This is a genomic window from Paraburkholderia sp. XV, assembly GCF_020177535.1.
GTDB classification, from domain to species: Bacteria; Pseudomonadota; Gammaproteobacteria; order Burkholderiales; family Burkholderiaceae; genus Paraburkholderia; species Paraburkholderia caribensis.
Map to the genome: position 1 here is coordinate 1 of NZ_JAGUUD010000006.1, position 55,648 is coordinate 55,648.

Consider the following 55,648-nt stretch of genomic DNA (forward strand, 5'->3'; position numbering starts at 1 on the left):
GCGTGCGCGGAGGGAAGGCAACCTTTACGTTCCACCGCGTGAGGAGCAGGTGTCTCACTATCCGTTTGATTCCCATGGCTACCACCTGCCCGAGGCTCCACCGCCGCCAAAGCCGCCGCCGCCGCCGCGAAACGTCGTGCGGCCGGACGCATTACCGGGGCCGCCACCAATGGCACGCCCCCCGACGAACGCCCCCAACCCGCTCCCCAACAGGGTAAAAACCAGGGCAATCGAACCGGCGACGATTGCGATGAGAACTGTCCCCGACAACAGCCATGCGACCACCGCAACAGCGCCACCCGTCGCGACTGAACCCACCAGGCGCCCGAGCACCGAACGAAGCACTCCACCCGCAACCAGCGTCAGGACGAAGAGTACGGGCAGATAGCCCCTGACGCTCCCGGCGTCCCCTCGCGTCTGCGTATCTGGCGCTGGCAATGGCTCGCCGCTGATGACATTCATCATGCTGCTGACGCCGGCCGACACGCCTCCATACAGATCGCCTCGCCTGAATCTCGGGACAATCACCTCATTAATGATGCGGCTGCTGGTCGCGTCGTTGAGAGCGCCTTCGAGGCCATAACCAACCTCGATGCGAAGCGTCCGGTCATCTTTTGCGACGATGAGGAGTGCGCCATCGTCGATGTTCTTGCGACCGAGTTTCCACTGCTCGACAACACGCATGGAATATTGCTCGATCGTTTCGGGCTGTGTCGTTGGCACGATAAGCACGGAAATCTGGCTTCCTTTCTTCGCTTCGAACGCCTGCAGTGTCTGCTCGAGCGAAGCCCGCTGTTCGGTCGTGAGCGTTGCTGTTTCGTCGGTGACCCGCGCAGTCAAAGCAGGGATTCCGACATCCGCACTTGCGACTGATGACCAGAATGGAATGAGCGCGAGTAGTACTGTCCGCGCTGCCTTCAGGATGTTCAATTGGTCGCCCCGCTCGCCGGCGCCGGGGCCGCTTCGAAATTAACCTGCGGAGGCCGGGAAACTGCGGCTTCGTTCGACACCGAGAAGTTGGGCTTCTCCTTAAACCCGAAGACACTCGCCGTCAGGTTGGACGGAAACGAGCGCACTGTCACGTTGTAGTCCTGCACTGCCTTGATGTAGCGGTTTCTCGCAACGGCGATCCGGTTCTCGGTTCCTTCGAGTTGCGCCTGCAGGTCGCGAAAATTTGCATCCGACTTCAATTGCGGATAGTTCTCGGACACGACCAGCAGCCTTGATAGCGAACTCGTCAACTGGGCTTGCGCCGCTTCAAATTTCGAAAATGCTTGCGGATCATTGATCAGCTCCGGACTGGCCTGCACCGACCCCACTCCCGCGCGGGCTTCCGTCACACGCGTCAGCACATCTTTTTCCTGGCTGGCGTAGCCCTTGACCGTATTCACGAGATTGGGAACGAGGTCGGCGCGACGCTGGTACTGATTCAGTACTTCCGACCAGCTCGCTTTCACCTGTTCGTCCTGCCTCTGAATAGCGTTGTAGCCGCAGCCGGAGATTCCCAGCACAGCGATTGCCATTAACCACGTCAACATTGCGCGCATTGGAGTGTTCCTGTTTTCCATCCGGTTCCTGGTTCTTCTTCTGCCCGTCTATCGTCGTTTCCGACCTTGCGCCGCAAGTCGCCACAGCGGCAGCAGCTTCAGGCTACGTCGAGGCAGACTGCTGTATTTGACGCAGGTCAAGCTCGCTACGAACTCGCACGGCACCAGCTGTCAGAGCCGGTTTCGCCGGTAACGGCTGGACCGTACGAGGGGGCATCGTGGCCGATATCGCTGCAGGAACCAACCTCTTCCCCGTGCCGCCGCTACCAGGACGCTTAAAATCTGAGCGACCAGCTTCAATCCATAACTGTTGATGAAAATCAAATGGCCCGCCTTATTCAGTCTCAAAATCGACCAGGATTCGAGACCACGGCAAGGCACAGGACTGTCTCACGCGTTTTTCAGTGACATACACAGGGTTGCATAACTGGCTTGCCTGTCGTCACTGCGTCAGTGTCAAGGATAAGGTCTCCAAGGTACAGGAACTGGACATGACTCCGACGGCAACCTTTCGCATCTCGCCTCGAGATTTCGAACTAGCCAATTCGATAGTTGACGTCATTCGGCGCGATCCCTCGTTATGCACGGAACCCGTATGTGTCGACGTGCGCGATGGAAATGTGACCTTGCGGGGTACGGTGTCGCGCTACGCGGCGATGATCGCCACGTGCGCTGCGGCCGAAGCCGTACCAGGCGTCTGCGGTGTGACATCAGACCTGACCGTTCAGATACCTGGGCCGTTGCGCCGTACCGACGACGAAATACGCGACGCCGCGCTCGCCGCCCTCAAGTGGAAAGCATGCCTGCCGCCGGGCTCGGTGAATGTGTGCGTGCGCGACGGAAGCGTCACGCTGCTGGGACAGGTTGACTGGTCGTACCAGAAGCGGTTAGCCGAACAGGTCCTCGAACCGCTCGATGGCCTGACTTCGATATGCAACAAGCTTTGTGTCAGTGACCGCCAGGTTGAGATGGAAGTCCTACGGAGAATCCGCACGGCGCTGCAGGTTGCCGCGCAGGCGCAAGCAGACGCAATCGAAGTCGAAGTGCGGGACGGAACCGTCTATTTGCGCGGGAGGCTGCCGTGCATCAGCGGGCGTGCTGTAGCGTGCTCTGCCGCACGAGGTCACCCGGAAGTGCGCAGGCTGTGCGATGAATTGCATGTGACGACGTGATCGTTGCGATTCGAAGCGATATCACGCCTGGGGTATCTCAACCGCGGCGTTCCCCTTTCTTGATCGATCTCAAATCATGCGGCAAATCGCGGCCCAGAATCGTCCTATCGATCTGCGCCAGGTGTGGTGCAGCTTCCGGCCAGACAGCCAAAGGACACTTCAAGGAGACAGACTATGGCGCAACACATGTGCGATCTCTGCGGCGCCCGGCCCGCGTCCGTGCGCGTCGCGGTTGTACAGAACGGACAACGCAGACAGCTGGACGTTTGCGACTATCACTACGCGCAACTCACACGCCATCAGCGTCAGGTGTCGCCGCTCGAGTCACTGTTCCGTGGCGGCCTGTTCGACGACTTCTTCGGCGATCGACCTTCGCCGCGGCAACCAGCCAGGGGTGCTCTGCCGGCCAGTTCCGCAGTCGAACGGGATGGCGTGAACCTGCAGCAACACTTCAGCGACCAGGCACGGGAAATCCTGCAGCGCGCTGCAGAACGCGCAGTGCAGTTCGGCAGGCATGAAGTGGACACGGAGCATCTCTTATACGAACTCGTCGACAGCGACGCCGTGCAACGCATTCTCAACGGCCTGAAGATTTCCGGCGCGGATCTCCAGGCGTACATCGACCAGCATGCGCTAAAGGAAGAAGCAGCGACGAGGCGAACCGATGGCGAGATCGCTGTCTCGCCGCGATTGAAGAGCGCGCTTGAGCGCGCGTTCATGGCGTCGCGCGAATTTGGGCACAGCTATGTCGGGCCGGAGCACATGCTGGCCGGACTCGCCGAAGTGACCGACAGCTTTGCTGGTGATCTACTGATGAAATACGGGCTCACGCCTCAGGTGCTGCGCCAGCAGGCGATCAAGTTTGCCGGTACGGACGAAGCCGGTCCCCAGCCCGCGAGCGACACGCCGCAGTTGGACAAATACAGCCGCGACATCACACGTCTCGCACGCGAAGGCAAGCTCGATCCGGTGATTGGTCGCTCGAAGGAAACCGAAACGCTGGCGGAAGTACTGGCGCGGCGCAAGAAGAATAACCCGGTGCTGATCGGCGAACCGGGTGTCGGCAAGACCGCGATCGTCGAGGGACTTGCGCAGCGAATGATCAGCGGCGATGTACCGGAGACGCTGCGTGAAAAACGGCTTGTCGAACTGAATGTGAACTCGCTGGTTGCGGGCTCGAAGTATCGCGGCGAGTTTGAAGAGCGCGTCAAGCAGGTGATGGACGAAATCGCCGCGCACAAAGACAGACTCGTATTGTTCGTGGATGAGGTGCATACGATCGTAGGTGCCGGACAAGCCGGTGGCGAAGGCGGTCTCGACATCGCCAATGTGTTCAAGCCTCCGATGGCGCGGGGCGAGCTGAATCTGATCGGCGCGACCACCCTCGCCGAGTACCAGAAATACATAGAGAAGGACGCCGCGCTCGAGCGTCGCTTCCAGCCAGTGCTGGTGAGCGAGCCAACCGTCGAGCAGACCATCAGCATCCTGAGGGGTCTGCGGGACCGCCTCGAGGCACATCACAAGGTCGCGATACTCGATGACGCCTTCGTTTCGGCAGCCGAGCTATCGGACCGCTACATCACGGGCCGCTTTCTCCCAGACAAGGCGGTCGATCTGATCGACCAGGCAGCCGCGCGCGTGCATCTGTCGTCGACCTCGCGCCCCGCCGAGATCCTCGAACTGGAGTCTGAAATCGCACAGATCCGGCGCGAACAGGATTACGCGGCATCGCGCAAGCAGTTTGAGCGCGCCAAAGAACTCGCCGAACAGCTTGCCACGAAGGAAACCCAGCTGGCAGACGCTACCGCGATCTGGAAGCGCCGCGTCAGTTCGAGCAGCGCCGAAGTCAGTACCACGCAGGTGGCCGAGATCGTCGCCAGGATGACGGGCATTCCCGTCGCCGACCTGACCCAGGAGGAAAAGGACAAGCTCCTGAAACTCGAAGCCCGGCTGCATGAGCGCGTCATCGGCCAGGAAGAGGCGATCACCGCGGTTAGCGATGCGGTTCGGCGCAGCCGCGCAGGCCTCCAGGCGGGTCACCGTCCGGTGGCGGTGTTCCTGTTCCTCGGTCCGACCGGCGTAGGCAAGACCGAGCTGGCAAAGGCACTCGCCGAGGTCATCTTCGGCGATGAAGACGCCATCGTGCGCGTCGACATGAGCGAATACATGGAGCGGCACGCGGTCGCGAGGTTGATCGGCGCGCCCCCGGGCTACATAGGTTACGAAGAAGGCGGCCAGTTGACCGAACGGGTGCGGCGCCGCCCGCACAGTGTGATCCTGCTCGACGAGGTCGAGAAAGCGCATCCGGACGTCTATAACGTCCTGCTACAGGTGTTTGATGACGGCCGCCTGACCGACGGCAAAGGTCGCGTGATCGACTTCGCCAATACGCTGATCATCGCGACCAGCAATCTGGCCTCCGATGTGATCATGGGCACCAGGCGCAGCGGGCCAGGCTTTTTGCCAGGTGATGGCAATGGCGCTAGCAAAAGGAGCAAAGGCCGCAGGAGCGACGCGGGCGACACGATGCGCGACGGCGTGATGACCGTGCTGCGTTCGCACTTCCGGCCTGAATTCCTGAACCGGATCGACGAGATCATCATCTTCGAATCGCTTACGGAAGCCCAGATTCGCTTGATCGTCCGGCTGCAGCTTGAACACGTCGCTCGTATGGCAAAGAGCCAGGATATCGACCTGGTGTTCGACGACAGTATCGTCGAGCAGCTGGTGCTCGAAGGCTATCGGCCCGAGTATGGCGCACGGGAACTGAAGCGACGCATCCGTCAGGTTATCGAGAATCCGCTGGCGAAAGAAATGCTCGACGGGCGCATTAAGGAAGGCAGCAGGATTTCCTGCCGCTTCGACGCAGAGCAGGACTCGGCAGCGTTCGAGCTCGTTGCGCAACCTGGCGGCAGGCACGAGAAGGCCAGGATCCCCGCCAGTTCCGAAGAATCCGGGGACAGCGAGGCCGGCAAGAAACGCAAGCCGCCAGTGCGTAAGCGCAGCCCGCGCACCGGCCCGCGCGATATGACGCCGTGATCCGACAGTGCATGGACAAGCCTGCGCTGCACGATGGTTGTGCGGCGCGGACTTGCCAGGCCGCTATTCGAGCTACACGGGAAGCGGCGTCCAGAACGCACCGGCGCTGCCGTGAAGCGGCGAGGCTGTCGACTACGAAGTCCACCTGTCGGTGTCGCCGCATTCAGGTCGTGTATCTACCAACCAGGTATCAACGCACCGACCTGTCTTGAAGGCAGGTGGGTCATCGTACCGTTCGAATTTTGGCGCACCCATCAATGACGGGGCGCGAGACCTCGACTCCCCTCCAGGCTCAGAGCATCCCTCTCCCGGTATCAGACAGTTCTGATATCGCTTCCAGATATCGGATGGCAAGTCCAGCCGTGGCCGATTGTTGCCGAATGCGCCATTACCAATACTAAAGGCACGTCATCAAGCTGAGTTTCAGTCCAGCTGTAGCCTGTGTTCTTGTGTGGACGGCATGGCCAGGCACCAGCAGGAACCAGCTCATTGCGCAGGAGCCAGCCATGAACCAACGTGATCATGTACAGGACGCAAACAACGCGTTCCAGCCCGACCTGCCGCGCGGGGTACATCTGGCCACGCGGCGTCCGGGTTATGTCCACCATGGCATTTATATCGGAGACGGAAAGGTTATCCACTACGCGGGCTTTTCCCGGCGCCTGTGCCGTGGCCCCGTTGAAATCGTCTCGATCGACCAGTTTGCGGCGGGTTTCGGTTTTGAGGTGATCTCCCATCCTTTTGCGAAATATGCGGGCCTTGCCGCCGTGCACCGTGCAGTGTCACGCCTCGGCGAACGCAACTATCGGCTTCTGACCAACAATTGCGAACACTTCTGTCTATGGTGTCTGTTCGGGCATGGCAAAAGCGAACAGGTCCGGGCATGCATCCGCAACCCGGCACACGGAGTGGTCGTGCTCGCGACGCTGGTCGTATTTGTGCTGGGCAGGCAATGGGAGGTTGCTGCGTCCGTCTCCCTCAACTGAATCGCGGGTCAGGAAAAAAAGCGGGCCCCGATCAACGTGCGCGCCTCATCAGCCGGTCACGAAAAGCAGTTGAAGATCGTCCGGCAAAATGGCCTCTCCGAAGCCGCGTCGCCAGTCGTTATCCAGCTTCAGGGCGCATTGACACCGATCAAGTCAATACAGTCCGCCGCAATGCAACATGTCGGCAAGAACTGACTCGCACCAATTTGTAAGGGAGCACGGTCGAGAATGAGCCTGTACGGTGAACTTGAGCGCGAGCTTGCACATATCAGAACAGCTATTGCACTGCTTGAACAGACACGCGGATATTTTTCCTCGCAGACGCCCGTTGGCGATCCGGCTTATTGGGCCGAAAGGTTAAGGACAGCCGTGAGCGGTTACGTAAGCGATCGCGCAATCGAAAAGCAGGCGGAAGAGCTTCTCGCCCGCCTGAACACGCTCAAAAACATGCGCCCCAAAGGTAGATGTTGCGGGCGAGGAAATCCGAATGCGTAGGAAATCCAGATTCTGCCGACCGATTTGAGCGTCAGGATTGTCGACCCGTCGTCCAATGGGTAGGGTTCGTTCAGTTGCCGGGCGAGCGCCGCGAACCTGTCTTTAGAGCGTCGATTTCGTCGAGCAGATCCAGGGCGAGCGCAATACCCGGCGCGTTGATCTGAAAATCGCGAGCCAGCCGAAAGGCAGTGCGCGCGCGACGCAGCGAAGCCCCACTAAAACGCCATTCCTGCGGTCCCGCTCCCTTCGGATCAAACACGCCTTCGGCAACCCAAAGGGTTATTTCCTCTGCCGATGCACCACTTGTCCGACTCAGTTCGACGAGAGTGAACTCAACGCCTTCATCGACGATCTGGCCCGCCAGCCAGGTTGGCTCGAATTCTTTCATAGTGAACTACCCATAAAGCCGCGCACGCGGGTCGAAGTTAAACGCCTGCCGCATGGCGTTGTAAGCAGCTTTGGCTGGCTCGCTGTCGGCTGGCGGCAATACGATGTTCAAGATCACGTACAGGTCACCGGGCGGATTCCCCGGAATTCCCTTGCCCTTCAGCCGCAAGCGTCTGCCGCCCGCCGAGCCCATTGGCACTGTCATTTCAACCAGTCCGTCGGGCGTCGGCACCGTGACATGTGCGCCAAGCGCCGCCTCCCAAGGTGCCACCGGCAAATCGAGCAAGACATCGCCTCCATCTACACGAAAGCGCGGATGCGCTTGAAACGCAATTTCCAGATAGAGATCCCCCGCCGGTCCGGCTCCCACTCCGGCTCCTCCCTGGCCCGCCAGTCTCAGGTGCTGGCCTGCTCGCATGCCCTTTGGAATGGAAACGTTCAGCGTACGCAACTGCAGCGAAACATGCCCTTGATCGTCGATGACAGGCAATTGCAGCGAAATCGTGCGCTGTGCTCCCCGATAGGTATCCTCGATATCGATCAACACTTTGGCATGGTGGTCCTGCCCCGTCGCCCGGGACGGCCCCTGCCGTGTCTGCGCCGCTCGGGTGCTGCCAAACATGGCTTCAAAAAAATCCTTGAGGTCGGCATGCGCGCCAGCTTCGTCACCCGCGCCACTGAACTCGAACCCTTCATCCCAATTCGGTGGAGGCTGGAAATCCTCGCCACTGTGCCATTGGGTTCCCAGTCGATCGTATGCTGCACGCTTCTCCGGATCCTTGAGCACCTCATAGGCCTCGCCCAATTCCTTGAAGCGTTCCTCCGCGTCGCTGTGCCCGCTGACGTCCGGATGATATTTGCGCGCGAGCTTGCGGTATGCGCGCTTGATCTCTTCCTGAGTCACGGTACGCTCCACACCCAGGATCGCGTAATAGTCCTTGTATTTCATTTCGGGGCACACCCATAAGGGATGGAGATGGCAGCACGCCTGATCCGCGCCAGTCATTTGCGATGCGTTAACTGTACCGCAGCACGAGCAGAACTGGCGCCCTGGACAAGGCGATTGCTTTGCATCATGCCTGCCGCGCAGGAGCGCTCACCCGGCAATATTGCTGCAGTTTTCCCGTGGGCGCATTCAAGCCGCTTCACCGGGGCGTCCACCGCGCGGGAATGTGCCACCGCGCCGATATCGACGTAGTAAAGGGGTTTTCCACGAAGGCAATCAGTCTGGTAATAAGCGCGGCGTTGTCCGGCATGCCCGAGAGTAAGTGCATCTCAGGATCGGCTCCCGTTGACTTCGGTCAATGACGGTTGCATGTGTGCTCGTAATCTGGCTCAAACAACTACACAACCAGCCAGGCGATTTCGTAGGAGACACGCCATGACACGTCACTTTTCGATTTCCTGGATTCTGGCCGCACTGTTGCCGTGCGCGGCGTTTCCAGTTCATGGCGAGGATTTAGCGAGAATCGCGACTCACTCCCATCGCTATGGCGGGCAGATCAGGGTATCCGCCTACGACGACCCGCTCTTGAAAGGCGTGACCTGCTACGTTTCCAGATCTCATGATGAAAATGGTTTTGGCGGTAGCGCTGCGCCTACGCCTGACGTTGAAGTTTCCTGTCACCAGGTGGGCAAGCTGGAGACGCCTAACAAGATCCCTCACCAAGCCCAGGTTTTCGACGCTACGGTCGACCCGATTTTTGGTCTCCTGCATATATTCCGGATTCTGGACCCGAACCGACTGACGGTCCTGTATTTCAGTTACACGGAAAACGAATTGGCGGGGGATCTGCCGGGTCACGTCGACGTGATCCGGTTACCAGTACGTAGAAGACCGACCGAAGAATAAAGACGCAGGAATTCACGGCACCAATCCATCGGCATCGGCCGGGGCCATACGGCTCCACTCGACGAGTCGCACGGTCGGACTTCGTCCGCCTTCGAGCAATCGGAAAAAGAACTAGATGATCCAGGCAGGCGTGGTTCAACTCGCGTTCACGAGCGCCGCGTGCGCATTACGCTAAGTGCCCCGCGTCGTTAGCCCCTAGAGCGAGGTGCACGCGTTGAACTCTGAAAGCAGACACGTCGAGGTATAGGCGTCGGCGAATATTTCCGACTCGGTCTCCGCGTGTGTCATGAAATCAAGTTTGTTCAGGTGGATCACGACAGCAAACAGCACGATCGCAATGAAGACATGCGTGACAAATGCGGCCTTCTCAAGCATTTTGATGTCGACTCTAATCTGCATAAACTCACTCCGCGTGTGAAGTGTGAATCGCGGCGTAACGATGCTGGATCACGGCTTTGATCGCGGCACGTCCTTCGCGGCCTGGGTCTCAGCATAGTGATGAAACCGTCGACACAACTGATCTGGATCAACGCAAAATCGGGCGGCATCGCGCCCGACCCGGACTGGGGCCAACTCCCAAATCAAATCCTGTTGCTTGATCTGAATCAACCGCTCCCCTCCGCCACAAATCACACTGGTGGGGATGCCCGAAATCGCCCCCGCTCCGCACAGATAAAAGACAATCAAACCGTACGGCATGATCAATTGCCCCACGCGGCATGGATTGGGACGCGCGCCTGGCTGTTCTTTCCATACATCCACGTGAGGAGATTATGTCCACGACCCATGCGAGCACATACCGGCCTGACCCCGCAGATCTGCCGCTTCTGAGGGGCACGGCTATCGACGGCATGCCCGCCTATGAAGCGCTCGTCAACGAAGCGCAAACCGACCGCCTCGGATTCTGGGCACGGCTCGCACGCGAGCACCTGACCTGGCGGCGTCCCTTTACCCGGGTGCTGGATGAATCGAATGCGCCGTTTTTCAAATGGTTCGACGACGGCGTGCTGAACGCGTCGTACAACTGTCTGGATCGTCATCTGGACAACGGCAATGCGAACAAGACTGCAATTATTTTCGAAGCAGACGACGGTACCGTTACGACAATCACGTATCTGGAATTGCATGCACGTGTCTGCAGGTTCGCCAACGGTTTGCGCGAGCGCGGAATCGGTCTGGGCGACCGGGTGATGATCTATCTTCCGATGTCCATTGAAGGTGTCGTCGCGATGCAGGCCTGCGCCCGTATCGGCGCGCCACATTCGGTCGTATTCGGCGGCTTCTCGGCAAAATCGCTGCACGAGAGGATGGTCGATGTGGGCGCGGTTGCCGTCATTACAGCCGATGAACAGATGCGCGGTGGTAAAAGCCTGCCATTGAAGTCAATTGTTGACGAAGCGCTCGCTATGGGCGGCACAGACGACGTCCATACCGTAGTCGTATATCGCCGTACAGGCGGGTCCATCTTATGGGACGAGACACGCGACTGCTGGCTTCACGAGATCGAAGAGGCGCATCCGGACACCTGCGAACCCGAATGGGTGGGGGCCGAGCATCCCCTGTTCGTGCTGTATACGTCCGGCTCGACGGGCACACCTAAGGGTGTGCAGCACAGTACGGCGGGCTACCTGTTGTGGACGTCGGTGACGATGAACTGGACATTTGATATCCAGCCGCACGACGTGTTCTGGTGCACAGCGGATATCGGCTGGATAACGGGCCATAGTTACATCTGCTACGGCCCGACAGCCGTCGGCGCGACGCAGGTTATCTTCGAGGGCGTACCAACATGGCCGAATGCCGGACGCTTCTGGGACATGATCGCGCGACATAAGGTCAGCATCTTCTACACAGCGCCAACTGCTATCCGCTCGCTGATCAAGGCATCGGAATCGGATGGAAGCGTGCATCCCCGGAGCTTCGACCTGTCCTCGCTGCGCCTGCTCGGCACAGTCGGCGAGCCGATCAATCCGAGCGCATGGCAATGGTACGCGCAAGAAGTAGGCGGCGGACGGTGCCCTGTGCTCGATACGTTCTGGCAAACCGAAACGGGTGGTCACATGATCGCGCCGTTGCCTGGTGTAACGCGGCTGGTGCCGGGTTCGTGTACGTTGCCGCTGCCGGGTATCGACGCTGCCATCGTCGACGAAACGGGCGTCGAACTACCCAATGGACAAGGCGGACTGCTCGTCATCAAGCAGCCGTGGCCGTCGATGCTGCGTACCATATGGGGCAATCCGGAGCGGTTTCGCCACGGCTACTATCCACCGGAACTGGGCGGCAACCTTTATCTGGCCGGTGACGGCGCGATCCGCGACCCCGAGACAGGCTATTTCACCATCACCGGTCGAATCGACGACGTGCTGAACGTCTCCGGCCACCGCATGGGTACGATGGAAATCGAATCAGCGCTGACTGCGAACCCGCTTGTTGCCGAAGCAGCTGTCGTCGGCCGGCCGGACGAGACAAGTGGTGAAGCTATTGTCGCGTTTGTCGTGCTGAAAGGCCCACGTCCCGCTGACGGCGACGCAAAGCAGATTGCAGATCAACTTCGCGCGTGGGTCGGTAAAGAGATCGGCGCGATTGCCAAGCCCAAGGAGATCCGCTTCGGCGACAGCATGCCAAAGACGCGTTCCGGGAAGGTAGTCCGTCGGCTGTTGCGCTCCGTTGCAAAAGGCGAAGCGATTTCGCAGGACGTGTCTACCGTGGAGAATCCGGCCGTGTTGCATCAGTTCAGTCAACACACGTAAGCACGCGCTATCCACGGATGCCGACCGCCCGGTCCGCCTCGACCGGACGGTCATTCGTACGTCTCCATCTGCACACACACAGACGATCGACCTGCGATCGTGGCAGCCTGACTCAATAGCCCCGCCAACCTGTCCGCAAAGACGGCATCGTCATAGAAATCCCGCCCTGTGCGTGTGTGGAATCTCTCTTGCGCTCATCCCCATTCAAGCTCAGCACTTTTCGTCGCCAATAAATCGCCTCCTGAATCCTCGTTCCCGCTGGATAAAAAAAAGCCCCTCCAGCAAAGGAGGGGACAACTTGCCGCACGGGGGCTTTCTTGCGGGAAGGATGCACACCCAGAGTCAACCCGTCGCCAGTTGCAAGCTTGATTCCTGAGCAGCGTTACCAGTCGCAAGCTCTGGTTTAGTGACTCGCGCCTTCCACCGCTCCGATGCCAGTCTCCGAGCGTACCGACTGCGCCTCAAATCCGGCCTGATCAATGCGGCCGCGAGCGGACTTGTCCGTCACCGAGAAAAGCCAGATGCCGAAGAAACCCATCGCCATCGAAAAGAGCGCCGGCGACGCGTAAGGAAAAGGCGCGTTCGAGAAATGGAACACGTCAACCCAAACTGCTTTCGAGAGAACCGTCAGCAACACGGCCGATATCAGCCCGAGAAAGCCGCCGATGGTTGCACCGCGCGTCGTGCAGCCGCGCCAGAGCACGGACATGAACAACACCGGGAAGTTGGCCGACGCGGCAACAGCGAAAGCCAGCGAAACCATGAAAGCGATATTCTGCTTCTCGAACACGATTCCGAGCACGACAGCTACGATACCCAGCACGACCGTCGTGACGCGCGAAACGAACAGCTCGTTCACACTCGGTGCCTTACCATGCTTGAAGACGGTCGCATACAGATCGTGCGACACAGCTGATGCGCCGGCGAGTGTGAGACCCGCGACGACTGCAAGAATCGTCGCAAACGCAACAGCGGAAATGAAGCCGAGAAACACGTTCCCGCCTACAGCACTCGCAAGATGCACAGCAGCCATGTTTGTCCCGCCCAGCAGCTTGCCCGCAGCATCCTTGAAGACAGGATTCGTGCTCACCAGCACGATCGCGCCGAAGCCAATGATGAAGGTCAGAATGTAGAAGTAACCGATCCATGTCGTCGCCCAGAACACGGACTTGCGCGCTTCCTTCGCATTCGGCACGGTAAAAAAGCGCATCAGGATATGCGGCAGCCCCGCTGTGCCGAACATCAGCGCGATTCCGAACGAGATCGCCGATATCGGATCCTTGATGAAATTGCCGGGGCCCATGATAGATGCCTTCTTCTCGTGCACCTCGACGGCCTTCGCAAACAGCGCTTCGGGGCTGAAATGAAACTGCCACAGCACCATGAACGCCATGAACGAAGCACCGGCAAGGAGCAGGCATGCCTTGATGATTTGCACCCAGGTGGTTGCCGTCATGCCTCCGAACAACACGTACACCATCATGAGCGCGCCCACGATCACCACGGCGATCCAGTACTCGAGACCAAACAGCAATTTGATCAACTGCCCTGCACCCACCATCTGCGCGATCAGATAGAACGCCACGACAACCAGCGTGCCCGAAGCGGCGAACGCGCGGATCGGGGCCTGCTTGAAGCGATATGCCGCAACATCGGCGAACGTAAATCTGCCGAGATTGCGGAGCCTTTCAGCCATCAGGAATGTGATGATCGGCCAGCCCACCAGAAAGCCGATCGAATAGATGAGACCGTCATAGCCGTTTGCATAGACGGCCGCCGAGATGCCCAGGAACGACGCAGCCGACATGAAGTCACCGGCAATCGCAAGTCCGTTCTGAAAGCCGGTGATGCCGCCACCTGCTGTGTAAAACTCCGCAGCGGAGCGCGTTCGTCTCGCCGCCCACTTGGTAATGAAGAGTGTCGCGACCACGAATACGACGAACATCGTGATTGCGGTCCAGTTGGTAGCCTGTTTGACCGTCTGCCCCATGTCTGCGCCAGCAGCGAAACAGCGCAATGAGACGACAGACAGCGCCGCGAGCGCGAGAAGACGTCGTGCGTTCATGCTGCCTCCCGCTTGATCTGCTCGGTAAGCTGATCGTATGTGCTGTTGGCGCGACGTACGTAGAACCCCGTGACGACCACCGTGAACACGATGACGAATAGACCAACCGGCATCCCCCATGTCATCACACCTGCGCCCATCTTTGCAGCAAGAAACTGCTTGTCGAATGCAATCAACAGAACATAGCCGTAATAGACGACGAGTACGAGGGCGGTCAGCGTCCACCCAAGCCTCGAGCGCTTTCGCACCAGTTCGCGGTATGCCGCGCTCGATTTGATTTTTTCTGCGAGTTTCAGATCCATCTTCGTCTCCTGCATGGAAAGCTTCCGCTGACTGACAAGCACCCTCTTCCGGCCGTAGTCGTGACGAGGGGCATCTATTGGCACCTCGGGTCCCGCTAGGGATGTGGTGCAATGCATTCGCGCATGCGGTTCGATGCGTCGTTGTTCTGATGCGCTCGGTGTTACGTTAAACGCACCCGCTTACCCGCTTCTTACGGCGTATGACTTCTCGCGCCGGGGTTTACACGAAGATTCGCGCTTCCCTGCGGGCATCGACGCTGTCTGACTACGCTGTGCCGGCCCTCTCGCGCCGATGTGACGTTGATAATTAGACGGCAATGCAGCGTCGCGATTGACGTAAGTCAACCGGATCCCGATACGTCGACCTCAAGCTCTGACCGTACCGGTCACGAGTGCGCAAACGGTGAACGTGATCTTTTCCAATCGAAATCGGTCGATGCTCATTCATCGATAACGTGCCCCGATGCAAACAGCCGGCAAACACAGCACCCGAGATATCCCATCGTTTTTGGCGCGCTTGCGGCGTTCGTCGCGTGGCGTGGCCCACCAGACACATGCAGGCGCGGACGCACTAGCCGAGCTAGCGCGTGTTTCTCCAGACGACGCTCTGGAACGAGTGCACAGCCTGAGGGCCGGTCTCGAAGACGAGGAAGCCGACCGTCGCTTTCGCATCTCAGGCCCCAATCGCGTATTTCATGAAGTACACCACACATTCATCGACGAACTCGCGGCACGGACGCTCAATCCGCTGAATCTGCTGCTTCTCGTTCTTGCAATCGCGTCTTACGCGCTCGGCGATCCGCGGGCCGCGATCATGATCGGCGTAATGGTCGTTCTCAGCACGTCACTCAGTTTCATCCAGGAACATCGGTCGAATCGGGCCGCTGACGCACTCCGAAAAATGGTGCGAACGACTGCAACGGTAATGCGGCAAACGAAAGGACCCGGCTCGACGCAAATCGAAATACCCATCGAGCAGATTGTGACGGGCGACGTCGTATTGCTGTCAGCGGGGGACATGGTCCCCGCCGATCTGCGACTGATCTCCGCGCGCGATCTTTTCGTTAACCAGTCGGCCTTGACAGGAGAGTCGATGCCGCTTGAAAAGTCTGCACAGCCTTGCCAGACACCCGTGGAATCCGAGTTCGAGTTGTCGAACATCTGTTTCATGGGCACTGCGATCATCAGTGGCGTGGGTTGCGGCGTGGTCGTATCGACTGGCAAGACAACGATATTCGGACGCATTGCCGACGTAGTGGCGGAGCAGCGCGTGCAAACCAGCTTCGACAAAGGTGTCACGCGGTTCACGTGGCTGATGATCCGCTTCATTCTGGTCATGGCTCCCCTCGTTCTCGTCATCAATGGTGTGACGAAAGGAAACTGGTTCGACGCGCTGCTTTTCGCCGTCGCCGTCGCCGTGGGACTCACGCCGGAAATGCTGCCGATGATCGTGACAGTCAATCTCGCCAAAGGCGCAATGGACATGTCCCGCAAGAAGGTAATCGTGAAGCGCCTGAACGCGATTCAGAATTTCGGCGCGCTGGACGTGTTATGCACCGATAAGACGGGAACGCTCACTCAGGACAAGATCATCCTCAAACGTCATCTCGACATTCACGGCAACGAATCGGATCGCGTACTCGAATATGCCTACCTCAATAGCGCACATCAATCGGGCCTAAAAAATCTGCTCGACGTGGCCGTGCTGAAGCACGTCGAACTTCATGAGCAACTCAAGGCTCACGAGAACTACATCAAGATCGACGAGATGCCTTTCGATTTCGAGCGCAGGCGAATGTCGGTCGTCCTCGCGCGGGACGATGGCGCTCATATCGTGATATCGAAGGGCGCGGTCGAAGAGATGTTCTCTGTTTGCACACGTTTCGCAATAGATGGCGATACGGGTGCGCTCGACGAAAGCCACTACGCCGCTACGAAGGAGATCACCGACGCGCTCAACGCCGATGGCTTTCGTGTGGTGGCAGTCGCCTATAAGGAAATACCGCCTGAACAGACCATCTATTCCGTCGCCGACGAATGCGGGATGACGCTGCTTGGCTTCATCGCGTTTCTCGATCCACCGAAGGAGACCGCCGCTGCGGCGCTCGCCGCGTTAAAGGCCAGCGGCGTGCAGGTCAAGATACTCACCGGGGACAACGACCGTGTCACTCGCAAGATCTGCCATGAGGTCGGCATCACTGTCGACAGGATCGTGCTCGGCAGGGAGATCGAACTGCTCTCCCCCGCTGAACTGGCCGATCTGGCAGAACAGGTGTCGGTTTTTGCGAAGGTATCGCCTTCGCAAAAGGCGGCTATCGTCGACGCACTTCACAGCAAGGGGCACGTCGTGGGCTTCCTTGGTGATGGCATCAACGACGGTCCCGCGCTCAAGGCGTCCGACGTGGGCGTGTCGGTCGACAGCGCCGTCGACATCGCGAAGGAATCGGCAGACATCATCCTGCTCGAGAAGAGCCTTGCGGTGCTCGGCGAAGGGGTTCTTGAAGGCCGGAAAGTGTTTGGCAATATCACCAAATACATCAAGATGGGTGCGAGTTCGAACTTCGGAAATATGTTCAGCGTACTAGGCGCCAGCATCATGTTGCCATTCCTTCCGATGGCGCCGATTCAGGTACTCACGAACAATCTGCTCTACGACTTCTCGCAGACGGCCATACCGACCGACAACGTCGACCCGGAGTATCTGAGCGAACCGCGCCGGTGGGATCTCGGCAATATCATGAAGTTCATGCTATTGATGGGTCCGGTGAGTTCGCTGTTCGACTACGCCACCTATTTCATGATGCTGCGCATGTTCAACGCGTGGGACAACCCTGCTCTATTTCAGACCGGCTGGTTTGTCGAATCCGTGATTACGCAGACACTCATCATTCACATCATCCGCACCGCCAAGATGCCATTTATCGAAAGCAGCGCCAGTCCTGCCCTGCTCGCAACGACCCTGCTCGTTGCCGCGACGGGCGTCGTACTGCCATTTACCCCGATTGGCCGCGTGCTCGGCTTCACCCCTTTGCCGTGGGCGTATTGGCCAGCTCTGATGCTGATTCTGCTTGGCTATATGACGCTCACGCATTTGATGAAAACGTGGTTTATCAAGCGTTTCGGACTGAGTTGACCTGCGCAAGATCCGCATTGCGGTCGTTCGTCTTCTCCGCAAGGCTGGTTACGGTGCCTGTCAGGCGTACCACGCCAGCCCGCGCATGTATGGCCGACTTCCCGAGTCAGATGCCAATAGTTGATATGCGTCAACCCACAAAGGTCGAGACGCAAGCTTAATGAATGACGAAAGCCACAGAGACGTAGCGCCCTGGAAAACCCCTGTTGGCAGGAGATCGCATGCTTCCGATCGAAATCCCTTCCGCGCAGCGCCGACGTGACGAACCAGCCCGATTCTGCTTTCGTTACCGCAGACATCGGCGCCATGCAGGTGCATACGACGTCTTCATCGAACTGGACGATACAGGAAACCATTGCCACATAGAGATCCATCATGCCAACGTGCCCACTGAAGAGCGGCGTCCCTTCACCGCCGGACCTCTAAACGTTCGCCGCCTGGGCAACGCTGTGAATCTGTTTGGCCTGGTTGACCGCGTCGTCGGCAAGGACAGGTCACGCCCGCTACCCGGTGGCCTGGTATTCGCGGCTCGACTTAAACCTCCGTATGTGCTCGCGCCGTCCGTCGCCCGGCGTCTACATACGGAAAATAGCGGATCGCAAGCGAGGAGGAAACAGAACGGCGGCGGCCCCATTTCGCACACCCCGCCTCTGCGCGCATTTCAGTCCGAGCATGAGACGAAGGTGATCCATAGAGATAGAGCGCCGCGTGCCCGCGCGCGCCATCGCTACCCTATTCGTCGGATCTCCTGGACCCGCGCGTGACCACCGTTCTTTTACACGCATGAGAACGTTCGCCAAGCGTTCAATCGCGGTTTCAGAGCTTTTCTCAGCGATTCACGCCGTCAAGAAGCGAGTGGCGAACGCCCGCCCAGGTTAAACGGATTGTTGAGTTCTTCCGCTCCGCATATTCCTCCCGCTCCCGTCTCGATCGCGGCTCGCTGGACGTCGCGATCCACGTTTCCGGTAAGCGTTACGCTCCCGCGCTCGACCTCAACACTGATGCTGTGAGGCGACAAACCTTCGACAGACGACAGAGCGACTACGATTCCAGAGGCGAGTCCCTGATGCACCGTATCGTTGAAAGTGCGGCCTGCCTTCAGGCGGACGAGGACCTTGCGTTCCTCGTCTCCAATGGCACGAATCGCACGCTCCACAGCGCTGAATGCAGACGCAGGTGCAACAGTGGACCTACTCATTAGCCGATCACCAGCCGATCGATGATAGTTTTCACACCCGGTGTAGAGCGCGCCGCGCCCCAAACAATCGAGCGCTCCACAAGAGAGCTCAGGCGCCCCGTCAACGTGACGCTCCCCTTGTCGACCTGCACGCCCAGGTGTTTCATTTCACGGTCCGTGTGCCGCTGGATTGCCTTGCGGATGTTGTACTCGATATCGACGGGAGACACCGAGCCGGAAATCCTGATGTCGTTTGTCACGCCTGTGACGCCCCGCATATGTTCGATGTTTTTCTCGGCGATGTGACTCCGGTAGCCGTCCTGGACTTCGCCGCTCAATGTCACCCAGCCTTTTTCGACCTTGATCTTGACGGCATCCTCTTCGAGACCGGAGATCCAGTCGAGCACCGCTCTGACGCTCAACGCAATGTCCTCATCGGTACGACGATTGCTTTCGGCGAGCCGCACGTCGATGTGCGTGACCACGGCCGCGACGCCGGCAATCTTGAGAGCGCACTTCTCGGCAGCTACCTTCTGCGCATAGTCCGCGACCTGTCCGGAAAGCGTGACGATGCCATCGACAACAGCGACGCCTATCCGGTTCGCGTCGATTGCCGGATTGGTGCCCAGATCATCTTCCACTTCCTGACGCAGTTGACTATCCGGCTTCATAACCAATGCCCTCCTGGAATCCATTTGCGGCGCACTGAACACTCCACGCTCTCAGCGTAGCGTCCACAAACCGGGCACAATTGATCGATATCAATCTCACCGCGTGGCAACGAACTCACCTCAGGGAAGTGCCGGCGCGGCGTGGTGCACTAGAACTTGACCAGGATCAATTGGGCACGCTTCGCTGAACGGAGAATCTATCAACGAAGTGCGGACTGAAACGGAGGAGCATCATGGCGCAAACATCGAACCCTGGCACGACGGCCTCAAAGAGCGCATTTCGGCGCGTTATGCTGGCCGTGGATGACTCGGAGGCAACACTGCGCGCAGCCGAATATGCAAAAGCATTGTTCGCCGACCGTGCAAAAATCAGGCTCGTAACGGTTGCCCAGAACCCGCGCACGCTGTTTCCTCTCGGCGCGACGACTCAGGGTTTTCTTGCCGCGGCGAGAGATGAGATCATCGGCGATGCCCGCGCCGCGCTTGCGAAAATTGAAGCGATGTTCGCCGGGATAGAGTTGGAGTTTGGACTGGTCGATCTCTCCGTACATAGCGGCAATACGGCCGATGCACTGCTCGCTACCGCATCGCACTGGAATGCGGATCTGCTCGTGATGGGCATGCGGCATCACCATGGTCTGTTGCGCTGGATCGAAGGTACCGTATCGGAGCCGGTGGCGCAGCGCGCGACCTGCTCTTTGCTGCTGGTGCCAGAGGATTGCCGTGTTCCTACGGACCGGCCCCCCGCGCGTATGGTCTTTGCACTGGATGGGAGCGCATGCTCACTCGCTGCTTTGCAGACGGGTCTCCAGATAGCTACCCCAGATGCGCTGCTGCGCGCGGTCTACGTCGTGGACCGGGCCGTCCATCTGTTCGATGACGGTGCCGCCGCGACGTTGGAAAGCGCATATCTGGAGCAGGGTTACACTGCGCTCGAGCGGGCCGCGCGCATCTGCGCCGATCAGGGCCGCGTCGCGGAGACTGCCCTGATCAAGACGCATACCACCCACGACGATGTTCCGCACGCAATCGTACGGGACACGGCGGAATGGAATGGCGACCTGCTCGTTCTCGGCACGCATGGCAGACGCGGTATCGCGCGATGGCTTCTCGGCAGCGTGGCCGCCCGCACCGTGCGCCTCGTGGATACGCCGGTGCTGCTTGCGCGTAGCGGCGAAGCGACGGCGGACTAGCCCGAACATGCCGGCTGGCGGGCTTCTACGGCGCCTTCTTTCGCGCCGACAGGCGACGTTTGCTCGTCCGCTCCCCAACGCCCTCCCTTCGCCAACGCGAAGGCCGCAGCCGCAATCTGCGCTCGTGAAGCAGCAAGCTCCAGTCCAGGCGGACGAAGAGCACAACCAGTCCGATCGTCGCGAGTTGCGACGCTATGAAATAAAGGCTGAAAAACGTGCCCTCGAACTCAGACTCTGGATCGATAAGACCATGCACCCACTGCGCGAGACTGGCCCATGCCGCATAACTTGCCACGCGCCCGATGAAGAAAGGCACGCCTATTAGCCAGAGATTCGCGCGCATCAGCCCATACGCGATGAAAAGATAATTCGACGGCAGCGGACTGAACGCGTAAAGGAGGAAGGCGCCCGCCATCGCGGCCTTGTGCCGACTCAGACGTGACTTCAGTATGTCGATATTCTCGCGGTCCGCCTCGCGCAGCCATCTGCTGCGCACCAGCCGTCCCGCACTGCGCGCGAGCACCAGACGCGCACAGGTTGCCGCGCAGGCCGCGACGAGCGCGACCAGGAAGGGATTGGCTTCGGGACGCTGGAACCCGATCCAGGACATCGCGAGCCAGGTCGGCGGCGCGAACGCGGGAATCAGGTTCAACACGAACACCGCGGCGAACAGGATGAACAGATACTTCACGTCAGTCGTCTCACCTATACGCGTTCGCCTGACTCAGCCCGACCACGCCAGGACCGCGTACAGACCAAAGACACGCGCTATCGCGGGCGCCATCAGCAGCACACAAAGCGCGATCAGCGCAAAACCCGCGACGGCCAACCCGTATGGATTCGTATCCCGCAGATGACGTGGCACGGTCCCTCTCGCCAGCAGGCGCACGGCCAGCATGATGCCGACGTTGCCCAACACCAGCATTGGAAAGGCCACCGTGCGTGCGGCGACTGCGTCGAATCCGCCCGACAACATCGAGGCATACGCCAGGACCACGGCAATGCCTACCGCGCATCCGATCGCCACGCTGGCCGCGAGCGCCCGGTTGGTCATCAGGCGCTCGCCGGCGCGCCTCGGCGGTTCGCGCATGACGGTTGGCTTTTCGCGCTCATTCTCGAAGACGATCGAGCAAACGGGCGCAATGATCATCTCGACCGCCACGATATGCAACGGGCCGAGCAGCGGCGGCCACCCGGCGAGAACGGGAATCGTCGCGGCGGCGATCATGGGCAAGTGCGCCGCCACCGAAAAGCTGATCGCCTGCTTCAGATTCGCGTAGATGCGCCGGCCGAGACGAATGGCCAATACGATCGGCGTGAAGTCGTCCCGCAACAGTACGAGAGACGCAACTTCGCGTGCCACCTCGGCGCCACGCCGGCCCATCGCGATGCCAATATGCGCGGCCTTGAGTGCCGGCGCGTCATTGACTCCATCGCCCGTCATGGCGACCACCTCGCCGGCGCGGCGGAATGCATTCACCAGCCGCAACTTCTGCTCGGGTGTCACGCGCGCAAACACGCTCGTGTCGCGTATCACCCGTTGCAGAGCTGCGTCGTCCATGGCGACGAGTTCGGCGCCCGTCATGACGCGCGCGGTATCGATGCCAACCTCCGCGGCGATCGCGCGCGCCGTCGACGGATAGTCTCCCGTAATCATCACGACACGCACGCCAGCCGCCTTGCATTCGGCAATCGCGCCCGCGACTTCCGGGCGCACGGGGTCGAGCAAGCCAACGAGCCCCACGAACGTGAAATCGAAATCGTGCTGTCTGTCGGGCCATGTCTCGCCGCGATGCCGTGCTCGCGCCACCCCGAGCACACGCAATCCGTTCTCCGCCATCCGCGTCGCACGCTCGAGCACCGCTTGCGCGTCGTGAGGAGACATTCCGCACAATGCGCAGATCGCTTCGGGTGCGCCCTTGCAAGCCACCAGACGATCGCCGCCATCGGAGGTCTGCCACCCGTGCGACATCGCAGGCAAGTCGGGCGTCAACGCATACTCCTGCACGAGCGACCAATGCCGGTGCAAGCGGCCCGTATTGGCAAGGTATGCTTGTCCCGCCTCGTGAAACGCGCGCTCCATCGGGTCGACGGGCTCGATCTCGCTTGCCAGCACGAGATACTCGATCAGTTCATGAAATACGGGGCTGATTTCCGGCGCGTCGCTCCTGATCCAGGCTTCGTCGCCGTCCGCATACAGCACGCGCAATGACATACGGTTTTGCGTCAGCGTGCCCGTCTTGTCGACGCACAGCACCGAGGTCTGCCCGAGCGTCTCGATCGCGCTGAGCCGCCGCGTCAACACGCCCTCGTTGACGATCCGGCGCGCGCCCAGTGCCATGAAGACGGTCATGATGATGGGGAGCTCTTCGGGCAGGATGCTGATCGCAAGCGTGATTCCCGCCAGCAGTCCCGGCAGCCACGCATCCGTGCGCCAGCGGTAGGCAAGAACCAGCAACGCACAGATCAGCATTGCCAGGGTCGCGAAACGCCTGACGAATGTGCGGATTTCGCGCTGCAGGGGCGACTGGGTCTCTTTCACGTCGGCAAGTTGCGTACCGATCTGGCCCAGTTGGGTCTTTGCGCCGATTGCTGTCACTGTCATGCAACCCTGGCCTCTGACGACCATGGTGCCCGAGAACAGCACGTTCGGCATGGTGGCGGGCATCGGGCCGTCCGGCGAGCCCGCGAACTTGTCGACAGACATGGATTCGCCCGTGAGCAGCGACTCGTCCACGCTGAGTTCGTGCGCTTCCACGAGCAGGCCGTCGGCAGGCACTTTCGCGCCTTCTTCGACGAAAACGACATCCCCGGGAACGAGTTCCACCGCCGACACGGAAGTCCGTGTTCCATCGCGCAGCACGCGAGCCCGCGGCGCCGACAGGTCCCGCAGCGCGCGCAGCACGCTTGCCGTGCGATGACTCTGGAACATGGTCAGCGCGACTTCCGCTACGACGAAAGCAAGCAGCGTCATTGCTTGCGGCGTATCGCCCAACAGACCGTACAGCACCGCCGCAATGATCAGCAACACAAACATCGGCTCTGCGAGCACGTCGCGCACCGTGCTCCACCACAGGTTGCGCGAGGCCGAAGCGATCACATTGCGGCCATGCACGACGCGCAACGCGGCGACTTCAGCCGTCGTCAGACCGATGGCCGGGTTCGCGCCGGGTGTCGATCGAGTTGCACCATCGTCAACGAACGCCTCCGATGGCGTATCTTCGCGTCTCATGAACGGGCGCCCGCTAGAGACCCACCGACGGTCGACAGCGCGGGCAGCTCGCGTTCGTGCCCCGCGCGGCGCGCTCTTCGAGCGACAGATGAAGATCGGCGCCGCCGCGACGCGGCACACTCACCCACCGGGCCACTTCCGAGCCTCCTGCATTCGCGATGATGCGATAGCGTCCCGCCGGAAGCATGATGTACAGGAACGGCCCTTCGGTGCGGGTGTCGAGCAAGGTCTTCCCGCCCGCGTCGGCAATGCGGACGCCGACGTCGGCGAGATAACCGCCGCCGGGCGACGTGAACATCATGCGAAGACTGTAGCGCGGGGCGAGCGAGAGAAATGCCTTAGCTTCGTCTTCGCCGATGCCTCCCGTCATATACAGCAGACCGTTCGTGCTGACTGCTTCCGGAAGCGATTGCGCGGGCACGGCAATGCTCGCCGTGCCGATGCAAAGCACGAAGCACATCGTACGCAAAAAGTGGTCGAAGCGTTTCATCTGATCTGACCTCCTGAAAGTGCGCGCGGGGGCCGATCAGTCGGCATTTTTCCAGATGACGTAGTACATCACCGCAAGCGCAACCGCGCCGACCAGCGCAATGAATCCGCATCCGAGCGCGACCAACCTGACCATTGCCGTTCTCCGGAACATCTATCAATTACACCAGGCTAACACCCGCGACGGACGCGCAGTTGACACAAGTCAAGCCGGCTCGCACACGCGCCAGTGTTTTCAGTCGAGCCGCTTGAGCGATCCGTTCATGACCTGGATCAATGGCATCACGGCCACATCGGATGCAATGGAGCTTGTGAACATGCATCTGTCTGCGGAGGAGCGATGAAGCTGACCTTTCTCGGTGCGAGCGAAACCGTGACCGGCTCGAAATATCTGCTGGAAGAACCCGGCGTGCGGATTCTCGTCGATTGCGGGCTTTTTCAGGGCGTGAAGAATCTTCGGATGCGCAACTGGGTGCCGCTACCCGTCCCGGCGGATTCGATCGACGCTGTGATACTGACCCATGCACATATCGATCACAGCGGCTATCTGCCGTTGCTCGTGCGCAATGGTTTTCGCGGCGCCGTGTACTGCACGCCGGGGACAGCTGCGCTCTGCGAAATCATGCTGCGCGACAGCGCGAGGCTTCAGGAGGAGGAAGCGGATTTCGCGAACCGCCACGGATTCTCCAAACATCATCCGGCGCTGCCGTTGTATACGCTCGAAGACGCGGAACGCGCGCTGCATCTGTTCGTGCCACGCCCTTTCGACACCCCCGTCGAGTTGCGGCATGGCATCTCGTTCCGGTTTCTGCCCGTGGGCCACATCCTCGGCGCGGGAAGCGTTGTCGTGTGCCGCAATCACAAGGTGCTTGCGTTCTCAGGGGACGTGGGACGGCCGGAAGATCCGATCATGCGCGAACCGACACCGCTGGCGCACGCGGACTATCTCGTCGTCGAATCGACCTACGGCGACCGTCTTCACCCGGATACCAATCCCGAAGATGAGCTTGCGCAGCTGTTCAGCAAGACCTTTGCGAAAGGCGGTGTCGTCGTGATGCCGTGCTTCGCGGTCGGGCGCACACAGGAGATCCTCTACTACATCTCGAAGCTGAAAGAGAAGGGTCGCATGCCGAATGTGCCCGTGTACCTCGACAGCCCAATGGCGACAAGCGTCACGGATGTCTACCGAAAACACCTCGACGAACATCGGTTGACCATCTCCGAAGCGAACGCGATGGACAAGGTGGCGATCATGACCCGAACCGTCGAACAGTCGAAGGCAATTGCCTCTCACAACGGTCCGATGGTGATCATCGCGGGTAGCGGAATGGCGACGGGCGGCCGGGTGCTGCATCACCTGCGCCTCTACGCATCCGATCCGCGCAATACCATTGCGCTCGTCGGATTCCAGGCGGCGGGCACGCGTGGCGCAGCGCTCGCGGCGCACGAAAGCTCGATCAAGCTGCATGGCGAATACGTTCGCGTGCGCGCCAATGTCGTATCGATCTCGTCCCTGTCGGCGCATGCGGACTACCGTGAAATGCTGCAATGGCTATCGAGTCTGCGGGACCCGCCAACGCGCACCTTCGTGACGCATGGCGAGCCGGCAGCCGCCGATGCGATGCGGCGACGCATCTCAGAGACGTTCGGGTGGGCTTGCGAGGTGCCGACCTATGAGCAATCGGTTGAACTTGATGGGCTATAGAAAGAGAGAGCGGCAGCCGTAAGCCGACGCCCCTCTCGACGGCTCGCAGACGAGCGCGGCGAGCAGGGTCAGCGTTTTCTGTTCATCGCCCGGCCGTCGCGAAACAGCGCCGCTGCGGCGATTGCGCCAGGAAATCGTATAAACCGTGTAGCCAGCGTCGACCACGCGGCGTGCTGCACAACGGGATTGGTGGCGACGAATTAGCTGGGCGAGCATGCATCCAGCCATTGGCGCGCAAGAGCCTGATGCGATTGATCTCGCTGCGATGGCGCGTCTACGCGACGGAACGCTCGCGAGCATTCTCTCGCACTGCAGCGAAGGCGACGGGCGAATCGGGGTTTCGTCAGCACCACAAACACATTGTCCACGCGATCCGCGCAAAAGAGCGCATACACCGCCTGGCCTCACATCTTGAACGTTCGCGCCATCTTGAGCTCTATCCATGTCATTCCTTCGCGCAAGGCGTCGAGAACGGCATCGCGTTCAGTGTTGAACTTTTTCCCTTGACGAAAGGCGTGTTCGAATTCACCTTGCGGTGACGAATGCCTGACGTGGATGGTTGAACGATATCCGCCCTCTTCAGCGGGCTCCGTCTGCACGTTCACAGACCATGCACCTTCCTGCACGTTTCCCGACAAAGTCATCTGATGCTCCATTTTAGTTCGCAGCCACGCTCCGCGCGGGAGCCGCGACTGCGACATGCGTCAGGTCATTCGACGACGATATCGTCGACCACAGCGCGCACACCGGGCGCACTCCACGCGGCCCCTCTCGCCACTGAACGCTCCGCATAAGAGCCCACCTTGCCCGTCAGCGTCACCGTGCCATCCTTGACGTCGATACCGATGTGTCTGACCTCGCGTTCGGCGTGCCGCTGCATGGCCTGCGCGATTTTTGCGGCGATGTCCTCCGACGCGACGTTACCGCGGACCTCGATCCGATTGGCGACGCCACGCACGCCGCGCATGTGGCTGATTGCGCGGGCGACCACATGACTCTGGTACGCCCAGTCCACCACGCCCGTCAACGTCACCCAACCCTTCTCGACCTGAACCTTGACCGAATCGTCGGGCAGGCCGACGGTCCAGTGCACGATATCGTGCACTGCAATGCCAATGTCTTCATCGGTGCGCTCGTCCTTCTGAGGCAGCCGCACCTGCATCTCCACAACGACGGCCCGCACGCCGGCCACGCGATGCGCCGCCTTTTCCGCTGCAAGCTTCTCTGCGTAGCTCGGTGGATGTCCGGAGAGCGTGACGACGCGATCCGTCACCTCGACCCCGATGTCCGTCGCAGTAACGGCTGGATCCCACTCAAGTTCCTCCTCGACTTCATTCTTCAACTGCCGGTCTGATTTCATCGCGCAACTCCTGGAAATGAATCGTGGCTCGACCCACAAGAACCAAGCTTCGACCCGCAACCGGTTGAGCGGACTGATTCAGATCAATCGCGCGCATTTTCGCTGCCTTAACCTGATCCAGGTGTTACCTGCACACCTGTCCTTCGCATAGCCGCCAGCCCATGATTCCCTTTTTGATTGCACTCAACGTACTGGGATTCACGATCGAGGCAATGAGCCCCACTTCGCTGATCGACCGTTTTGCGCTGTGGCCACTCCAGCCCGAGACCAGCGACGCGCCCGCCTTCCATCCCTGGCAACTTCTGACTTACAGCGCGTTGCACGCGAACCTCACGCATCTCGCATTCAACATGCTCGGGCTGTTCATGTTCGGCACCGAGGTGGAACGTGTGCTCGGCGCTCGTAAAATATTGCTGCTCTATGCCGCCAGCGTGGCGTGTGGCGGATTCGCGCAGTTATTCATCGGCCTGAAGCTCGCAGGCAACGCGTATCCTGCAATCGGAGCGTCCGCTGGCGTATTCGGTGTCCTGGTCGCGTACGCCCTGATCTTTCCGCGGCGGCGGGTGGTACTTCTGTTTCCGCCCATTCCAATGCCCGCGTGGCTATTTGCCACCGGGTATGCGCTGCTTGAACTGTTACTGGGGATGTCGCGCGAAGCACCGGGCGTTGCCCACTTTGCGCACCTGGGCGGCATGGTCGGCGCCTTTGCGCTGATCGTCTTCTGGTCTCGCAAGCGGCATCGCGGCCCGCTTGACTGAAGTCAAGTGCGAAACATCGGCTCACCACTATCCTGGAAACGATGCACTGCCGGACGCGCGCGTGCATCGGTCCATCCATGGAGGAGTCGACCATGACCAACACACAACTGCTGACCTACGAACCCGCTCCCGTTCGCGCACCGGCTCGTGCGCGGGGTGAAGCCCCCGATTTCATCGAACTGCCCAAGCCTGACATGTCTTCCGGCGCACCATTGATGAAAGCACTCGCGCTGCGCTCCAGCACTCGCGAGTTCTCCGATGCGCCGCTTGCGCCCGCCACGCTTGGCGCGCTGCTATGGGCCGCCGACGGCATCAACCGCCCTCGCGAAGGCGGCCGCACCGCGCCCTCGGCGCACGCATTCAATGAAATTGACCTCTATGCGGTACTGGCCAACGGCGTCTATCGCTACGATGCGCCGATGCACCGGCTGGTGCTCAAGCATGCAAGCGACGCACGCAATCTGACGGGCTATCAGGACTTCGTTGGCGATGCACCGCTGGATCTGGTCTACGTGGTCAACATGTCACGCCTGCTCGAGATGCCGCCGCAGCAGCGCGACATCTTCTCTGCTGTGGTCGCGGGCGCCATGGCGCAAAACGTAGCGTTGTATTGCGCGTCCGAAGGCCTGGGCTGCGTCGTTCGAGGCTGGATCAACCATCGTTTGCTGAGCGACGCGCTGAAACTGAACGAAGACGAGATACCCATTCTCGCTCAGACAGTCGGCACGATGGGTACGTCGCTGACTTCGCTTGCTGATTGAAATATAGACCTCGCGCGACGCCCGGATGATGCAGGGTGCCGCGCGTTCGACACTGTCTCTTTACAGACGATTGCACAAATCCAGAACGAAAAAAAGAAAAGGCGGACCGGTAATTCAAGCCCGCCCTGCTTTGCGTCAGCCGTACCATTTCGTGGTTCAAGGCACTTTTGGTTTCCTATCTTTCCCACATATGCAACGCGTCGAATGACGCGCCGCCACGCCCGATCAACTGATCGTCAGGCGCTTCTGGTCGGTCGGCGCCCGTTTCGGAAGGCTCAAAGACAGCACGCCGTCTTTATACTCTGCCTTCGCGTTGGCTTCGTCGACTTCGCCCGCCAGCGAGAACGAGCGGCTGAACGCGCCGGAATAGCGCTCGCGCCGTATCACGCGCTCGCCATCCTTCTCCTCCTTGTTACGCTCGACCTTCGCATTGATCGAGACGATGCGCCCGTCGATCTGCACGTCGATATCCTTCTTGTCGACGCCCGGAAGCTCTGCCTTCACCGTATAGGCGCCGTCGCTCTCCGTCACATCGATCTTCATGGATGCAAGCTCGGTGTCCTGGGTTGTCGCCATCGAACGCATGGGACGGAAGAAACCCTGAAACAGATCCGCAACGACGGGATCCATCGAGAACGGGTCAAAACGCGTCAGATTGCTCATTGCACCTCTCCTTCAAGTAAGCAGGCCAGCACATGGCCACGATTGTCCGACCGCTAAAGCCGGCTCACAGCGTACCTGCGGCGCACGGCAGCCGCAGACGCACAATTTCATCTGCGATCGCTACGCGCCGATCGACAGGTAATCGATGACGTTGCGCCGCGCGGCGCGCCGCCAGCTTTTCCGCGAAGCTACCCAGATGCCCCGCGAGGGTGACGATACGGTCGCGTACTTCGACCCCCGTACTTCGACCCCCGTACTTCGACCCCGATACCTGCCGCGTTGATCGATGGATCCGACTCCAGTTCCTGCTCGACGTCCTTCCTCAACTGCATGTCGTTTTTCATAGGGTTTTTCTCCTGTACACAGGGCATGAACGTTCCTATGCCCTTCATGTCTTCGCGCGTTGTCGCATCTCGAAGCGATGTCTTTAGCGTACTCACGCGGGAAGCTCCGCAGTTGATTCAAGTCAATCGCGCCGTGTGCGCGAGCGAGACGTGCCGTCCGCAGCTTGCGGGCATCGCGCGAGGGGCATTGCGTCGGCATCGTGATTTCCATGGGACAACGAGAAGCGGCATGTCCGTGAACGGCGCTATGGCCGCTGCGACGCTGCCATAGCGCCATCGCGCTTGCGGGCCGGCACCGTGTGTGCCGAGCACCAGCAAATCGGCACACCATGCGTGCGCGGCTTGCAAGATCGCGATGCCCAGCTCCCGACGCAAGGCTTGGTCGACTTCCTGCCACAAGGCTTCGTCCGATTTCATGACGTGCCCCAAGTCTGCTGTTTCGCGACAAGTCCAGCTTCGTCGATAGCGCCGCACAAGGGTTGATGTCGATCAATCGCCCGCAATCCACATGGATCACGCGCATTGGCGCCGCCACTGTCCGGGCCCCGTTGATACAGATCAAGCCGGTGGCCGCAGGCTGCGACTTAAATATGCAGACAGTCCATTACGGTGGCGCAATGAGGCGCAAGCGCGCCAACCTTCGCGGAGGTCCGTCGTGTCGCACAAGACGCTCGTATTTCATCGGGATGCACGGCAACTGTGGGCAATGCATCGCGCCGCGGCTCTGTTTCTGCTGGTTGCAATCGTGTCGATGATCGTCACACTGGTGGCCACGCCCTCGGCATTCGCAGCGCAAGGCGCCCATGACACGGTCTCGGCCGTCGCGATTCTTGTCTACCATCGGTTCTCCGATACCGCCGACGATTCGATGACCGTGCGCGTCAGCACCTTCGAAGCACAGCTTCGCTTCCTGAAGCAGCACGGCTACGAGATCGTGCCGCTGCGCGCGATCGTAACGTGGCTGCGTGACCCGAACGCGACGCTGCCGCCCAAAGCCGTCGCACTGACCGTCGACGATGGTCATGAGTCGGTCTATCAAAGACTGATGCCGATCGCGCAACGCGAGAAGATGCCCATTACCCTCTTCGTTTACCCATCCGCGATTTCGAACGCGTCATACGCAATGACCTGGGAGCAATTGCGTACATTGCGGGCGACGGGACTGTTCGACGTGCAGTCCCATACCTGGTGGCATCCGAACTTTCATGTCGAGCGGCGGCGCCAGTCGCCTGCTGAATTCGAGCTTTTCGCCAGCACGCAGTTGCAACATTCGCGCGAACTGATTGAGTCCAGACTCGGCGGACAGGTCGATATGCTCGCCTGGCCCTTCGGCCTGTATGACGACGATCTCGTGCGCATCGCAGGCAAGCTCGGCTATGTGGCCGCCTTCACGCTGAATCCGCAACGCGTGAAACCGTCTTCGCCGCTGCTGGCGCTGCCTCGTTTTCTGATGGTCGACGACGTGACGCCGCGCATACTCGCCCGTCTGCTCGGTGAGCCGGAGACGCCATCCGTCCCGGCGGCGGAGGTTCGTCGATGAAGAAACGTCGCGTCCTTCTATACTGCGTTGCGGTACTCGTCTGCATCGGCATCTCGCCATCGCGCGCGGCGTTCGAGGTGCAAGGGGTCATCGTCGATGAAGCGACGCATCGGCCGATACCGCACGCGACGGTGACGCTCGACGGTAAACCTCAATATGCCGACGCCAACGGCAGCTTCGCCAGTGCCGGCACGGTCCGCATCGTCGCGGCGCGTGCACCGGGCTACCGTTCGGCATCCGTCAGTTTGAAGCCCGACCAGCCGCTCGTCGTTTCGCTGACGCCGTTCCGCGCCCGGGGCGTTTATCTGTCCATATACGGCGTGGCGACGCCGAGCTTGCGCAACGCGGCCGTTGCCCTCAAGGAAACCAACGGAATCAATGCGTTGGTGATCGATGCAAAAGGCGACCGGGGTTTGACGTCCTATGCAAGCGAGGCGCGCGAGTCGATCGGTGCAGCTGCGAACGCGCCCTCGCCCGCGCCCGTGGTCCGCGACATGGCCGGGCTGCTGGAGAGCCTGCATCGCGAAGGCCTGTACCTGATCGCGCGAATCGTCGTTTTCAAGGATGATCCACTCGCCACCGCGCATCCCGAATGGGCCGTTCGAGATGCACAAGAGAATGTCTGGCGGGATCGTGAAAAGCTGCAGTGGGTCGATCCGTTCCGGCATGAAGTCTGGAAGCACAACCTCGACGTTGCGGAAGAAGCGGCCCGTCTCGGCTTCGACGAAATCCAGTTCGACTATGTGCGCTTCCCCGATGCACCGGGGCTGATTTTCAGCGAGCCGAACACGCGAGTGAACCGCACTGCCGCGATCACTGGTTTTCTCCAGGCCGCGCGCGCCCGTCTCGCCCCCTACAACGTTTTTGTTGCCGCCGACATTTTCGGCTACGTATGCTGGAACCTCGACGACACCGCGATTGGCCAACAGCTAGAAACGCTCGGCGCGCCGCTCGACTATATTTCGCCGATGCTCTATCCGTCCGGCTTCACATGGGGGCTGCCCGGATGCACCAGGCCGACTGCTGATCCGGGACAGATCGTGCGGCGCTCGCTCGCCGAAGCACAGCGGCGCACCGGGTTGCCTGGGGTGCGGTTTCGCCCGTGGCTGCAGGCATTTCGCGACTACGCATTCGATCACCGTGACTTCGATGCGGATGAGATTCGTGCGCAGATCGATGCCGCTGACGCCGAGCATACAGATGGGTGGATGCTATGGAATCCCCGCAATCGCTACGATCCCGCGCAATTGCCGCACTGAGGCCGTTGGGTGCGTTCGCGTTCATTGCCTGGTCGGCGGCCTCGCACGCGCGAACCGATACCCTGCTGTTCGATGGGACGGCACGCGCCGTGCTTTCGCAGATCGTCTGGAGTGAGATAGCAAACGGCCGCGTTCCCGGGGCCGTTATTGTCGCCGGCACAGCTGACGGGGTATCGGCGCGGTTGGTTCTGGGCAACCGCATGCTCCGTCCGCACGTGGAACCGATGACAGCTGACACCGTGTTCGATCTCGCGTCGCTGACCAAGGTCATCGCTACGACGACTGCGATCATGCAACTCGTCGAGCGAGGCAAGCTGGACCTCACCGCGCCTGTCGCCCGTTACTGGCCCGCATTCGGCGCGCAAGGCAAGGCGCAGATCACCGTGCAACAACTGTTGACCCATACGTCCGGTTTGCCGGCTGAACCACCCGGCCTCGGAGTAGCTGCGCAGCATCGCATGAAGCCGGCGGTGCTCCTGCGCAATATCGCCGGCATCGAACCCGTCGCGATGCCGGATGAGCGTACCGTCTATAGCGACGTCAACTTCGTCGTGCTTGGCGTGCTTGTCGCGCGCGTGTCCGGTATGCCCTTCGACGCGTATTGCCGCAGGTTCATATTCGCCCCCTTGGGTATGCAGGACACCGGCTTCACACCCGATCCGGCAATTTCCGCTCGCGCTGCGCCGACGACAACCGATTCCCACGGTATGCGCCAGGGCCGCGTCCACGATCCGCTCGCGAGCGCGCTCGAAGGCGTAGCTGGCAATGCGGGACTTTTTTCCACGGCCGCCGACCTGGCGCGTTTCGCGCGCATGCTCCTGAACGGCGGGCTTGCGGACAGCGAAGGCGCGACACCTGCCGCGGTCCGACGCGCACGCATTCTTCGTCCTGAAAGCATCGATAAGATGGCAGTGCCGCTCTCGGCTGACGCAATGCCGCCGTGGCGGGGCCTCGGCTGGGAACTCGACGCGCCGCTGGCTACCAACCGTTACCGTCTGCCGCCCATCGGCGCTATCGGCCACACGGGGTTCACGGGAACGGGCATATGGATCGATTTCGTGACACGGCGCTTTCTGATCGTGTTGACGAACCGCGTTCACGAAGCGAATGGCGGCGATGCTGCAGCGTTGCGTGCGCAGACGCTCGCGTTGCTGTCGAGCGGCATTGGGCCGGTGACGCCACGACAGATCGCACACGCGGTGCCGGATGCGCGCGATGCGCTCGGGCGGGCTGTGCGCCCGCCTGCCGCAAACGGTCCGGTGCGCACGGGCATCGACGTGCTCGCCGCACAACAGTTCAGCACGCTCGCGGGCATGCGAATCGGCCTGGTCACGAATCGCACCGGCTTCGACGCGCACGGCGAGCGGACAGTCGATGTGCTGCTGCACGCGCCGGGCGTGACACTGGTCAGGCTATTTTCGCCCGAACATGGACTCGATATCGATGCGGACGAACCCGTGCGCGACAGCGTCGATCCGTCGAGTGGTCTCGTCGTGCATAGCCTGTATGGGGATACGAAGCGCTTTGCGCCCGGCGCGCTCGACGGGCTCGACGCGCTGGTGTTCGACCTGCAGGACGCCGGGGTGCGCTTCTTCACGTACGAGACGACGCTGGGCTACGCACTGGAAGCGGCCGCAGCCGCGCATATTCCGCTCATCGTGCTCGACCGGCCCAATCCGCTCGGCGCCGACCGCTTCGGTGGTCCGTCACTGGACGCCGAGCGTGACAGCTTCACCGGGTATTTCCCGCTGCCGCTGCAGCACGGCATGACGTCCGGCGAACTCGCCAGACTGTTCAACGAAGCGCGGCATATCGGCGCGGACCTGCGGGTTGTGCCGATGGAAGGTTACCTGCGATCGATGCGTTTCGCGGATACGGGCCTCGGTTGGCTGCCCATATCGCCCAACCTTCGCACGCTGTCCGCGCTCGATCTATATCCCGACGTCGCACTGCTGGAGGGCGCGAATGTGAGCGTGGGCCGTGGCACACCGCATCCATTCGAATGGGTCGGCGCGCCGTGGATCGACGGCGCGAGGCTCGCTGCCGCCCTCAACGGTTCGCGCGACGACGCCCGCTTCGAACCCGTCGATTTCGTGCCGACCGAATCCACCTATCGCGGTCAACTCTGTCACGGTGTCCGCATCACGCGAACGCAATCGGCACGCGCGCCGGGGAGTCTCGGCGTAGCGCTCGTCGCGACCCTGCACACCCTGTATCCGCAAGCTTTCGATATCGCCGCGACACGCGATGCGATCGGCTCGGCAGCGATATGGCAGGCGATCGAGCGCGGCGATGGCCCCGACGCGCTGCAGACACTGATGGCCCGCGAAGCCGATGCGTTCCAGCCGGTCCGGCAACGCTATCTGCGTTACTGACGGTTAACGGAGCCGAGCATGTGGTATGGCCTCTTTGATGCACAACGACGTGCGGCTCGCGCTCTCGCCGGCGAATCTCGCAACGCGTCGCCTATCGAGGGGCCGCAGCAGACGCTTTGGAACTTCCACGAGGACGGGGCGAACGCATTCAGCCAATGGCTGCTCAGAACCTCCTGCGCCTATGACCACGCGCCGCCGTTCGCGATCCGCTCGGTTTGCCGCCACGGCAGACAACTCGAGGTTGTCGAAACTTCCGTCGAAACCTTGCCCGTCGGCACGCTGCGCAAATTCACATGTCGTCGAGGCGCAGCGGAACCGGCCGAAAGCTGGCCCGTCATGCTCTGCGCACCGCTGGCCGGACACCACGCCGTCATGTTGCGAGAAACAGTCGAAACGCTGCTGGAAGAGCGCGATGTGTTCATCACGGACTGGGCCGACGCGCGCGACGTCCCGCCCGAAGCTGGCCCGCTTTCGCTCGACGATTACGTTCTGGCGCTCGAGCACTTCATATGTACTGCCGCCCGGGCGGGACATCCGCTGCACATCATGGCCGTTTGCCAGGCGACCGTACCCGTTGTCGCGGCGGCCGCATTGCTGCTCGCCAGCAGTCAGGCCTCTCCCCTCGCCAGCGTCTCGCTGCTGGGCGGTCCGATCGATACCCGTGTGCACCCGACCTTGATCGACCGGTTCGCGCGTTCACATCCGCTCGACTGGTTCCGACGAAACGTCATCGACGTCGTGCCCGCACCGTATCGCGGCGCCGGGAGGCGGGTCTACCCCGGCTTCGTCCAGCAGGCGGCCATCATCGCCGCGCATCCGGAGCGGCAGCTTCGCCTGGAGTCGGCGTACTGGTCGAACTGGTTCACAGGCAACATGCCGGACGCCATGCGCGCGCTGCGGTCCTTGAACGAATATGCCGCCGTGCTCGATATGGCGGAATGCTATTTCCTCGACATCATCCGTGTGGTGTTTCATGAGTACCTGCTTCCGCGCCAGATGTGGTCGGTCGCAGGACGGCGTGTCGCGACGCAGGCGCTGCGCCACACGCCGCTATGCACGGTAGAAGGCGACAGCGACGACATTGCGGGCCCCGGACAAACGCACTGCGCCCATGCGTTATGTCGTCCCATTCCGTTGCGATCCGATGCACAGCTTACGGTATCCCAGTGCAATCACTACGACCTCTTCACCGGCTCGCGCTGGCGGGATCTTGTGCATCCCGAGCTATGCCAGTTCTGGCACCGGGCGCAACGAGACGCGCTGGCCACGGCTTGCATGACGGAATACGCGAGACAAGCGAACGACGGGAGGCACGCATGACCATTACGCCCACACGAAAATCGCCTGGACGCTCTGCTCCGGCCGCGAGCCGCGGCGCGTTGCATCGCACAAACCGCGTTCGTGCCGCACAGCGCGAGGTATGCGGGCTCGATACTACCTTGCAGAGAGCGGACACCTATCGTCATCACGGAGGGATTGCACGGGCCGTCACGCAGGCGCAGGCCGCTCATTTGCAAAAGCGGAAATAGCCGCTGTGCAGAATCACGGGTTTACCGCCGACTTCATTCAACAGACGTTGCGCGGCAAGCACGATTTCTGCGCGATGCGCGATGAACGCGTCCACCAGGTCCTCTTCTCGCGATGACCGCGCGCCGAAGTGATCCTCAAGCGCTTCGGCTGTAATCGAACACTCGATCAGGCGATCATCGACGAACGCAGGAAACTCCAGTGCAAGATCAGGTGCGCAGTATTCAGGCGCACAGGAAGGAAATGAAATGTTCATAGCCATCATCCATGGTCAGAAGACGTCTCGCAGCTGACGGGTTCAGCTCGCGCGATCTTTCCAGCCTATCGGCCCGAGCGCGGTTCCCGTTGACGTACATCAACCCGGGTGCCTGCGCGAACGTCACGCGCCGCTTGCAGCCCATGGCGATCGTCCCACGTCGCAAGCAGGCACGACGGCCCTCTATTTCCGCCCGAGGCCGGGCGCAACGGGCACGCGCGCAGTGTGCTCGAACTGAACGCGGGTACGTGGCCATGGCTGCGCACGGAAGCCTATTTTCATGGTCCGCAGATTCACATCATGGCGGGCGTCACGCTGCGAAGATTCGACGAACTCGTCGCACTTGCCGGTGGATGCGTGTACGCGCCGATCGGTTGGGGCGAACTGCCCGGCGTCCCGGCTCATCTCGCCGCGCGTGTCTCATGAATATGCTGGATCAGCGCCGTGAATTTCGCGCTGTCATTGACGAGCAGCTTGAATGCAAGGCGCAGGATGCCTCTCACCTCGTTCCCGCCTGATCGCAGCGGACGATAGCGTGCATCATCGTCCGTCTCCAGTCGAGAGATTAAGCAGCGTCACGACACCGGCAATCGAAACTGTCACGATGACGACGCCCCAGCGGAACGCGATGGCGTCGTCGAAGATCAGCCCGTGAATCGTCCAGACGAGCGCGCCAAGAGACACGAATACCGCGGCGAGTGCGAGCACTATCCTGTATTGCTGGCGGCGCATGGGTCGTTCCCGCGTCAGGCGTCCGTCCCGGACTCGTGCTCGGGCTCCGCGCCACGGACCAGCAACACGGGACACTCGGCAAAGCGGACGAAGCGCTCGGCCACGCTGCCGAGCACAACGCGGCGCACGCCTCGACGGCCATGCGTGCCGAGCACGGCCAGGTCAACGCCTGTTCGCGCAGCGTAGTGTCGAAGTGTTTCGGCGACGTCCTCCGAAAGCCGCTCGGTTTCGATCAATTCCGCTTCGCACCCGACGCCCGCCGCCTTGCACGCCGCTTCCGCATTCTGGAGGGCCTCGCGGCCATCCCTGCGCAGCGCATCGACGAGTGCGATCGGGTCGTAGTATCCCGCATAGCTGAAAAGCGGCGTCTTGTCGACGACATAGACAGCGTGAACGGTACCCTGCGTGAGACTCGCCATCTTCACGGCCTGTTCCAGCACGTGCGCACTCGACTTGCTGCCGTCCAGCGCAACCATAATCCGTTTGTACATGATGGACTCCTCCTCAAGGAATGTACGAACCACAATTCAAAGGAACACCGGCGGCGGCGAAACGGCGCCTTCCGATGTCGCCGGGCGCTCGCTATTGCCTGCTGATTCGGCGCGCGTCGCGCGCCCCGCCGAAGGAGGACAGACGAGCACGGGACACTCGGCATCTCGCAGCGTGTGCCCGACGACATGACCAGGCAGCGGATGCATGAGCATCGGCCGGCTGCTCGACGCCATCACTACGAGGTCCGCCCGCCACTGTCTTGCTTCGCGCAGAATGACGCTGGCGACACCGTCATATTCGAGGTCTGTTTCACCGAGTGCGGTTTCTACCGGGAGCGACGCGCGCTTCATCACCGCTTCCGCCTCGGCCAGTGCGCGTGTGCCGTCATGATCGAAAAAGCCGTGCGGCAGCAGTTCTCTCAGCCCGGAGTGGCCGTCCGCTACATAGACCACCCTGAACGTGGCGCCGCTGGGCACGATACGTGACGCAACACGGAGCGCCTCCATGGAGGCATCAGATCCATCGACGGCAACGAGCACGCGCGCTACGGCTGCTTCCATTCCGCCGAGGCACGCGGTCGGCACGTGCAGCACCGGGCAATGGGACACGGCGACGAGTTCCTCGGGATCGAGCCTGCACGCCCAACGATGACTGCGTGGGTGCGAAGCGACGGCGATCAGGTCTGCGTGCCATTTCCGCGCGGCGTCACTCAACGCGTCGGTCGCGTGACGATGCATCTCTGCGAGATCGATCAGCTCGGTCTCCGGACGCGCCATGAATTCTGCCGCTTCATGCGCAGCCTGATTGAGACGGGTCTGTGCCGCATGCAGCATCGCGCGATGGGCTTCGCACCAGTCCGGATACGACAAAAGAAGCGTCGGGACGAGCGCGGCGGGGTTGCAGATCACATCGACGAGCCGCGCCAGCGCGTGAGGCGCTGCAAATCGCAACGCGAACCGCGTCAACGGGATGAGGCCCGCGCCGCCTTCAGCGGCGACCAGTACCCGTTCTAACGAGACCGGTGCCGTGTCGTGTGCCATTTTGCTGTTCATCGCCTTCCCTCATCCATTACTGGCGTGTGCGCCAGGCATGCTTCTATATTCGATGCTCGCGTGAGGGCGGGATTGATTTGTATCAACGGTCGTCGAGGTGCTCGATCTCATGCGTGTCACACTGACACCGGGCGCGGAATACAAATCTTGATGTGCCTCAAACGAGCAGGCGAAGCGGGGTCTAGAGTCGATGTCGAAGCTATATTCATTGGACCGGGCGCGCGACATCGCGCGTCGAGATGCGGCTTTTTCAGAAACTCAGGAGACAGGCATGGATACCGCTCGCTCTGATCTGCACGCCACGCCACCAACTTCATGGTGGGGACATGTGCCGTCTTACCATTTGCCGTCGGGCGCAACGTGGGAGGCATTCGCTCTGGCACAGGCCGAAGCGCTCACGAAAGGCACGGCGCTCTGGAATGAGATGTGGATGCGTGTAGCATCCGCCAAAAGTCCGCTTGACTATGCGGTGGCGGCCACCTTGATGTGGCCCGACTGTGCCTCGCAGACCATGCTGTATTGCAAGCGCCTGTCAGACCTGGTCTCGGGTGCGTATCTCGATGCGAACGGCAGCGCAACCATCCCGCAGTCGGCTGCGTCGCCTGCGGCGACACATGCCCAGACAAAGCCGGAATCGACGTCGTGTCCGCCTGCCGACAGCCACGCCGCGAATGCACGATCGTACGCGAGCCGGTCAGTCAAACGTCCGGTTCCCGTTCCGCAGTTTCGCGGCGAGTAAAACGGCTCATCCGGCGCGACGACACGTGAAGCCGTCGCGCCACATCACTTCATAGTCCGTGTTGGTCTCGAGGCACGGAATGAAGCGCTTCGGCGTCAGTGATCGCATCGCTCGATGGAGTAAGGCTTTCCCGCAATGCCCGCAACTCCGCGCGCAGCTGAACAATTTCGGCGTTCAGGTGTTTGATGTCGCGGTGCATTTCGTGGCGCAGCGCTCGTTCCTCTTTGCCGATGAACGCTGCCGCAATGCTGGCAAAAACCAGCGACAGCATGCCATACCCCAGTAACACGACGAACACGGCAAACACGCGCGATGCAGGTGTGGTGGGTGCGATGTCTCCATAACCGACCGTCGCGCTGCTTTCAAACGCGAGCCAAAGACCGTCGGCATAGTTGTGGACCCTCGGTTCGAGCCATAGGAATCCCGCACCTGCCATTGCCAGCACGCCGGCACCTGCGATCAGCAGGCCAATGAGTCGGTTGGGCGCGAAAAACACCTTCAACGACAGGACGATGCGGATCGCCACGAGGCCCACGAAGAGCAGCCGTAACACCCATTCGACTGTCTGCCACGGCGGCGCGCCCCACCCCGCGCTGAATGCGGCGCCGATCATGATCGTCACGTCGAGGCGATTGTGCGCAAGCCATGCTTTCGGCTTCCTGCTCGTGTGGAGCATCCACAGCAGGCAGAGCGCGAAGCCCGCGAACATGCACAGGTACAGGCTTCGCGCTACCGTCAGCGCTCCCTCTGAAGTCGACGTGAGTTCGCCATAGAACGCGGGGATGACAAGCAGGCTCCATCCGCACAGAAGCCAGCGAACGACGCGCCACGCGTGAACTGCGCGCGCACCGTCATGCGCATCCGCGCCGCCGATCGAAAAGAAGTCGAGCCCGTTAGCCATCGCGCAGGTAGAGTGGGAGAAGACGCTTTATGACATCGGGTGCTGCGAGCAGGCCAATGTGCCAGCAAAACGCCGATGCCGTTGCTTATCAGGCTATTCCATGCCTCGACGCATCGCTTGACTCAGATCAGGGTCTGCCATTGCAGTCAGAATGCGAACAGCCGCGTGCCCATCGCGGGCGACGGCGGCACGGGCGGAAACACATCCCACTCGCCGTTGCCGTGCCGGAAAAACACGATGCTCAACTGCCCCGTGGGCACCCGCCCTTCCAGGCGGACAAAACGCACGCCGGCGATGCCGAAACGTCCTGTTTCCGTCACGCGTGCCGGGACAGACCTCGTCGGCGCGAGCCATTTGTCGACGAGCGCTCTCAGGGAAATGGCGTGGCTGTTCATCTCGCCCTCCTCAATCTGTCCGTTGCCGCCACCGAAACTGATGTACAGGTGGTTAGCTACAGTATCGAGGGTGCCCTCGTCGATTGAAATCAGAGAGACTTTAAACGAACGTAGTAATTGCTTTCGAGCAATAGGAAAATTCCTAATCCAGGCGGCCTGTTTGCTGAGTCTGGGAGTGGCCCGGGCGCCCGGAAGACATTGGCTTCGGCGGAGCCGGGATCAGTCGCTCCGCTTCTCCAGCCACGCCCTGAAACCCGCCTCCACCGAAATGACCGATTTTGCGCACGTCGAATACAGCAGCCCGGCATTGCCGTCGCTGTCGTACATGCCGCGGCACATCGCCTTCAGCCGGATGGCAGCGCCGCCCTCGCCGTCCGGGTCTTTCGACGCGGCCAGATAGACGAAGCCGAACGCATGGGGAAACGCCGTCTGAATCACGGCATCGTCGGCCTGCACGATGCGCGTCGCGGAGTGCCCTGCAACGTACGTTCTTGTGCGAGTCCATGCGTCATCGCAGGCGGCTGCCGTTGCGCAGACGATGCTCGCTTGCTGGCGAGCCCTGAAGAGCTCGACCTCCTCAGCACGAAACAGCGTTTCGTGCGACGCCGTTGCACACGCTGCAAGCCATGCCGATCCGACAAGAGCAATGCACAGCCCGATATTCATCCGTGCCATGATGCCCCCTGCGCGCCCGATTGCATTGGCGTCCGCGCCGCTGTCGTCGCGAGTTCGACGATCTCGGAAGTAATCTCGTCCTGACGCACGATGCGCGACTCTCGCACCAGCGTTTCGAGTTTAGCCGCCACGTGATCGCTGGCAGCGAGCATCGCGTTCATGCGCGCCAGGTTTTCGGCGGCAAAGGAGAGCATGAGACTCTCGCATAGCTGCACATAGACATAGCGTTCTGCGAGTCCCGTTAGCAGCCTGTCGAAAGGCAGCGTCAGCACAGGCGGCGGCCGTGTAGATGCAAGCTTGAACCGTTCGAAATCGAAGGGTACGAGCCGTCTCGTCACGATGTTGTCGTGGGCCGCCGACACGGGTACGGCATGCATCAGCCATACCGCCGAGACGGCATGGTCGCCGAAACGTGCGAACACGGCGTCGCTGATCGCGCCGGCGGTTCTTGCCACGTCGTTCGCGTGGCTCGCCATCGGCGCGGACCACACGCAGGACATCCCGCGTTCGTCGGCGAGCAACATGCCGCGCGTGCCGACAATAAAAAGCTCGGCTTGCGTATGCGACAGGAAATCCTCCACCCGTTCCCAAAGCCGTTCGTTGAATCCGCCCACGAACCCTTGCTCGGTGCACAGCACGATCAGGATCTGTGCGCGCTCTGGTCGCGGTCCAGGCTCGCGCGCCGACTGCGCCGGCGCGGCCGCGAGCACCATGGCGATCGCTTCGCCCACCGTCACGGCGACAGAGCGGATGCCTGCCAGCCGTTCCTGCGCTTCGCGCTCCCGCGCCGCTGCCATACCGCGCATCGCGCCGATGACGGCATCCAGCTGATGTGCGGCAGCGATCCGGCTGTCGATTTCGCTCAGTTTGCTGGTCATCGCGGCGCTCCCTTCGGTGTCGCATCGGCGACAAGTTCGTCGCGGGCGCGGCCGATAATGTCGCGCAACACGTCCGACAGGCGCTGACGCTGCGCAGCATCGAGCGAACCACGCAACCCGCCAGCATCGCCAGCAAGTGCCTGCGCGATATCCAGCGCCTTGAGCTTTTGCCTTGTTCGCGCAAGTGCATCGAGCGGCGCGCCGTCGAACAGGCCATCAGCGAGCGCTACCAGCAAGGCAATCTGATCGACCGTGCGCAACGCGGCGAAGCGCGGTTGCGCAAAAAGCGCACGTATCCGTCTGCCACGCTCGATCTGTGCCGTCACCCGGGCGTCCGCCAGTCCGCCAAAGCGGCTGAACACTTCCAGCTCGAGGAACTGCGCATACTCCAGCCGCAAGCGGCCCGCCACGTCGCGAAGCGCGGGATGCTGCGCCTTGCCGCCGACACGGCTGACGCTGAGGCCCACATCGACAGCCGGCCGCTGGTTCGCGGCGAACAGACCGGCGTCGAGCACGACCTGGCCATCGGTAATCGAAATCAGGTTGGTGGGAATGTAGGCCGACAGATTGCCCGCCTCGGTCTCGGCAATCGGCAGCGCAGTCAGCGAGCCGCCGCCCAACTCCGCCGACAGTTTCGCCGCACGTTCGAGCAGACGCGCATGCAGGTAGAAGATATCGCCCGGATAAGCCTCACGGCCGGGTGGCTCGCGCGTCAGCAACGCGAGTTCGCGATGCGTTGCCGCATGTTTGGTCAGGTCGTCGATGACAATCAGCGCATGCTGCCCGCGGTCGCGAAAATACTCGGCGATCGAGAAACCCGCGAACGGCGCGATCCACTGCAAGCCAGGCGGCGATGCCGCCGACGCAACCACGACGATGCAGCGTTCCGGCGCACCGTACTGCCGGATTGCATCGACGACACGCTGCACGGCCGTCGAGCGTTGACCGACTGCGACATACACGCAGATCACGTCGCCATGCTTCTGGTTCACGATGGCATCGACTGCGAGCGACGTCTTGCCCGTCGCACGGTCCCCGATGATCAGTTCCCGTTGACCGCGCCCGACGGCGAACAATGCGTCGACGATGAGCACGCCGGTTTCCAGCGGCTCGCTGACGAAATCGCGGGCGACAATCGCGGGCGCCGGGCGTTCGATAGGCAAGCGCCCCTCTGCCTGGATCAGGCCGCCGCCGTCCAGCGGTCTGCCAAGCGGATCCACCACTCGGCCGAGCAGCGATTCGCCAACAGGCACATCGAGCACGGTGCCTCTGCGGGTCACGCGCATACCGGCTTTCACGCCGCCGCTGCTGTCGAGCAAGACCACGCTCGCCACGCCGACGTCGAGGGCATGCACATATCCGGCGACGCCGCATTCGATATCGACGAGCTCGTCGAGCGCGACATCGGGCAAACCCGACACGAAGGCGATGCCGTCGGCAATCTGCTCCACGCGGCCGATGCCCGTCGCGCGCGCTTCGAGTTCGATGGCTGCGAGTGTGTGACGTTTCGATGTCAGCCAGATGTCGTCCGTGTCGTTACGTGCGTCCATCGTCGCCCTGTAGTCCCGATCGAATCTGTTCGAGCTGGTCTCGCCAGCTATTGCGCACGACGGCATGCGTGCCGGCCAGTTCGAGGCCCGCGATCAGCGCTGGCTCGATCTGCGCGCGCAGCGCAATTGGCCGCCCAAGCACGGCGGCGAGCGCAGCTTCGCAGGCGGCTTGCTCGTCGCCCGTCAACGCGCGCGGCACGATCAACTGCAACGCGCCGCCCGCCGACATGTCGTCTCGCGCAGCGGGCGACAGCCTGAGTACACCGTCTGCGAGGCCATCGACGAACGGCATCACGCGCAGCGCATCCGGCACGCGCTCGAGAAGCTTGCCCGCGATATCGACCGCCAGGTGCACCGCACGCACCGACGCCGCCTCGTCATGGGCCTGCCGCTCCTGCCCGATCTCCGCAGCGGCCTGCTCGCGCAGCCGGGCAGCGTCTTCCTGTGCCGCTGCGACCAGCACGGCGCGCTGCTTCGACGCGTCGTCGCTAGCCTGCGCCATGGCGTCGGCCCGGTGTGCGGCAAGCCCGGCATGCTCGGCCGTCATCGCGGCTTGCTCTTGCTGAGCGGCGAGCCGCGCGGCCTCCGCGTCGCGCAGCATCGACACAGCTTGCGCCTGGCGCTCGGCGATGATCCGCGCGATGGGCCGAAACAGAAAGCGCCCGAGCAGCCAGACCAGCACCAGCACATTGACGGTCTGCAAGAGGAGCGTCGACCAGTCGATCTTCATCTTCGCGCTACTTCACAAAGGGATTGGCGAACAGCAGCAGCAACGCGATCACAAGGCAGTAAATCGCCATCGTTTCGATCATCGCGAGTCCGACGAACAGCGTGCGCGACACCGTGCCCGCTGCATCCGGCTGCCGCGCGATGGCATCCATCGCGGCCGCCACTGCGCGTCCCTCCGCGAGTGCCGGGCCGATTGCGCCGAACGACACAGCCAGCGCGGCAGCGGCGATGCTGACGATTTCAATCAGGTTCATGTCTGTCCCTTTTGCTGGTTGTGAACGGGAAGATGCGCTTCGCCAACCGCGGCGCCGATAAAGACCATCGCAAGCACGGCGAAGATGTAGGCCTGCACGGCGCCCGTCAGCAGGTCCAGCGCCATCAGGGGAATCGGAACGAGCATCCCGGCAAGCGACAGCACGATGCCCACGACGAACACGCCGCTCATCACATTGCCGAACAGACGCACCACGAGCGAAAAGGTCCGCGTGATCTGCTCGACTACATTGAGGGGAATCATCACCCACGTGGGCTCGGCGAACGTTGCCAGGTAGCCGCGCATGCCGCGCGTGCGCACGCCATGCACGATGGTGGCGAAGAACACGACCAGCGCGAGCGCAGCATCGGTTTCCAGATGGGCAGTCGGCGGCTCGATGCCAGGCACGAGCGATGACCAGTTCGCCACCAGCACGAACACGAACAGCGTGCCGACCAGCGAGCGATAAGGCGCGGGTCCCGTTTGCATCGTGTCGCGAATCTGCGCATCGATCGTCTCGACCAGCAGTTCGAGCGCCGTCTGCGTGCGGGAAGGTTCGAGCGATAGCCTGCGTGTAAGCAGCGCCGACACGACGGCCAGGCTCGCGATGATCGCCCACGTCACGATCACGGGCGCCGTAATCGCGATGGGGCCGGCGTGTATCAGCGGCTCGGTTGTCAATGGCGAGTGCATCATGCTTCGACCCGGTGAAGCGCAAGCGCAACGCTGCGGGTCCAGATGAAACCCGCTGCTCCGCCCAACAGCGCGAACGCGCCCGCTTTCGCCAACGCGAAAAAAAGAGCCGCCGATACGGCGAGACGCGCGACCTGGATCGCCAGTGCGAAGCGGGTGCGCCCCGTTGCAAAACATGCTGCGTTCCAGCGCAACGAAGCGAAGTGAACACCTCCCGCCAGCAACCCGACCGCCAGTCCGATTGCGGCAAGCGCCAGCGCGCCATGCAGACCGCCAAAAACAGTATCAGTCACGCTTCCTCCCTTGCTGTCGGTGCATCCACTTCCATGCGGACCACAGTCCGAGCGCGGCGCCGATCATCAGCAACGGCGCCGAAAAAAACACCTTCGTTCCTGCCATTCGGTCGAGCCAGCGGCCCAATGCGAGACAGGCGAGTGTCGGCAAAACAATCGTCCAGCCAAGAATCCCGATCTGTCCAAGCCGTGCGGCAAGCGAGGGTTCCGGTTCGTCCCGCGCGAGCACATCGCGCTGCGCGGCGCGGCGCGCAGCGTTTGCCATGCCGTCCTTTTGACCCGCATCGTCCGGAGGTTGCCCGGTCATTCGAACTCTCCCCGTGTTTTCTGCGGACTCAGGTAGCGCAACATCTGCCGCACGGCCTGTGCATGAATGCGTGTCTGCTCGACCCGGGCGCGGCGGATCGCATCGAGACGGTTCGCGCGCGCCCGATGCACTTGCGCTTCGAGCCCCGCCAATGAGTCTCCCGGTTCCGCTTCACGGCAAGCCAGAGAAACCGTCGTTCCATTCGATACGATCAGAACGCCGCCATCCACCGCGCAAAACTGTTCATTGCCGTCGGGTGTCGTCCAGCGCACCACTGACGCGCTCAACAACGTCACCATGTCCGCGTGCCCCACCCGGATGCCGAAAGCGCCGCTCTCGTCTTCCGCACGCAACGAACGGATAGCGAGCGTGTCGACCACCACTTCGCTGGGCGTCGCGATGGTCAGTGTCAGCGTGGTGAGCGGCACGTTCACTTTCTCCCGTCAGGCCGCGGCGCGCACGTCCGCGTCTTGCCGGCTGCGCATCTCTCGCTCGCGCGCCTCGTCGAGCGTACCGACCATGTACAACGAACGCTCTTGCCAGTCGTCGCATTCGCCGTCGAGAATCGCCTTGCATCCGGCGAGCGTGTCGGCCAGTGCGACGGACCGGCCGGGCTGCCCCGAGAACGCCTCCGTGACCGCGAAGGGCTGCGTCAGAAAGCGTTGCAGGCGGCGCGCGCGTTGTACGAGCTGACGGTCCTCGGCGCCGAGTTCCTCGATGCCGAGGAGCGCGATCACATCCTGCAATTCACGCTGACGTTCGATGACGCGCCGCACGGCATTGGCAATAGCGGCATGGTCATCGCCCACGACGAGCGCATCGAGCAGGATCGACGTCGAGGCGACGGGATCGACCGCAGGGTACATGCCTTCCGCCGCAAGCGAGCGCGACAGAACCACCATGCTGTCGACGTGCGACGAAATCGTCGTCACGGCCGGGTCGGTGAAATCGTCGGCGGGAACGTAGACGGCTTCGATGGCCGTCACGGCCGCTTCGCCCACCGACGCGATGCGCTCCTGAAGCGCCGCGACCTCGCTCGCGAGCGTGGGCTGATAACCCACCCGCGACGGCATGCGCCCGAGCAGCCCCGATACTTCGGCACCCGCCTGCACGAAGCGGAACACGTTGTCCATCAGCAGCAAGACGTTCTGTTTGCGCTCGTCGCGGAAGTACTCCGCGACGGTCAATGCGGTGAGCGGCACCCGCCAGCGGGCGCCCGGCGGCTCATTCATTTGCCCATAGACGAGCACCGCGCGCGGCAACACGCCCGAGCTGCGCATGTCCGAGAGCATCTCGTGGCCTTCCCGCGAACGCTCGCCTACGCCCGCGAAAACCGAGATGCCGCCGTGCTGCTCGGCCATCGCGTGAATCAGTTCCATCACGAGCACGGTCTTTCCCACGCCCGCGCCGCCGAACATGGCTGCCTTGCCGCCGTGCGCGAGCGGCGTCAGCAGATCGATGATCTTGATGCCCGTCGAGAAAAGCCGGGTGGCGCCCCGCTGGACGGACAACGCGGGCGGCGGCCGGTGGATGGCGCGGCGCTCGACATCGTCCGGCAGCGGACCTTGTGAATCGCACAGTGAGCCGGCCACGTCCAGAAGCCGGCCAAGCGCGCACGTGCCGACGGGAACCTCGATCGGGCGGCCCGTCGCATGCGCCGGCATGCCACGCGCAATGCCCGCCGTCGCCTGCAAGGCAAGTGCCCGCACGACGGTATCGCTGACGTGCGCCTGTACTTCGACGAGCACCTGCCGGCCGGCTGCCACCGATACGAACATGGCCGTATCGACGGCGGGTAGCGTTTGCCCGGTGAAATCGACATCGATGACGGCGCCGCGCACCGCGATCACCCGGCCGGCCGCCGGGGCTGTGCCGGCCTGCCCGTCGTTTTCACCATGCTGGATCGACACGTTTTCCGCTCCATAGCGAATTCATGAACCCCTTCAAGATAACGGCCCGCTGCGTGTCAAAACTGATCCTGATCAACGACAGCCCGATTCTCTCGAATGCCGCCGGAAAAGCTTTCTAATCGTGAACCGGTTGACAGGGATCAATGGCCGGGGCGTGAACCGTTCTACGCTCGACAGGACTGATCTCCAATGAGCGATGCGCGATGACGAAGTCCCTTCTGTTCATTCCTCTCCTGTTCGCTTTCTGTGTGCTTGCGGGCTGCGGCACCGATCGCCCGCATGTACGCAATGACGAAGCGCAGGCGGCATTCTCCGAGGTTCTCGATCTGTATAACGACCGTCTTTCACTGGCCGACGAAGCGACAGCGCTGGCACGCCCCTACCTGCCAACGGGTTCGTCCGTACTCGCGGATATCGCCAGTGCCCGCTCGAGTGTCGCCGCGCTGCATGCGACGCCGGAATTCGTCGAGGCGCCGGCGTTATTCGCGCGCTTCGATGTTGCACAACGTCAGTTGACAGACGCGATGTCGCAATTGATGGTCGCGTGCGAATCCGTGCACAGGCTGAGCGTGACGCCGCGCTTTCGTCAGCTTCAGGCACGCCTCGCGACGTCGGCGGGACGGATCGCGGCTGCGCGCGATCGCTACGACAGTGCTGCGCGGCGCTACAACGCTTCGCTGCATGACTTTCCATTTAGCCTCGCGCAAGCCATTCATGCCGATGCCGGGAAGCCAACCTTCTCGGTGCGCGACGGTTCGCCCGTGCACCGCCGGCCCCGCACGGACTTCGGCGCACTACGCGGTTCGCTGCGTGTCTAGCGCGGTCGAGCGCACGACGCCTCTCTGTGCGGCGTGCCATCTGCTGTCACTGCTGTGGTTCCCTGCCGCAGCAGTATTCTTTTGAAGGAGCAAAACATGACGCGTCACATGAAGGCCGCCGTCGTTCATCAGTTCGGTGCGCCGCTGAGTATCGAGGAAGTCCCTGTTCCCGAAGTCGGGCCGGGCCAGATTCTGGTCAATATCAAGGCGTCGGGCGTCTGTCATACCGATCTGCATGCAGCCGACGGAGACTGGCCCGTCAAGCCGTCCTTGCCCTTCATTCCGGGCCATGAAGGCGTGGGCTATGTCGCGGCCGTCGGCAGCGGCGTGAGGAACGTGAAGGAAGGCGACCGGGTGGGCGTGCCGTGGCTCTATACGGCCTGCGGCTACTGCGAGCATTGCCTGAGCGGCTGGGAAACGCTTTGTCACGACCAGCAAAACACCGGCTACTCGGTCAACGGCGGATATGCGGAATATGTGCTCGCCGATCCGAACTACGTCGGACACCTGCCCGACAACGTCGCATTCGACGAAATCGCTCCCATTCTCTGCGCCGGTGTCACCGTCTATAAAGGCATTCGCGTGACAGACACGCGTCCTGGCCAGTGGCTGGCCATCTCAGGCATTGGCGGCCTGGGTCACGTGGCCGTGCAATATGCGATCGCGATGGGCCTGCACGTCGTCGCCGTCGACATCTCGGAAGAAAAGCTCGCGCTCGCACGCAAACTGGGCGCGAAGCTCACGATCAATGCGAACACGACGGACCCCGCGGCCACGATCCATAAGGAAATCGGCGGAGCCCATGGCGTGCTGGTAACAGCCGTATCGCGCAGCGCATTTGCACAGGCACTCGGCATGGTACGGCGTGGCGGAACGGTTGCGTTGAACGGCCTGCCGCCCGGCGACTTTCCGTTGCCGATCTTCTCAACCGTGCTCAATGGCATCACGGTGCGTGGTTCGATCGTCGGCACGCGTCGCGATTTGCAGGAGTCGCTGGATTTTGCTGCACAGGGCAGTGTCCGTGCGCATATCCATCGCGACCGCCTTGAAAACATCAACAAGGTGTTCGGGCAATTGCGTGAGGGAACTGTCGATGGGCGCGTCGTGATGGCGCTCGACTAGCTTGCGAGGACAGGCGTCGTGAACGATTCAGCGACGCCTGTCCCTGTCCGATACGGATGGACGCGCCGTGCTCACTCTTCACACGCCCCATTCTGCTTCCAGCCGGGTGGCCAGCTTGTGCCTGATTTTCCGCGCGAAGCTCTGACGCAGCTCGCCATCGATCCGCTGATGCACGTCGTGCGTGGTAATTGCACATGTTGCGACAGGCGTCTGATGCGCCGTACCCGCGAGTTGCTCCAGCGCAGGCTTTGCCCCGCTGCCGCCGAGACAGCAGAACAGCGCGAGGTGCCGGATCTTTGCGCCATGCTCGGCGAGCCATGCCAACGCAGGTGCCGAAGCATGGCTGGCCCATACGGGAGAACCCATCACGACCAGTTCGTAGCCCGATGGATCGTGCAACGCGGGCATGATCCTGACCCGACGCCGGCACAGCGCGTCGATCAGTGAACGCAGATAGCCGCGCGCGCCCGCGCGCGACGCGTTCGCGCCCTGCTCACAGATGGGTTCGATATCGGCGCCAAGTTCCGCCGCCAGCATCTCCGCGATTCGACGCGTCGTGCCGGTGCGTGAGAAATACACCACAAGTATCGTGCTGCGAGGTTCGGACACGTCGGTCTCCATGGGTCGTGGCGGCGATCTGGCGATAACGGCGACGCCGGATTCATTCCATGTGCATCCCGCCGTTGATGGCGAGATTGGCGCCCGTCATGAACGCCGCTTCATCGGAGCAGAGAAACGCCACGAGTGCTGCGACCTCTTCTGGTCGTCCGAGCCGCCCAACAGGTATCTGCGGCAGAATCTTCGTTTCCATGACGTCGTGGGGGACGGCCTGAACCATCGCTGTTGCCAGATACCCCGGCGACACCGTATTCACCGTGATACCGCGCTTCGCGACTTCCAGCGCCAACGACTTCGTGAACCCATGCACCCCCGACTTCGCAGCCGAATAATTGGCTTGTCCGAAGGCACCACGTGAACCGTTCACCGAACCGACATTGACAATACGTCCATAGCCACGCTCGACCATGCCTGGCAGAAACTGCTTGGACATGTTGAACAGTCCATCGAGATCGGTGCGCAGCACTACGTCCCAATCAGCCTTGCTCATACGGGCAAACGTCGCGTCGCGTGTGATGCCGGCATTGTTGATGAGGATATCGACCTTCTTCAACTCATCGAGTACGCGTTTTGCGCAACGCTCACACGAATCGTAATCGGTGACATCGGCTTCATACGCGTGAAAGTTACGGCCCAGATCACGCTCTTTCATCAACCACGTCGCAACGTGGTCATTTCGCGTCGAGTAAGACATGGCCACTGTGATGCCGGCATCGTACAGCGCCCTGCTGATCGCTGTCCCAAGCCCGCCCATGCCGCCCGTGATGAACGCCACACGTGCTGTTTCCATGTCAGACTCCCGTGCCCGTTGCCTGATGGACAGGCGATTGAGTTGCATGCTCCTCGGGCGACGGTGCAGCGCCATGAACGATCGCGTCCTGACATGCCCGCAACCACGCACTAAAGCTGCCGATGGGCGCCTCGATGCCGGGCAGTTTCTGCAGCGGGGAAAAGCAGAACGCACGCCATGCGCCGGACCCAGAGGTAAGCGCCTCCACGAATTCCGCCTGACGCCTCGCCATCTGCATGCATGCATCGCCCCATATCGAGAAACTTTCGTTCGTGTATTGCCGTGTCGCTGACTGGATCGCACTGATCAGACCGTACCCGTCGCCCGAACGTGACAGCGCCGTTTCGACACGGCGCAGGGCATCGCGATCGCGCGCAAATATCCGGCCGGCCAACGTGTTGAGATCGCGACACCAGTCTTCGGCAACCTCGGTCACGTGTAAGGGCGCTGCCAGTTCCGCGCGGCACAATTCGAGCGGCGCAACAGCATCGGATTCTCGCTTCATGATCAATGCTCCACAGTCGGTGAATGGCAAAAGCTCCTCCCCCTAATCTAGCTGCGCATCACCGGAATGGATTGACCTGCATCAAGCCGACTTCCCGGATCCCGGGCCTTGATCTGCATCAACCGCCGCGGCGGATCGCCTCATAGACTCAATTGCACCGCGGGTGTGCGCCCGCTTCTCCGTATCGACACCTGGAGCCTTGGCGATGAGCTACCCAAGCATTCTCGTTCACCTGGACACGGGCACGCATGCGCAGTCCCGTCTCGAACTGGCGTTGCAGTTCGCGCATCGCTTCCACGCAAAACTCACGGGCGTCCTGTGCACCTTCACACCAGATCCGCATGCGCTCTTCGTCATGGCTGGCACCGTCGGTTACTACGTCGAGCACGAGCGGCAACGGGAAGACCGCTGCGCGACGCTCCAGCATCACTTTCACGCAGCGCTCACGCGTAACCAGATTGAGGGACGGTGGATCGCGACAACCGGCTATGCGAACGATGTCATGCCGCCATACGCGCGCCTTGCCGACCTGGTCGTCGCGGGCCAGACCGATCTGGACGATCCCGAGTCGTTCGTCGCCGAGCAGTTCATCGAGAATCTGGTGATGGCAGCGGGGCGTCCCGTGCTGGTGGTGCCGTCAAGCGGCTCTTTCACGGAATGCGGCAAGCACATTCTCATCGCATGGGACGGAAGCCGCGAAGCGACACGTGCGGTTCACGATGCGCTGCCTTTTCTGTCGCACGCCAGGAAAGTGACGCTGATTACCGTCAACGCGGAACGGGACGCGCCGGATTGCCCGCGCATTCCCGGGGCCGATATCGCGGTGACGCTGGCACGTCATGGCGTGAAAGTCGAGGTCCGCGAAGTCGCCGCCGAACGTGACACGCCAGTCGGAGAGGTCCTGCTCTCTCAGGCCTCCGACCTTGACTGCGACATGATCGTAATGGGCGCGTACGCGCACACGCGTTTGCGGGAACTGGTGATGGGCGGCGCGACGCGCACGCTCCTCCGGTCGATGACAGTCCCCGTTCTGTTCTCGCACTAACCTTGGGAGAGGTGCCATGTATAGCCGCATACTCGTTGCACTCGACGGTAGCGACACGGCGTCGCGCGCGCTCGATACAGCATTGAAGCTCGCTGTGGAACATGGGGCGCAGTTGTTGCCGCTGTACGTGATCGACGTGCCCGTGATCGCCTACGACGCACCCGGCTTCGATCCATCCATCATCCGGGACGCCTTCGAAGAAGAAGGCAAGCGCATCTCATCGGATGCCAGGGCTCGCCTTGAAAAGCGCGGCGTGACGGGCACGCCGCAAGTCGTCGAGGTCACGCCGCCCGGCGAGGACGTCGCGCATCGCATCAACGCGATGGCCGCGCAATGGCATGCCGATCTGATCGTCATGGGCACGCATGGCCGGCGTGGCTTCCGGCGTCTCGTGCTGGGAAGCGTCGCGGAACGCGTGCTACGAAGCGCAGCCTGCCCCGTGCTGATGATTCCGGCACGTGCCGCCGATCTTCCCGCCGGTTCCGCTGCTGCAACGTCCAATGAAAAGGCATTGACATGAGCTACAAAACGCTGCTCGTCCATATCGACGATAGTCGCCACACCCCGATCCGGATGGCGCTGGCGCTCGATCTTGCGCGGCGCTGGGATGCTCACCTGATCGGGCTGTACGCCGTGTCCACCGACACATTCAGGCGATCGTTCCCGCAGGACGATCGCGCGTCGTTCGCCACGTTCGAAGCACAGCTGGCCGAGCGCCAGCAGATCGGGCACGACGCCTTCCTCGCCGCTGCGGAGCGTTCCGGCCACCGCAGCATCGAATGGCGAGCGCCACGTGGCCCTGCCCTGGAGGTGGCCACCCTGCATGCTCGCCATGCAGATCTGCTGATACTCGGTCAGGACGATCCACGGGATGCAGCGTCGTACGTTGCCCCAAAGTTCGTCGGCAGTCTGGTCCTCGACGCGGGCCGTCCGGCGCTCGTGATTCCTCATGCCGGCATCGTGAACTCGCCGGGAGAAAATATCCTGGTCGCCTGGGACGGCAGCCGCGAAGCGGCGCGCGCCGTAGCGGACGCGCTTCCGTTACTCAAGGCGGCGCGTTACGTGTCGGTCGACATCGTACAACGAGCCGAACCGCATTCGGAGGCACCCGTCGGAGTCGATGTCGCAGCGTGGCTGGACAGCCACGGCGTCAACGCGTCGTTTTCGCTGACGCCGCCCCGTCCCGCCACAAGAACGGGCGCATCGCTGCTCGCTCGCGCGTCGGATCTACACTTCGACCTGATCGTGATGGGCGCTTACGGGCATTCCCGTGCGCGTGAGCGGGTATTCGGCGGCGTCACGCAGACAATGCTCGGATCGATGACCATACCGGTGCTGATGTCTCACTGAAAGGGCGCCCGGCGTGGCGGTGACAACAATGTGCTCCGAAGGTCATCCGCCTCGCCGGCAAATACGCGTCCACGACAACACGCATTCAGACGGGCCACGCACCGCTCCCTCCGAAAGCGCAGGCCGCCCGAATTTACGGGAGATGGGTTGAATCGTGCCGCACGACGAGCACCGGCTTTTGCGTAGCACGCAGAACCGACTCGGCGACACTGCCGAGCAAAAGCCGCCGCGTGCCACGCCTTCCGTGCGTGCCAATCACGATGACGTCGGCGTCGCATTCATCAGCGGCCCGCGCCAACACCGTGGAAACGTTTTCACCGTATGCGTCGATGGCCCGCACGGTTCCGCGCACGCCGGCTTCGCGCAACACCTGCTCTGCCCCTTCGAAGACCCTGCTGGCAATGCTCGCGGCGATACGCGTCTCAGGCTCGAGGCCATATGCGTTGTCGCCTTCCGCCGGCCACTTGCCTCTATCCACGACGGACAGCACCTCCACGACCCCATGCGACAGTTTGGCCAGCCGCACGGCTTCTCCTAGCGCGCGCTGCGCGCAAGCGCTGTCGTCGAGCGCGACGACGATTCGTTCATACATGGTCCACCTCCGTCCAATATGCCGCTGCCCGGAAAGGCGCGGATTGAAGGTAATTGACAGTGTGGTCCTGCTCGCTCCGTTGAACTTGACTCACGTCAACGGCTGCCCAAACCTCAAGTGCGCATGCCGAACATTCTGCGAACTTCCGACTGCGGCGGCTGACGCTGCGCG

59 protein-coding genes and 1 pseudogene are annotated in these 55,648 nt (G+C 61.7%); 23 read left to right on the forward strand and 37 right to left on the reverse strand.

The window, feature by feature from the left end:
* Positions 1-78: 78 nt before the first annotated feature.
* Entirely contained in the window at positions 79-930 is an 852-nt protein-coding gene (locus tag KFO72_RS04865; RefSeq protein WP_225031532.1) for a TPM domain-containing protein, read from the reverse strand.
* Positions 927-1,568, reverse strand: coding sequence for a LemA family protein (locus KFO72_RS04870; protein ID WP_060606382.1), 642 nt, complete (start codon positions 1,566-1,568; stop codon positions 927-929). Before KFO72_RS04870 ends, KFO72_RS04865 begins: the two co-directional genes overlap by 4 nt.
* A 383-nt stretch (positions 1,569-1,951) precedes the next feature.
* Between KFO72_RS04870 and KFO72_RS04875 the strand changes: the two genes are divergently transcribed.
* From KFO72_RS04875 to KFO72_RS04890, 4 genes are all read left to right on the forward strand, one after another.
* The gene (locus KFO72_RS04875) at positions 1,952-2,719 is read left to right on the forward strand and encodes a BON domain-containing protein (RefSeq protein ID WP_225031534.1); all 768 of its coding nucleotides are present in this window, start codon (positions 1,952-1,954) and stop codon (positions 2,717-2,719) included.
* 174 nt (positions 2,720-2,893) lie between these two features.
* The gene (locus KFO72_RS04880) at positions 2,894-5,758 is read left to right on the forward strand and encodes an AAA family ATPase (protein ID WP_054935000.1); all 2,865 of its coding nucleotides are present in this window, start codon (positions 2,894-2,896) and stop codon (positions 5,756-5,758) included.
* Between the two features lie 506 nt (positions 5,759-6,264).
* A complete protein-coding gene (locus KFO72_RS04885; RefSeq protein ID WP_054935001.1) occupies positions 6,265-6,744 on the forward strand; it encodes a lecithin retinol acyltransferase family protein in 480 nt (159 codons plus the stop codon).
* Between the two features lie 228 nt (positions 6,745-6,972).
* Entirely contained in the window at positions 6,973-7,239 is a 267-nt protein-coding gene (locus KFO72_RS04890; RefSeq protein ID WP_082670447.1) for a hypothetical protein, read from the forward strand.
* 70 nt (positions 7,240-7,309) lie between these two features.
* On the opposite strand, the gene KFO72_RS04895 is transcribed toward KFO72_RS04890, so the two are convergent.
* Positions 7,310-7,627 (reverse strand): chaperone modulator CbpM, encoded by a 318-nt coding sequence (locus KFO72_RS04895; RefSeq protein ID WP_054935002.1) that lies wholly within the window; start codon positions 7,625-7,627, stop codon positions 7,310-7,312.
* A 6-nt stretch (positions 7,628-7,633) separates the two neighbouring features.
* A complete protein-coding gene (locus tag KFO72_RS04900; protein WP_225031535.1) occupies positions 7,634-8,575 on the reverse strand; it encodes a DnaJ C-terminal domain-containing protein in 942 nt (313 codons plus the stop codon).
* A gap of 432 nt (positions 8,576-9,007) precedes the next feature.
* Between KFO72_RS04900 and KFO72_RS04905 the strand changes: the two genes are divergently transcribed.
* Positions 9,008-9,478 (forward strand): CreA family protein, encoded by a 471-nt coding sequence (locus KFO72_RS04905; RefSeq protein WP_054935003.1) that lies wholly within the window; start codon positions 9,008-9,010, stop codon positions 9,476-9,478.
* Between the two features lie 195 nt (positions 9,479-9,673).
* Here KFO72_RS04905 and KFO72_RS04910 read toward each other — a convergent pair whose 3' ends face one another.
* On the reverse strand, positions 9,674-9,877 hold the full coding sequence (locus KFO72_RS04910) for a hypothetical protein (RefSeq protein WP_054935004.1): 204 nt from the start codon (positions 9,875-9,877) through the stop codon (positions 9,674-9,676).
* A 452-nt stretch (positions 9,878-10,329) separates the two neighbouring features.
* Between KFO72_RS04910 and acs the strand changes: the two genes are divergently transcribed.
* Entirely contained in the window at positions 10,330-12,228 is a 1,899-nt protein-coding gene (acs, locus tag KFO72_RS04915; RefSeq protein ID WP_225031616.1) for an acetate--CoA ligase, read from the forward strand.
* Positions 12,229-12,631: 403 nt separating this feature from the next.
* Here the strand turns inward: acs and KFO72_RS04920 are convergent, their stop codons facing one another.
* Together KFO72_RS04920 and KFO72_RS04925 are read right to left on the reverse strand one after the other, a co-directional pair.
* On the reverse strand, positions 12,632-14,293 hold the full coding sequence (locus KFO72_RS04920) for a cation acetate symporter (protein ID WP_054935005.1): 1,662 nt from the start codon (positions 14,291-14,293) through the stop codon (positions 12,632-12,634).
* Entirely contained in the window at positions 14,290-14,595 is a 306-nt protein-coding gene (locus KFO72_RS04925; protein ID WP_054935006.1) for a DUF485 domain-containing protein, read from the reverse strand. Before KFO72_RS04925 ends, KFO72_RS04920 begins: the two co-directional genes overlap by 4 nt.
* Before the next feature lie 463 nt (positions 14,596-15,058).
* Between KFO72_RS04925 and mgtA the strand changes: the two genes are divergently transcribed.
* Entirely contained in the window at positions 15,059-17,728 is a 2,670-nt protein-coding gene (gene mgtA / locus KFO72_RS04930; RefSeq protein ID WP_224099524.1) for a magnesium-translocating P-type ATPase, read from the forward strand.
* A gap of 221 nt (positions 17,729-17,949) precedes the next feature.
* A complete protein-coding gene (locus KFO72_RS04935; protein ID WP_225031536.1) occupies positions 17,950-18,492 on the forward strand; it encodes a hypothetical protein in 543 nt (180 codons plus the stop codon).
* An 80-nt stretch (positions 18,493-18,572) separates the two neighbouring features.
* Here KFO72_RS04935 and KFO72_RS04940 read toward each other — a convergent pair whose 3' ends face one another.
* Positions 18,573-18,926: a BON domain-containing protein gene (locus KFO72_RS04940; RefSeq protein WP_225031537.1), complete on the reverse strand. Its 354-nt coding sequence runs from the start codon at positions 18,924-18,926 to the stop codon at positions 18,573-18,575.
* Positions 18,926-19,576 (reverse strand): BON domain-containing protein, encoded by a 651-nt coding sequence (locus KFO72_RS04945; protein WP_054935009.1) that lies wholly within the window; start codon positions 19,574-19,576, stop codon positions 18,926-18,928. Before KFO72_RS04945 ends, KFO72_RS04940 begins: the two co-directional genes overlap by 1 nt.
* Before the next feature lie 233 nt (positions 19,577-19,809).
* Here KFO72_RS04945 and KFO72_RS04950 point away from each other — a divergent pair, with 233 nt between their 5' ends.
* Positions 19,810-20,769 carry a universal stress protein gene (locus KFO72_RS04950; RefSeq protein ID WP_060606364.1) on the forward strand — a complete coding sequence of 320 codons (960 nt, stop codon included), beginning with the start codon at positions 19,810-19,812 and terminating at the stop codon, positions 20,767-20,769.
* A gap of 25 nt (positions 20,770-20,794) precedes the next feature.
* Here KFO72_RS04950 and KFO72_RS04955 read toward each other — a convergent pair whose 3' ends face one another.
* From KFO72_RS04955 to KFO72_RS04965, 3 genes are read right to left on the reverse strand one after another with little or no spacing between them, the layout of a single operon-like run.
* On the reverse strand, positions 20,795-21,460 hold the full coding sequence (locus tag KFO72_RS04955; protein ID WP_224099520.1) for a hypothetical protein: 666 nt from the start codon (positions 21,458-21,460) through the stop codon (positions 20,795-20,797).
* A 33-nt stretch (positions 21,461-21,493) separates the two neighbouring features.
* On the reverse strand, positions 21,494-24,001 hold the full coding sequence (locus tag KFO72_RS04960; protein ID WP_225031538.1) for a cation-translocating P-type ATPase: 2,508 nt from the start codon (positions 23,999-24,001) through the stop codon (positions 21,494-21,496).
* Positions 24,002-24,014: 13 nt separating this feature from the next.
* Complete coding sequence (locus tag KFO72_RS04965; RefSeq protein WP_054935013.1) at positions 24,015-24,491, reverse strand: hypothetical protein; 477 nt, start codon at positions 24,489-24,491, stop codon at positions 24,015-24,017.
* A gap of 339 nt (positions 24,492-24,830) precedes the next feature.
* On the opposite strand from KFO72_RS04965, the gene KFO72_RS04970 reads away from it, so the two are divergent.
* A complete protein-coding gene (locus tag KFO72_RS04970; RefSeq protein WP_176052397.1) occupies positions 24,831-26,195 on the forward strand; it encodes an MBL fold metallo-hydrolase RNA specificity domain-containing protein in 1,365 nt (454 codons plus the stop codon).
* Between the two features lie 404 nt (positions 26,196-26,599).
* Here KFO72_RS04970 and KFO72_RS04975 read toward each other — a convergent pair whose 3' ends face one another.
* Positions 26,600-26,839 (reverse strand): hypothetical protein, encoded by a 240-nt coding sequence (locus tag KFO72_RS04975; RefSeq protein WP_054935046.1) that lies wholly within the window; start codon positions 26,837-26,839, stop codon positions 26,600-26,602.
* A gap of 65 nt (positions 26,840-26,904) precedes the next feature.
* A complete protein-coding gene (locus KFO72_RS04980) occupies positions 26,905-27,555 on the reverse strand; it encodes a BON domain-containing protein (RefSeq protein ID WP_054935015.1) in 651 nt (216 codons plus the stop codon).
* Positions 27,556-27,716: 161 nt separating this feature from the next.
* On the opposite strand from KFO72_RS04980, the gene KFO72_RS04985 reads away from it, so the two are divergent.
* Positions 27,717-28,313, forward strand: a complete 597-nt coding sequence (locus tag KFO72_RS04985; protein WP_225031539.1) for a rhomboid family intramembrane serine protease — start codon at positions 27,717-27,719, stop codon at positions 28,311-28,313.
* A gap of 92 nt (positions 28,314-28,405) precedes the next feature.
* A complete protein-coding gene (locus KFO72_RS04990; RefSeq protein WP_224099514.1) occupies positions 28,406-29,074 on the forward strand; it encodes a SagB/ThcOx family dehydrogenase in 669 nt (222 codons plus the stop codon).
* 225 nt (positions 29,075-29,299) lie between these two features.
* Here the strand turns inward: KFO72_RS04990 and KFO72_RS04995 are convergent, their stop codons facing one another.
* From KFO72_RS04995 to KFO72_RS42415, 3 genes and pseudogenes are all read right to left on the reverse strand, one after another.
* Positions 29,300-29,737: an Hsp20/alpha crystallin family protein gene (locus tag KFO72_RS04995; RefSeq protein WP_054935017.1), complete on the reverse strand. Its 438-nt coding sequence runs from the start codon at positions 29,735-29,737 to the stop codon at positions 29,300-29,302.
* A gap of 148 nt (positions 29,738-29,885) precedes the next feature.
* Positions 29,886-30,081, reverse strand: a pseudogene (locus KFO72_RS05000) (hypothetical protein); the annotation flags it as partial.
* 117 nt (positions 30,082-30,198) lie between these two features.
* Complete coding sequence (locus KFO72_RS42415; protein ID WP_225031540.1) at positions 30,199-30,498, reverse strand: universal stress protein; 300 nt, start codon at positions 30,496-30,498, stop codon at positions 30,199-30,201.
* 238 nt (positions 30,499-30,736) lie between these two features.
* Here KFO72_RS42415 and KFO72_RS05010 point away from each other — a divergent pair, with 238 nt between their 5' ends.
* The 4 genes from KFO72_RS05010 to phaZ are packed head-to-tail and all read left to right on the forward strand — an operon-like array spanning position 30,737 to position 36,575.
* Positions 30,737-31,621, forward strand: coding sequence for a polysaccharide deacetylase family protein (locus tag KFO72_RS05010; protein WP_225031541.1), 885 nt, complete (start codon positions 30,737-30,739; stop codon positions 31,619-31,621).
* Positions 31,618-32,880 (forward strand): putative glycoside hydrolase, encoded by a 1,263-nt coding sequence (locus tag KFO72_RS05015; protein ID WP_082434067.1) that lies wholly within the window; start codon positions 31,618-31,620, stop codon positions 32,878-32,880. The genes KFO72_RS05010 and KFO72_RS05015 overlap by 4 nt, the downstream gene beginning before the upstream one ends.
* Positions 32,835-35,255 carry an exo-beta-N-acetylmuramidase NamZ domain-containing protein gene (locus tag KFO72_RS05020; protein ID WP_225031542.1) on the forward strand — a complete coding sequence of 807 codons (2,421 nt, stop codon included), beginning with the start codon at positions 32,835-32,837 and terminating at the stop codon, positions 35,253-35,255. Before KFO72_RS05015 ends, KFO72_RS05020 begins: the two co-directional genes overlap by 46 nt.
* A gap of 18 nt (positions 35,256-35,273) precedes the next feature.
* On the forward strand, positions 35,274-36,575 hold the full coding sequence (phaZ, locus tag KFO72_RS05025) for a polyhydroxyalkanoate depolymerase (RefSeq protein ID WP_225031543.1): 1,302 nt from the start codon (positions 35,274-35,276) through the stop codon (positions 36,573-36,575).
* A 187-nt stretch (positions 36,576-36,762) separates the two neighbouring features.
* Here the strand turns inward: phaZ and KFO72_RS05030 are convergent, their stop codons facing one another.
* Positions 36,763-37,038 carry a DUF1488 domain-containing protein gene (locus KFO72_RS05030; RefSeq protein WP_224099508.1) on the reverse strand — a complete coding sequence of 92 codons (276 nt, stop codon included), beginning with the start codon at positions 37,036-37,038 and terminating at the stop codon, positions 36,763-36,765.
* 225 nt (positions 37,039-37,263) lie between these two features.
* Here KFO72_RS05030 and KFO72_RS05035 point away from each other — a divergent pair, with 225 nt between their 5' ends.
* Positions 37,264-37,464, forward strand: a complete 201-nt coding sequence (locus KFO72_RS05035) for a hypothetical protein (RefSeq protein ID WP_225031544.1) — start codon at positions 37,264-37,266, stop codon at positions 37,462-37,464.
* A 114-nt stretch (positions 37,465-37,578) separates the two neighbouring features.
* Here KFO72_RS05035 and KFO72_RS05040 read toward each other — a convergent pair whose 3' ends face one another.
* From KFO72_RS05040 to KFO72_RS05050, 3 genes are read right to left on the reverse strand one after another with little or no spacing between them, the layout of a single operon-like run.
* Positions 37,579-37,770, reverse strand: a complete 192-nt coding sequence (locus KFO72_RS05040; RefSeq protein WP_054935023.1) for a DUF2964 family protein — start codon at positions 37,768-37,770, stop codon at positions 37,579-37,581.
* Between the two features lie 14 nt (positions 37,771-37,784).
* Complete coding sequence (locus tag KFO72_RS05045; protein WP_054935024.1) at positions 37,785-38,261, reverse strand: universal stress protein; 477 nt, start codon at positions 38,259-38,261, stop codon at positions 37,785-37,787.
* Positions 38,262-38,297: 36 nt separating this feature from the next.
* Positions 38,298-39,314 (reverse strand): universal stress protein, encoded by a 1,017-nt coding sequence (locus KFO72_RS05050; protein ID WP_225031545.1) that lies wholly within the window; start codon positions 39,312-39,314, stop codon positions 38,298-38,300.
* 271 nt (positions 39,315-39,585) lie between these two features.
* Here KFO72_RS05050 and KFO72_RS05055 point away from each other — a divergent pair, with 271 nt between their 5' ends.
* Positions 39,586-40,053 carry a hypothetical protein gene (locus tag KFO72_RS05055; protein WP_225031546.1) on the forward strand — a complete coding sequence of 156 codons (468 nt, stop codon included), beginning with the start codon at positions 39,586-39,588 and terminating at the stop codon, positions 40,051-40,053.
* Between the two features lie 49 nt (positions 40,054-40,102).
* Here KFO72_RS05055 and KFO72_RS05060 read toward each other — a convergent pair whose 3' ends face one another.
* The 12 genes from KFO72_RS05060 to atpD form a co-directional block, all read right to left on the reverse strand.
* Positions 40,103-40,762, reverse strand: coding sequence for a potassium channel family protein (locus tag KFO72_RS05060; protein ID WP_224099506.1), 660 nt, complete (start codon positions 40,760-40,762; stop codon positions 40,103-40,105).
* Positions 40,763-41,100: 338 nt separating this feature from the next.
* Positions 41,101-41,349: a hypothetical protein gene (locus KFO72_RS05065; RefSeq protein WP_054935028.1), complete on the reverse strand. Its 249-nt coding sequence runs from the start codon at positions 41,347-41,349 to the stop codon at positions 41,101-41,103.
* A gap of 219 nt (positions 41,350-41,568) precedes the next feature.
* Positions 41,569-42,024: a hypothetical protein gene (locus KFO72_RS05070; protein ID WP_054935029.1), complete on the reverse strand. Its 456-nt coding sequence runs from the start codon at positions 42,022-42,024 to the stop codon at positions 41,569-41,571.
* Complete coding sequence (locus KFO72_RS05075; protein ID WP_225031547.1) at positions 42,012-42,902, reverse strand: F0F1 ATP synthase subunit gamma; 891 nt, start codon at positions 42,900-42,902, stop codon at positions 42,012-42,014. The genes KFO72_RS05070 and KFO72_RS05075 overlap by 13 nt, the downstream gene beginning before the upstream one ends.
* A complete protein-coding gene (locus KFO72_RS05080) occupies positions 42,899-44,452 on the reverse strand; it encodes a F0F1 ATP synthase subunit alpha (protein ID WP_225031548.1) in 1,554 nt (517 codons plus the stop codon). The genes KFO72_RS05075 and KFO72_RS05080 overlap by 4 nt, the downstream gene beginning before the upstream one ends.
* Complete coding sequence (locus tag KFO72_RS05085) at positions 44,439-45,182, reverse strand: F0F1 ATP synthase subunit B (RefSeq protein ID WP_225031549.1); 744 nt, start codon at positions 45,180-45,182, stop codon at positions 44,439-44,441. Before KFO72_RS05085 ends, KFO72_RS05080 begins: the two co-directional genes overlap by 14 nt.
* A gap of 7 nt (positions 45,183-45,189) precedes the next feature.
* Entirely contained in the window at positions 45,190-45,435 is a 246-nt protein-coding gene (locus KFO72_RS05090) for a F0F1 ATP synthase subunit C (protein WP_054935033.1), read from the reverse strand.
* Entirely contained in the window at positions 45,432-46,130 is a 699-nt protein-coding gene (locus tag KFO72_RS05095; RefSeq protein WP_225031550.1) for a F0F1 ATP synthase subunit A, read from the reverse strand. The genes KFO72_RS05090 and KFO72_RS05095 overlap by 4 nt, the downstream gene beginning before the upstream one ends.
* Entirely contained in the window at positions 46,127-46,420 is a 294-nt protein-coding gene (locus KFO72_RS05100) for an ATP synthase subunit I (RefSeq protein ID WP_054935035.1), read from the reverse strand. The genes KFO72_RS05095 and KFO72_RS05100 overlap by 4 nt, the downstream gene beginning before the upstream one ends.
* Positions 46,413-46,727 carry an AtpZ/AtpI family protein gene (locus KFO72_RS05105; protein ID WP_060606309.1) on the reverse strand — a complete coding sequence of 105 codons (315 nt, stop codon included), beginning with the start codon at positions 46,725-46,727 and terminating at the stop codon, positions 46,413-46,415. Before KFO72_RS05105 ends, KFO72_RS05100 begins: the two co-directional genes overlap by 8 nt.
* A complete protein-coding gene (locus KFO72_RS05110) occupies positions 46,724-47,155 on the reverse strand; it encodes a F0F1 ATP synthase subunit epsilon (RefSeq protein ID WP_054935050.1) in 432 nt (143 codons plus the stop codon). Before KFO72_RS05110 ends, KFO72_RS05105 begins: the two co-directional genes overlap by 4 nt.
* 15 nt (positions 47,156-47,170) lie before the next feature.
* Positions 47,171-48,637 carry a F0F1 ATP synthase subunit beta gene (atpD, locus tag KFO72_RS05115; protein WP_225031551.1) on the reverse strand — a complete coding sequence of 489 codons (1,467 nt, stop codon included), beginning with the start codon at positions 48,635-48,637 and terminating at the stop codon, positions 47,171-47,173.
* Positions 48,638-48,840: 203 nt separating this feature from the next.
* On the opposite strand from atpD, the gene KFO72_RS05120 reads away from it, so the two are divergent.
* Positions 48,841-49,455, forward strand: a complete 615-nt coding sequence (locus KFO72_RS05120) for a LemA family protein (RefSeq protein WP_054935038.1) — start codon at positions 48,841-48,843, stop codon at positions 49,453-49,455.
* Positions 49,456-49,551: 96 nt separating this feature from the next.
* On the forward strand, positions 49,552-50,577 hold the full coding sequence (gene adhP / locus KFO72_RS05125) for an alcohol dehydrogenase AdhP (protein WP_225031552.1): 1,026 nt from the start codon (positions 49,552-49,554) through the stop codon (positions 50,575-50,577).
* A gap of 78 nt (positions 50,578-50,655) precedes the next feature.
* Here the strand turns inward: adhP and KFO72_RS05130 are convergent, their stop codons facing one another.
* From KFO72_RS05130 to KFO72_RS05140, 3 genes are read right to left on the reverse strand one after another with little or no spacing between them, the layout of a single operon-like run.
* Positions 50,656-51,186, reverse strand: a complete 531-nt coding sequence (locus KFO72_RS05130; RefSeq protein ID WP_054935051.1) for a flavodoxin family protein — start codon at positions 51,184-51,186, stop codon at positions 50,656-50,658.
* Positions 51,187-51,238: 52 nt separating this feature from the next.
* The gene (locus KFO72_RS05135; RefSeq protein ID WP_225031553.1) at positions 51,239-51,985 is read right to left on the reverse strand and encodes a beta-ketoacyl-ACP reductase; all 747 of its coding nucleotides are present in this window, start codon (positions 51,983-51,985) and stop codon (positions 51,239-51,241) included.
* A gap of 1 nt (position 51,986) precedes the next feature.
* Positions 51,987-52,490: a hypothetical protein gene (locus tag KFO72_RS05140; protein WP_054935041.1), complete on the reverse strand. Its 504-nt coding sequence runs from the start codon at positions 52,488-52,490 to the stop codon at positions 51,987-51,989.
* Positions 52,491-52,695: 205 nt separating this feature from the next.
* Here KFO72_RS05140 and KFO72_RS05145 point away from each other — a divergent pair, with 205 nt between their 5' ends.
* From KFO72_RS05145 to KFO72_RS05155, 3 genes are read left to right on the forward strand one after another with little or no spacing between them, the layout of a single operon-like run.
* Positions 52,696-53,535 carry a universal stress protein gene (locus KFO72_RS05145; protein ID WP_224099500.1) on the forward strand — a complete coding sequence of 280 codons (840 nt, stop codon included), beginning with the start codon at positions 52,696-52,698 and terminating at the stop codon, positions 53,533-53,535.
* Between the two features lie 16 nt (positions 53,536-53,551).
* Complete coding sequence (locus KFO72_RS05150) at positions 53,552-54,055, forward strand: universal stress protein (RefSeq protein WP_060606291.1); 504 nt, start codon at positions 53,552-53,554, stop codon at positions 54,053-54,055.
* Positions 54,052-54,885: a universal stress protein gene (locus tag KFO72_RS05155; RefSeq protein ID WP_225031554.1), complete on the forward strand. Its 834-nt coding sequence runs from the start codon at positions 54,052-54,054 to the stop codon at positions 54,883-54,885. The genes KFO72_RS05150 and KFO72_RS05155 overlap by 4 nt, the downstream gene beginning before the upstream one ends.
* 133 nt (positions 54,886-55,018) lie before the next feature.
* Here KFO72_RS05155 and KFO72_RS05160 read toward each other — a convergent pair whose 3' ends face one another.
* Positions 55,019-55,477, reverse strand: coding sequence for a universal stress protein (locus tag KFO72_RS05160; RefSeq protein ID WP_060606286.1), 459 nt, complete (start codon positions 55,475-55,477; stop codon positions 55,019-55,021).
* Positions 55,478-55,648 lie beyond the last annotated feature (171 nt).

Excerpts from the sequence above, each read along its gene's own strand:
- KFO72_RS04985 (WP_225031539.1), top strand. The coding sequence starts at position 27,717 with ATGATTCCCTTTTTGATTGCACTCAACGTACTGGGATTCACGATCGAG.
- KFO72_RS04890 (WP_082670447.1), top strand. The coding sequence starts at position 6,973 with ATGAGCCTGTACGGTGAACTTGAGCGCGAGCTTGCACATATCAGAACA.
- phaZ (WP_225031543.1), top strand. The coding sequence starts at position 35,274 with ATGTGGTATGGCCTCTTTGATGCACAACGACGTGCGGCTCGCGCTCTC.
- KFO72_RS04935 (WP_225031536.1), top strand. The coding sequence starts at position 17,950 with ATGCTTCCGATCGAAATCCCTTCCGCGCAGCGCCGACGTGACGAACCA.
- KFO72_RS05020 (WP_225031542.1), top strand. The coding sequence starts at position 32,835 with ATGGAATCCCCGCAATCGCTACGATCCCGCGCAATTGCCGCACTGAGG.
- KFO72_RS05075 (WP_225031547.1), bottom strand. The coding sequence starts at position 42,902 with ATGACCAGCAAACTGAGCGAAATCGACAGCCGGATCGCTGCCGCACAT.
- mgtA (WP_224099524.1), top strand. The coding sequence starts at position 15,059 with ATGCAAACAGCCGGCAAACACAGCACCCGAGATATCCCATCGTTTTTG.
- KFO72_RS05070 (WP_054935029.1), bottom strand. The coding sequence starts at position 42,024 with ATGGCACGGATGAATATCGGGCTGTGCATTGCTCTTGTCGGATCGGCA.
- KFO72_RS05080 (WP_225031548.1), bottom strand. The coding sequence starts at position 44,452 with ATGGACGCACGTAACGACACGGACGACATCTGGCTGACATCGAAACGT.
- KFO72_RS04940 (WP_225031537.1), bottom strand. The coding sequence starts at position 18,926 with ATGAGTAGGTCCACTGTTGCACCTGCGTCTGCATTCAGCGCTGTGGAG.
- KFO72_RS05095 (WP_225031550.1), bottom strand. The coding sequence starts at position 46,130 with ATGATGCACTCGCCATTGACAACCGAGCCGCTGATACACGCCGGCCCC.
- KFO72_RS04905 (WP_054935003.1), top strand. The coding sequence starts at position 9,008 with ATGACACGTCACTTTTCGATTTCCTGGATTCTGGCCGCACTGTTGCCG.
- KFO72_RS04885 (WP_054935001.1), top strand. The coding sequence starts at position 6,265 with ATGAACCAACGTGATCATGTACAGGACGCAAACAACGCGTTCCAGCCC.
- KFO72_RS04950 (WP_060606364.1), top strand. The coding sequence starts at position 19,810 with ATGGCGCAAACATCGAACCCTGGCACGACGGCCTCAAAGAGCGCATTT.
- KFO72_RS04990 (WP_224099514.1), top strand. The coding sequence starts at position 28,406 with ATGACCAACACACAACTGCTGACCTACGAACCCGCTCCCGTTCGCGCA.
- KFO72_RS04910 (WP_054935004.1), bottom strand. The coding sequence starts at position 9,877 with ATGCAGATTAGAGTCGACATCAAAATGCTTGAGAAGGCCGCATTTGTC.
- KFO72_RS42415 (WP_225031540.1), bottom strand. The coding sequence starts at position 30,498 with ATGAAATCGGACGAAGCCTTGTGGCAGGAAGTCGACCAAGCCTTGCGT.
- KFO72_RS04945 (WP_054935009.1), bottom strand. The coding sequence starts at position 19,576 with ATGAAGCCGGATAGTCAACTGCGTCAGGAAGTGGAAGATGATCTGGGC.
- KFO72_RS05155 (WP_225031554.1), top strand. The coding sequence starts at position 54,052 with ATGAGCTACAAAACGCTGCTCGTCCATATCGACGATAGTCGCCACACC.
- KFO72_RS04995 (WP_054935017.1), bottom strand. The coding sequence starts at position 29,737 with ATGAGCAATCTGACGCGTTTTGACCCGTTCTCGATGGATCCCGTCGTT.
- KFO72_RS04965 (WP_054935013.1), bottom strand. The coding sequence starts at position 24,491 with ATGAAACGCTTCGACCACTTTTTGCGTACGATGTGCTTCGTGCTTTGC.
- KFO72_RS05040 (WP_054935023.1), bottom strand. The coding sequence starts at position 37,770 with ATGCGCCGCCAGCAATACAGGATAGTGCTCGCACTCGCCGCGGTATTC.
- KFO72_RS04925 (WP_054935006.1), bottom strand. The coding sequence starts at position 14,595 with ATGGATCTGAAACTCGCAGAAAAAATCAAATCGAGCGCGGCATACCGC.
- KFO72_RS05120 (WP_054935038.1), top strand. The coding sequence starts at position 48,841 with ATGACGAAGTCCCTTCTGTTCATTCCTCTCCTGTTCGCTTTCTGTGTG.
- KFO72_RS05135 (WP_225031553.1), bottom strand. The coding sequence starts at position 51,985 with ATGGAAACAGCACGTGTGGCGTTCATCACGGGCGGCATGGGCGGGCTT.
- acs (WP_225031616.1), top strand. The coding sequence starts at position 10,330 with ATGCCCGCCTATGAAGCGCTCGTCAACGAAGCGCAAACCGACCGCCTC.
- KFO72_RS04960 (WP_225031538.1), bottom strand. The coding sequence starts at position 24,001 with ATGAGACGCGAAGATACGCCATCGGAGGCGTTCGTTGACGATGGTGCA.
- KFO72_RS04870 (WP_060606382.1), bottom strand. The coding sequence starts at position 1,568 with ATGGAAAACAGGAACACTCCAATGCGCGCAATGTTGACGTGGTTAATG.
- KFO72_RS05065 (WP_054935028.1), bottom strand. The coding sequence starts at position 41,349 with ATGAACAGCCACGCCATTTCCCTGAGAGCGCTCGTCGACAAATGGCTC.
- KFO72_RS05030 (WP_224099508.1), bottom strand. The coding sequence starts at position 37,038 with ATGAACATTTCATTTCCTTCCTGTGCGCCTGAATACTGCGCACCTGAT.
- KFO72_RS04880 (WP_054935000.1), top strand. The coding sequence starts at position 2,894 with ATGGCGCAACACATGTGCGATCTCTGCGGCGCCCGGCCCGCGTCCGTG.
- KFO72_RS04970 (WP_176052397.1), top strand. The coding sequence starts at position 24,831 with ATGAAGCTGACCTTTCTCGGTGCGAGCGAAACCGTGACCGGCTCGAAA.
- KFO72_RS05055 (WP_225031546.1), top strand. The coding sequence starts at position 39,586 with ATGGATACCGCTCGCTCTGATCTGCACGCCACGCCACCAACTTCATGG.
- KFO72_RS04980 (WP_054935015.1), bottom strand. The coding sequence starts at position 27,555 with ATGAAATCAGACCGGCAGTTGAAGAATGAAGTCGAGGAGGAACTTGAG.
- KFO72_RS05150 (WP_060606291.1), top strand. The coding sequence starts at position 53,552 with ATGTATAGCCGCATACTCGTTGCACTCGACGGTAGCGACACGGCGTCG.
- KFO72_RS05105 (WP_060606309.1), bottom strand. The coding sequence starts at position 46,727 with ATGACCGGGCAACCTCCGGACGATGCGGGTCAAAAGGACGGCATGGCA.
- KFO72_RS05015 (WP_082434067.1), top strand. The coding sequence starts at position 31,618 with ATGAAGAAACGTCGCGTCCTTCTATACTGCGTTGCGGTACTCGTCTGC.
- KFO72_RS05085 (WP_225031549.1), bottom strand. The coding sequence starts at position 45,182 with ATGAAGATCGACTGGTCGACGCTCCTCTTGCAGACCGTCAATGTGCTG.
- KFO72_RS05060 (WP_224099506.1), bottom strand. The coding sequence starts at position 40,762 with ATGTTCGCGGGCTTCGCGCTCTGCCTGCTGTGGATGCTCCACACGAGC.
- KFO72_RS04895 (WP_054935002.1), bottom strand. The coding sequence starts at position 7,627 with ATGAAAGAATTCGAGCCAACCTGGCTGGCGGGCCAGATCGTCGATGAA.
- KFO72_RS05090 (WP_054935033.1), bottom strand. The coding sequence starts at position 45,435 with ATGAACCTGATTGAAATCGTCAGCATCGCCGCTGCCGCGCTGGCTGTG.
- KFO72_RS05160 (WP_060606286.1), bottom strand. The coding sequence starts at position 55,477 with ATGTATGAACGAATCGTCGTCGCGCTCGACGACAGCGCTTGCGCGCAG.
- KFO72_RS04920 (WP_054935005.1), bottom strand. The coding sequence starts at position 14,293 with ATGAACGCACGACGTCTTCTCGCGCTCGCGGCGCTGTCTGTCGTCTCA.
- KFO72_RS04975 (WP_054935046.1), bottom strand. The coding sequence starts at position 26,839 with ATGACTTTGTCGGGAAACGTGCAGGAAGGTGCATGGTCTGTGAACGTG.
- KFO72_RS05145 (WP_224099500.1), top strand. The coding sequence starts at position 52,696 with ATGAGCTACCCAAGCATTCTCGTTCACCTGGACACGGGCACGCATGCG.
- KFO72_RS05140 (WP_054935041.1), bottom strand. The coding sequence starts at position 52,490 with ATGAAGCGAGAATCCGATGCTGTTGCGCCGCTCGAATTGTGCCGCGCG.
- KFO72_RS05045 (WP_054935024.1), bottom strand. The coding sequence starts at position 38,261 with ATGTACAAACGGATTATGGTTGCGCTGGACGGCAGCAAGTCGAGTGCG.
- KFO72_RS04900 (WP_225031535.1), bottom strand. The coding sequence starts at position 8,575 with ATGAAATACAAGGACTATTACGCGATCCTGGGTGTGGAGCGTACCGTG.
- KFO72_RS05050 (WP_225031545.1), bottom strand. The coding sequence starts at position 39,314 with ATGAACAGCAAAATGGCACACGACACGGCACCGGTCTCGTTAGAACGG.
- adhP (WP_225031552.1), top strand. The coding sequence starts at position 49,552 with ATGACGCGTCACATGAAGGCCGCCGTCGTTCATCAGTTCGGTGCGCCG.